Genomic DNA, 55,598 nt, shown 5'->3' with positions numbered 1-55,598 from the left:
TCATGGCCGCTACCAGGCCAGCGGCAGTTCGATCATTCCTTGCAGAGTGTCTCCCGGCTTGAACGGAATCTCGGCAGCCGGCACGGCGAGTCGCAGATCCGGGATCCTGGCGAACAGGGAGCGCAGCGCGATCTCCAACTCCGCGCGGGCGAGGTTCTGGCCCAGGCACTGGTGGATCCCGAAGCCGAACGAGACGTGGTGGCGGGCGGAGCGGTTCAGGTCCAGTCGGTCCGGTGCCGGGTAGGTGGTGTCGTCCCGGTTGATCAGGGACGTGGGGAAGAGGACCCCGTCGTCGGCGCGGATGACCTGGCCGCCGATCTCGATGTCCTCCTTGGCCACCCGCAGCATGCCGTCGGCGATCGACAGGAACCGCAGCAGCTCCTCGACGGCGGCCGGCATCAGGCCCTCGTCGGCCTTGAGCTGCGCCAGCTGCTCGGGGTGTTCGAGCAGGGTGAAGGCGCCGAGGGAGATCATGTTGGCGGTGGTCTCATGGCCGGCCACCAGCAGGACCATGGCGAGCCGGACCAGCTCCTCGTGCTCCAGGTCACCGGCCCTCAGCCGGTCCTGGATGAGCTCGTCCAGCAGTCCGTCGCCCGGGTGCTGCTCCTTCCGGGCGATCAGCCCGGTGAGGTACTCCTCCAACGTGAGCCGGGCGGCGTCCGCCTCGTCGGCGGTCGACCCCCGCAGGAGGCGCCGGGAGGCCTCCTCGAAGAACTCGTGGTCGGTGTACGGGATGCCGAGCAGCGAGCAGATCACCATCGAGGGGACCGGCAGCGCGAACGCGGAGACCAGCTCGGCGGGCGGACCCTGGGCGAGCATCCGGTCGAGCAACTCGTCGACGATCCGCTGGATCTCCGGCCGCAGGGCGGCGATCCGTTTGGTGCTGAAGCTGGGGATCAGCATCCGGCGCTGGGTGTTGTGCTCGGGGTCGTCGACCCCGATCAGCGGTGTCCTGACCCGGCGGATGGCGGCGAAGCGCTCGAACGGGATCGGGAAGGCCGGGTTCTGCCGGTCGGCCGACAGCCGTGCGTCGCTGAGCAGCGTCCGGGCCTCGGCGTGGCTGGTCACCGCCCACACCTTGCGGCCGTCGTAGAAGGTGACGTGGGCCAGCGGGCCGGCCTCGCGGAGCGGCTGGTAGCCGGCCGGTGGATGGTAGGGGCAGGTGCGGTCCTGGAAGTAGGGGATGGCTTCGTTCACGAGTTCCTCCCGTACGAGGGCCCGGCCGTGACGGGCCGGGCCCTCGCCCATGAATGCCAATGCCGAAGCGCGCCGTGATCGCCGCGCCGATCTCCACTTCATGCCCCGGGTGCCAGGTGCGTCTACGCGCAGTTCGGCCAACTTGGTTCAGGTTCGGCCATGTTCGGGCCTTGTGCCCCTCCTCACGGCCGTCGCGCCGGGCGCAACAGCGCGTCGATCACACCGTCCAGATAGCGGTCCCGCGCGGCGCCGGTCGGCAGGCTGTGCGGGACGGCGTGCCCCAGCTGGGTGTGGCCGAGGTAGGCGGTGTACGCGAGCAGTCCGCGGCGCCGCGCCTCGTCCTCGTCGAAGCCCAGCTCGGTGAAGACCGAGGCGAGGTAGCCGATGCGTCGTTCGGTGACCCGGGCCAGCGCGGCGGCCACCTTGGGCTGTGCGGCGGTCGCCAGCAGGGAGACCTCCAGGGTGTCCCGGGCGGACCGGTCGGTGGCCTTCGTCAGGAGCCGGCGCAGCCGTTCGGCGGGGTCGGGCTCGGCCTCCACCTCGGTGATCACGGCCTCCGTGCGGAGCTCCTCCCAGCGCTCCAGCGCGGCCTCGATCAGCGCGTCCCGGTTGGCGAAGTGCCAGTAGAAGCTGCCCTTGGTGGTGCCCAGCCGGGCCGCCAGGGGCTCCACGGCCACTGCCGCGAGACCGCCCTCGCCGATGGCGACCAGGGCGGCGTCGGCCCAGTCCTGGGCGGTCAGTCGCTGCCGGGTGCCGTTGTCCGAGGGGGCCTTCGCCCGCTGTCGTGCCATGTCCATACGGTACCGTATGGAGAAACATACGCCACCGTATGGAGGTGCCTCGTGCGTACCGTCCGCGACGTCCATGTCCGCACCGTCCCCGCCCCGGCCGAGACCGTCGGCGCCCTGCTCGACCGGCTCGGCGGGGACCACGATCCGCTCTTCCCGTCGCCCGTCTGGCCGCCGATGGCATTCGACCGCCCGCTGGGCGTCGGCGCCGACGGCGGGCACGGCTTCATCCGCTACCGCGTCAGCGCCCACGAGCCCGGCCGCCGGGTCCGCTTCGACTTCACCGACGGCAACGGCTGGCACGAGGTCGAGGTGCAGCCGCTGGGCCCGGACCGCTGCCGGGTCGAACACCGGCTGGAGTCACGACAACCGCTCGCCAGGCAGCTGTTGTGGACACTGGCCCTGGGCGCGGTGCACGGCACCGTCGTCGAGGAGATCCTCGACAACATCGAACGCGCCGCGGTCGGCCGGGTCGCCGCACCGGTCCGCCGCACCGTGCGCGTGCGGCTGTTCAACCGGCTGATCTGGGACCGCCCCCGGGCCGTCGACCTGCCGGCCGGCGCCGAGCTGGCGCACCGGGCCTTCCCCCGGACCGACTTCCAGGACGCCTGGCAACTGGCGCTGCGCCCCGGCATGCCGACCGAACCGGAGGCCTGGAAGGGCGTGTTGCGCGGTGCGTCCTTCCCGGTCGTCGGGCGCACGGACGAGGAGGTCCTGCTCGGCCAGGACGCCCGGCACCTGGACTTCCGCGCCTCGATCCACGTCGCGGACGGTCGGGTCACCCTGGGTACGGTCGTCCGCCTGCACAACCCGGCCGGCCGGCTCTACTTCGCCCTCGTCCGCCGGGTCCACCCCTTCATGGCCCGGCTGATGCTGCGCCGCACCCACCGCCGGCTGGCGCTCGCCGCCCCGAGCGCCGCGGAGCGCGCCGCGCAGCGGGTCTGACCAGCGACGCGGCACCCATCTGCTGGCAGGTCCGGCGGTCCCTCCGTACGATCTGCCGATGACCTCCAGCGACCGCTACCTGGCACGGGGCCCACGGGTGGGCATCCGGCACTTCTCCGCCGCCGACCGCGACGAGTTCACCGCCGCCGCGCGGGAGAGCGCCGCACTGCACCACCCGTGGCTGTTCCCGCCGGCCACCGACGCCGCCTACGACGGCTATCTGGACAGGCTCCAGGAGCCGCTGCGCGAGGGCTTCCTGATCTGCGAGCTCGCCGGCGGCCGGATCGCGGGGTACCTGACCATCAACAACATCGTGCACGGCGCGTTCCGCTGCGGCGCGATCGGCTACGGCGCCTTCGCGCACGCGACGGGTCGCGGTCTGATGAGCGAGGGCCTGCAACTCGTCCTGCACCACGCCTTCGAGCGGCTCGGGCTGCACCGCCTGGAGGTCAACATCCAGCCGGCCAACGCGCTCTCCCTCGCCCTGGTCGAGCGCGCCGGCTTCCGCCGGGAGGGCTACTCCCCGGACTTCCTCTTCATCGACGGGGCCTGGCGGGACCACGAACGCTGGGCGATCACCAGCGAGATGGTCGCCGACCGGGGGCCTGCGGCAGCCTCCGGCACGGACGCCGGCGACGCCGGGAGCGCCCGTGACGCCGGTAGTGCCCAGGGCGCCGCCGGGAACGTCGTCTTCCGCCGCGCCGTGCCGGTCCTCCGGATCTTCGACGTGGCCAAGGCCCACGAGTTCTACGTCGACTACCTCGGCTGCACCGTCGACTGGGAGCACCGCTACGAACCCGGAATGCCGCTCTACACCCAGGTCTCGCGCGGGAACCTGGTCCTGCACCTGTCCGAGCACCACGGCGACGCCACCCCCGGTTCCACGCTCCACACCGAGCTGACCGGGGTCCGTGAGTTGCACGCCGAGTTGGCCGCCAAGGATTACCCGTACCTGCGCCCGGGCCTGGAGCACGACGAGATCGGGACCTGTCTGACCCTCCTCGACCCCTTCGGGAACCGGCTGCGCTTCAACGAGCCGGGCCCGGGAGGCGACGCGTCGTCCGCACGGTGCGACGGCTGAGCCGGAGCGGCGTCCGCACGGTGCTGCGTCCGCGCCGAAGCGGCGTCAGGGCGCCCCGATCGCCGGGGCGTTCGAACGGATCTTCCCGTACTCCCGCAATCTCCAGGCAGATGTGTGACGATCTTCGTATGCGTCGCACCGTACTGATCGATGCCCCGTCCAACCTGGGACTGCGGCCGCCCGCGCCCGGCACCGTCCCCGGCTGCTACAAGCTCGCCGGGGCGCTGCGCGAGCAAGGGCTGCTGCGGCGGCTGGGTGCGCTGGAGGGCGGGGTGGTGGTGCCGCCGCGCTACGACCTGGGGGACTGGCGGGAGGGCGTGGACGGCGACTTCAACGCCGCGGCCCTCGCCACGTACACCAGCAAGCTGGGCACCCGCATCGAGGACCACGTCCGCAGCGGCGACTTCCCGGTGGTGCTCGGCGGGGATTGCAGCATCCTGCTCGGGGCGGTGCTCGGGCTGCGCCGGCTGGGACGGTACGGCGTGGCCTATCTGGACGGGCACGGTGACTTCCGGCATCCGGGGAACGTGGCCGTGTCGGGGCCGCTGGGGGCCGCCGCCGGCGAGGGCGTCGCACAGATCACCGGCCGCGGGCAGGCGGACCTCACGGACATCGACGGGCTGCGGCCGTACGTCCGTGACGAGGACCTGAGCGTGCTGGGCATCCGTGACGCGGACGAGGACCAGGAGGAGATGGCCGGGCTCGGCATCAGCCACACCCCGGTCGGTGAGATCCGGCGGCGCGGCCCGGGCGCGGTGGCCCGTTCGGTGCTCGACCACCTCCAGCGTTCCCCGCTCGACGGCTTCTGGATCCACCTCGACGCGGACGTCCTGGACCCGTCCGTCATGCCGGCGGTGGACAGCCCCGATCCGGGCGGTCTGCTGACCGGTGAACTCCGCGCGCTGCTCGGCCCGTTGGCGGCCTCGCCGCGCTGCGCGGGGATCAACGTCACCATCTACGACCCGGACCGCGACCCGGAGGGGCAGGGCGCCGCGCTGCTCGCCGGCCTCCTTGAGGACGTCTTTGCGCAACCCTGACCGCACCTGGCGGCAAGCTGCCCTGTTCAGACCGGCGGTCACGAGGTTCCATGGTCAACAGGAGGCCGCCGCAGCCGAGGTGGCCCGGTCCAGCATTGCGAGGCAGCCGTGGCCACGAGTGTGCGACGCACCACCCTGACCCTTCCCGCCGCCCCCCTCGGTCCGGACAACCCGCTCCCCGCCCTCCGCGCCGGCCACGACCTGCACCGCATCGAGGTCCCCCAGGACGCCGAACTGCCCGCCGACATGGCCCGCCAGATCGGCTACCGGCCGCTGCGGACGATCCTGCCGACCCGGATGCGCGACGGGTACGGCCGGACCCGCCGCAGCACCGACCTCGACGCCCTGGTCATCGAGAACGACCGGCTGCGCGCCACCGTCCTGCCCGGCCTCGGCGGTCGGGTGCACTCGCTCTACCACAAGCCCACCGGACGGGAACTCCTCTACCGCAACCCGGTTGTGCAGCCCGCCGCCTTCGCCCTCAACGGCGCCTGGTTCTCCGGCGGCATCGAATGGAACGTCGGCGCCACCGGCCACACCACCCTCGCCTGCGCCCCGTTGCACGCCGCCCGCGTCCCGGCACCGGACGGCGGCGAGATGCTGCGGCTGTGGGAGTGGGAGCGGCTGCGCGACCTGCCGTTCCAGGTGGACCTCTGGCTGCCGGAGGGCTCCGACTTCCTGTACGTGGGCGTGCGGATCCGCAATCCGCACCACCACGCCGTCCCGGTCTACTGGTGGTCCAACATCGCGGTCCCCGAGGCGGCGGGCAGCCGCGTCCTGGTCCCCGCCGACGAGGCCTGGCACTTCGGCTACGAGCGCACCCTGCGGCGCGTCCCGGTCCCGGAGTACGACGGTGCGGACCGCACGTACCCGCTGCGCAGCGAGTTCCCGGCGGACTACTTCTACGAGGTGCCGGACGGCGCCCGCCGCTGGATCGCCTCGCTCGACGAGGACGGCCGGGGCCTGGTGCAGACCTCCACCGATGCGCTACGCGGCCGCAAGCTCTTCCTGTGGGGCGCCGGGCGGGCCGGGCGGCGCTGGCAGCAGTGGCTCACCGAGCCGGGCACCGGCGGCTACGCCGAGATCCAGGCCGGGTTGGCCCGTACGCAGTTGGAGCACCTGCCGCTCGACGGCGGCGGCGCGTTCAGCTGGCTGGAGGCGTACGGGCCGCTGACGGCCGATCCGGCGACGGTGCACGGTACGGACTGGGCCGCGGCCCGCGGTGCGGTCGCCACCCGGCTGGCGGAGGCGCTGCCCCGGGCCCGGGTCGACGCGGCCTACGCCGCCTGGCTGCCGTACGCCGACCAGGAGCCGAAGGAGTCACTGGCCACCGGCTCCGGTTGGGGTGCGCTGGAGGCCGCCAGGGCCGGGCTCGATCTGCCCGGTACGCCGTTCGACGCGGCCACCCTCGGCCCGGAGCAGGAGCCCTGGTTGACGCTGCTGCGGACCGGGGACCTGCCGGCCCGGGGGCCGGTGCCCGGTGCGGCGTCCACCGCAGCGCCCTGGCGCGATCTGCTGGAGTCCGCCCCGCCGGGCCCGGCCACCGAGTACCACCTCGGCCTCGCCCAGTGGCACGCCGGCGACCGTGCGCAGGCCGTCCGCAGCTGGGAGCGGGCGCTGCGGCACGACGCCGGTGCACTGCCGCTGTACTGCCTGGCCGTCGCCGAGTCCATGGCGGGCGAGCCGGTGCGCGCCGCCGACCGGTACGCGGAGGCCTGTGCCGCGGCGGCGGAGGCGGCCGCGGCGGAGGGCCCAGACGGGCGTGCCGGGCGTGCGGTGCACTCCGCCCTCGTCCGCGAGGCGGTGCCCGCGCTGCTCGCGGCCGGCCGGACCGAGCACGCCGCGGAGCTGCTGGCGGGCCTGCCGCAGGCCGAACTGGCCGACGGACGCTGCCGGTTGCTGACCGCGCAGGTGCTGCTCGCCCAGGGGCGCCCGGCCGAGGCCAGGGCGGTCTTCGAGGCCGGCTTCGAGCTCGCCGGTCTGCGCGAGGGCGACGAGACGCTCAGCGACACCTGGTACGCCATCGCCGAGCGGCTGCTCGCGGCCGGTGGGCCGGTTACCGACCGGGTACGCGCCCGCGCCCGGTCCGAGCACCCCCTCCCGGGGCGGTACGAGTACCGGATGCGGCCGGCGTGACGGGCGTGAGGGGCGTGACCGGCGTGAGGGGCGTGACCGGCGGCCCGTGCCCCGTTGCCCTCGGTCACCCCAGCGGCTTGTCCAGCACGGCCCTGGTGTGACTGAAGGTCTCCAGCGAGTACTCGCCGTGGTAGCGCCCCATCCCGCTCTCGCCCACGCCGCCGAACGGCAGGTCGGGCGCGGTGAGATGGGCCACCGGCAGGCCGAAGGTGAGTGCGCCGGAGGAGGTCTCGGTCAGCAGCCGGTGCTTGGTCTCGGCGGAGTCGGTGAACGCGTACAGCGCCAGCGGCTTGTCGCGGTCGTTGATGAACGCGATCGCCGCGTCCAGGTCGGGGACGGCCACGATCGGCAGGATCGGGCCGAAGATCTCCTCCTGCATCACCGGGGCGTCGGGGGAGACCTCGGCGAGGACGGTGGGGGCCAGGTAGCGGTCGGCGCGGTCGTGGGTGCCGCCGATGACGGTACGGCCGCTGTCGAGGAGCGCGGTCAGCCGGTCGAAGTGGCGCTCGTTGACGATCCGTCCGTACTCGGTCGCGCCGGCCGGATCCGCTCCGTAGGCCTCGCGTACGGCCTCGGCGAGGTGCGGCTCGATGTCGCGGGCGGTGTCGCCGATCGCCAGCACGTAGTCGGGGGCGACGCAGGTCTGGCCGGCGTTGAGGAACTTGCCAGTGGCCAACCGCCGCGCGGCCGCGGCCAGATCGGTGCCGGGGTCGAGGACGACCGGGCTCTTGCCGCCCAGCTCCAGCGTGACCGGTGTCAGGTGCCGGGCGGCGGCCGCCATCACGATCCGGGCGACGGTGCCGTTGCCGGTGTAGAAGATGTGGTCGAAGCGCTGGGCCAGCAGAGCGGTGGTCTCGGGGACGGCGCCCTCCACGACGGCCACCGCGTCGGCGTCCAGATGGCGCGGCAGCAGCCGGGCGAGCGCGGCCGAGGTCGCGGGGGCGAGTTCGCTGGGCTTGACGACGGCGCAGTTGCCCGCGGCGAGCGCGCCGACGAGGGGGGCCAGCGCGAGCTGTAGCGGGTAGTTCCAGGGCGCGATCACCAGGACGACGCCGAGCGGTTCGCGGACGACCTGCGCGGTCGCCGGGAGCAGCCGCTCGGGCAGCTCCGCGGGCCGGGGCGCCAGCCAGTCGTCGAGGTGGTCGAGGGTGTGGTCGATCTCGTTGAGGGTGAAGCCGATCTCGGTGCGGTAGGCCTCCTCGGGGCCCTTGCCGAGGTCGGCGGCGAGCGCGGCGAGGAGTTCGTCGCGGTGCTCGGTGAGCAGGGTGCGCAGGGCCGTCAGCTGGCCGCGCCGCCACTCGGTGGAGGCGGTGCGGCGGGTGGCGAAGGTCGCGCGGAGCCGGGCGACGACGGCCGCTGCGTCCAGGTCCGGGGTGGTGGTGTGCGTTGCCATGACGCCGAGGCTACACGAAACGAAAATTTTTCGTTTCGTAATGCTGGCTCGGTAGACTCCCGGTGTGGGTGAACGTACCGAGAGCAACCAGACCGCGGCGGCCGGCCGGCCGCCCGCCCGTGGCCGCCCGCGGGACGCCGAACGCGACCGGGCCCTGCTGGAGGCCACCGTCCAGGTCCTCCAGGAGAGCGGCTACGGCGGCCTGACCACGGCCGCGGTCGCCAAACGGGCCGGGGTCTCCACCGCGACCCTCTACCGCCGTTGGCGCTCCAAGGAGGACCTGGTCGTGGGCACCGCCGTGCGCTGGGCGAGCGACCTCGGCCCGCAGCCGGACACCGGCAGCCTCGAAGACGACCTGGCCGCGCTGCTCCGGGACAAGGCCGAGACGCTGGAGGGGCCCGGCGGCCGGCTGCTGCACGTCCTGATCGGCGAGTCCGCGCACAACGAAGCGCTGGCCCGGGTACTGGACACCGCGATCATCGAGCCGGTCCGCGAACGGGCCGCCACCGTGGTGCGCCGGGCCGTCGACCGCGGCGACATCCCGCCGCTGGAGAACGCCCACGTACTGGCCGACCTGGTCGTCGGGTCGATGGTCAGCCGGCTGTTCCTGACCCCCGACGCGGCGCACCGGGCCGCTGCGGACGGCCCCTCCTCCGGTGCGGCGGCGATCCACGAGCTCCTGCCGTTCCTGCTGCGTGCCCTGGGGGCGCAGCCGCGCTGAGTCGGGCCGGGTGCGGCGGTAGGCCGATCCGGTGATCCCGCCGGCGTCCGGAATGCGCACGGGCCGTTCGGTGTTGCGCCAGACCATGAAGGCAATCAGCGCGAAGAGCTACGGCGGACCCGAGGTCCTCGAATACACCGACCTGCCCGACCCGAAGGTGAGCCCCGACGCGGTCCTGATCCGGGTGAAGGCGGCCGGGGTCAACCCCGTGGACTGGAAGGTCCTCGCGGGCTACCTCGACCCGATGATGGACGTGCACTTCCCGCTCATCCCCGGGTGGGACGTGGCGGGCGTGGTCGAGGCGGTCGGCGCCGACGCCACCGAATTCGGGGTCGGTGACCACGTCATGGGCTACGTCCGCAAGGACGCGGTCCAGCACGGCACTTACGCGGAGCTGGTCGCCGCACCGGTCCGGACCCTGGCCCACAAGCCCGCCGCACTCGACTGGCTACAGGCGGCCGGGCTCCCGTTGGCCGGCCTGACGGCGTATCAGTCGATCGAGCGGGTCGGCACCCGGTCCGGCGAGACGACGCTGGTGCACGCCGCGGCCGGTGGTGTCGGCTCGCTCGCCGTCCAGATCCTGGTCGCCCGGGGCGCCCGCGTCATCGGCACGGCCAGCGAGCGCAACCACGACTTCCTGCGCTCCCTGGGCGCCGAGCCGGTCACCTACGGCGACGGCCTCGCCGAGCGGGTGCGGGCGCTGGCACCCGAAGGGATCGACGTGGCCCTGGACTTCGTCGGCGGCGGCGTCGTGGAGGTCTCGCAGGAGCTGCTCAAGGACCGCAGCCGGGTGGTGTCCATCGCCGACGGCGAGGTCGAGGCGAAGGGCGGCCACCTGGTGTGGGTGCGCCCGGACACCGCCGACCTGGCCGCGCTCGGCACGCTGGCGGACGCCGGAAAGCTGACCGTGCCGGTCGACGCGGTCCTCCCGCTTCCGCAGGCCGCCGAGGCGCTCCGCCGCAGCCAGGAGGGCCGCGCCCGCGGCAAGATCGTCCTGGAGGTGTCCTGACCCCCGCCTGACGGCAACTCCTAGGAGGCGTCGGCCTGTTGCCGGTCCACGTACTCGAAGACCGAACCGTCCGGGTGTCGGGCCACGAGGTTGCGACCGATGGGCGTGGGCAGCGGGCCGGCGATGATCTCCGCGCCCACGGCCTGTAGATCGGCCAGGGCTTCGTCCACGTCCTTCACGGCGAGGGTCGCGGTGATCTTCCGCAGCACCGACAACTCCGCCTCGGGGCCGCTCATCAGGAAGAAGCACCCGACGGCCGCCACCGCCACCCCGCCGCGCTGGAAGCGGATCGCCTCGGCACCGGTCAGCCGTTCGTAGACGTCGATCGCGGCATTGAGATCACCGACGCACACCCGCAATGAGGTTCCCAGAATGTCCATACGGACAACCCTAGTTGGGCGGACCGGGGGGTGCGATCACTTGGCGGCGATCGCACCGGATCGCGCGGCGCGCACGGTGTGCGAGGGGCCAACGCGCGGGCGGGGCCGGGCGGTTGCCCGTCGACGCAGGTTTCAGACCCGGCACAGGATCTCACCGTGCAGCACGACGAACCAGCCGTCCTCCTCGCTGCCCCAGGCCCGCCAGGCCTGCGCGATCCGGTCCAGTTCGTCCGGCGTGGCGTGCCCGCCCTCCACCGCGATCCGCGGGTACGAGGAGCTGACCGTGCGGTCCGCCCACAGCTCGCTCCACCAGGCGCGCTCCTGCGGGGTCCGGTAGCACCAGGTGCCGGCGGAGGCGGTGATCGCCTCCGGGGCGAAGCCGGCCCGGCGGGCCCAGGCGTGCAGCCGCCGCCCGGCGTCCGGCTCGCCCCCGTTGGCCCGGGCCACCCGCTGGTACAGGCGCTGCCAGTCGGTCATCCCCGGGCTCTCCGGATACCACGTCATGGCCGAGTAGTCCGAATCGCGGACGGCGACGATGCCGCCGGGTTTGGCGACCCGGCGCATCTCGCGCAGCGCCTGAACGGGGTCGCCCACGTGTTGCAGCACCTGATGGGCGTGCACCACGCAGAACGTGTCGTCGGGGAAGTCCAGCGCGTGGACGTCGCCGACCGCGAAGCGGACGTTGGTCAGGCCCCGCGCTTCGGCGGTGGCACGCGCCTGTGCCAGCACCTCCGGTGCCCGCTCCAGGCCGGTGACCTGTCCGTCCGGGACCAGGGCGGCCAGATCGGCGGTGATGGTGCCCGGGCCGCAGCCGACGTCCAGGACCTGCATGTGCGGCTTCAGTGAACCCAGCAGGTAGCCGGCCGAGTTGGCAGCGGTGCGCCAGGTGTGGGAGCGCAGTACGGACTCGTGGTGGCCGTGGGTGTAGACGGCGGTCTCCTGCGGCATGGGCGGCTCTCCTTCGCGCGCTGCGGCTGGTGCTCCCACCGTACGCCGTCGTCTCGAAACATGAGAGTGGCGTCTCATGATGTGGTCGAGAAGGGGGGTCGCCGCCGGCGTCACTGGTCGGGCAGAAGCCGATACACCGTCAGCGCCTCGCGCTCCTTCTCCACCGTCAACTCGCCCGAGCAGGACGCCACTTCACCGTCGTAGGCGACCGTCGCCCCCTCCGGCAGCCCGCCGATCCGCAGTCGCGACAGCCGCGCCTCGCCGAGCACCGGAGTGCTGCGCGGGGTACCGGTCAGTGCCGCCGCGAGCAGCCGGGTACGCGCCAGCCGACCGCCGTGCACCACCCGGACGTCGAGCACCCCGTCCGCCAGGTCGTGCCGCCGCACCGGCGCCAACCCCAGCCCCCGGTACTGGCAGTTGCCGACGAACAGCAGCCACACCGAGCGCGGCTCGCCGTTGATCCGTACGCTCAGCGGCTCCGCGGTGCGCAGCACCTCCCACGCCGCGAGCACCCCGGCCGGCCAGGCGCCGATCCGGTGTGCCCACCGCTCCCGGATCCGCACCAGCTCCGGATAGACGCCCACCGAGAACGTGTTGAGGAAGCGCCGCCCCGCCAGCCGCGGATCGCCGCGGAAGCGCGCCAGGTCCACCGCGACGGCCTCACCGCTCTCCACGGCCCGCGCCGCCGCCGCACTCGTCTCGATGCCCAGGTCGTACGCGAAGTGGTTCAGGGTGCCGCCGGGCAGCACCGCCAGCGGCAGCCCGTGCCGCACCGCGACCACCGCCGCCGCACTGACCGTGCCGTCCCCGCCGAGCACCCCCAGCGCACCGCCCAGCCCCCGGGCCCGTTCGGCCGCCTCGTCGAGCGCCTCGTCCAGCCGCCGCCCGTCCGGCCCGCCGCACTCCAGCACCTCCGCGTGCGGCAGTACCCCGTGCACCTCCGCGGTCCGGTCCTGGCGGGCGCCGCCGCGCTGCCCCGAGCCCTGGTTCGCCACCACCACCAGCCCCCGGCCGCCGGGCAGGGCCGGCGCCTGCGCGCGCGGCCGGGCCGGCGGCGCCATCAGGGCACGGGTCGGCGCGAACCCCCGCACCGCGAACGCCGCGCCCGCCCCCAACGCGGCACCCGCCAGCACATCACCCGGATAGTGCACCCCCGTATAGACGCGGGAGAACGCCACCGAGGCGGCGACCGGTGCCAGCGCCAGACCCCACCACTTGTTCTCGAAGGCGACCCCGGTCGCGAACGCCACCGCCGAGGCCGCGTGCCCGGACGGGAAGGAGGAGGTGAACGGCTGGTGGGTCAGCTGCCGCACCACGGGCACCGCATCCAGCAGCGGGCGCCGACGGCGCACCGAGCGCTTGCCCAACGTGTTCACCGTCGCCGACGCCACGGCCAACGAGGCCACGCCGCGCAGCGCGGCCCGACGGACCGGTCGTCCGCCCAGTGCGGCCGCGCCGGCCGCGAGGCCCAGCCACAGCAGCCCGTGATCGGCGCTGCGGGTCAGCCGGGGCAGCACCCGCTGCGCGCCCGGCCACTCGCGGGTGGCCACCACGTGGAAGATCCGCCGGTCCAGGTTGGTCAGTAGCGATCGCATGGGCCTCCTTGTACCCCGCGGGCGCGGATCCGTGCTTTCCTCCCCTGGTGATCAGGAGACGACGGGACACCGACCTCGACGCCTGTGTGGCAGCCCTGTCCCAGGTGCACGCCCACAGCGGCTATCCGTACCACTGGCCGGACGACCCGGCACGCTGGCTGACCCCCGACGGACTGACCGCCGCATGGGTCGCCGAGGCGGACGGCCGGGTCGTCGGCCATGCGGCGCTCTGCGGACGCGAGGCCAGCCGCCTCTACGTCGCGCCTGCCGCACGCGGCGCCGGTCTCGGCGGCCGGCTGCTGCACGCCGTCGAGGAGGCGGCCGCCGCCCGCGGGCTCACCCCCGTCCTTGCGGTGAAGACCACCGACACCGCCGCCATCGCCCTCTACGAGCGGCGGGGCTGGCGGCGCCGCGTCACCGAGCGGCAGGAGTGGGGCGCCGGCGAGGTGGTGACCGTGCACCACTACGAGGCGATGGCGCGCTCGGGCCATTGAGCGCCCGTCTTTGACGCCCGCTGACGTGTCGCCCCCGGGGCCCACCCCGGGATCTGCCAAGGTGGTCGGGGCCGCCGTCCTGTGCTGGGCCCACGATCGACCCACCGTCGTGCAGTGGAGGTACGGATGCAGCGGACCGCCCCGGATCCACGGCCGGATCCGCCGGTGGGCCTGCCGGTCCTCCCGGACCTCGCCGCACACCTCTCGGCGGCGGCCGGCCGCACCGAGGCCGAACCGCTGGGCGGCGCCGCCGCGCTGCGCACCGCGGCCTGCGGGTACTGGGCGCGCCGTGGCCTGGAGACCGCCCCCGAGCAGGTCCTCGCCGCACCCGGGGTGACCGCGCTGCTGCTCGCGCTGTACGCCGTCGCGGACGGCGCGGTGGTGCTGCCACGGCCCTGCTCCGCGTCGTACGCGCCACCGGCCAGACTGCTCGGGCGGCCGGTGCACTACGCACCCGTACCGGCGGAATCGGGCGGGCTGCCGGATCCGTTCGCGCTGCTGGAGACCGTCCGCCGGGCCCGGATGCACGGCGACAGCCCGCGGGTGCTGGTGCTGTCCGTCGCCGACGACCCGACCGGCACCTGCCCGGCTCCCGAACAGCTGCACGAGGTCTGCGAGGCGGCGGCCGAGGAGGGGCTGTGGGTGCTCAGCGACGAGACGCGCCGCGACCTGCTGCACGATCCGCACGACACCGTCGTGCTCAGTCCCGTCGAGATACTGCCCGAAGCGGTCGTGGTCCTCACCGACCTGCGGGCCTCGCTCACCCCCGCCTCCTGGCCCGCCGCGCTCGCCCGCTTCCCCGGCACCGACCGGGGCGCCGTCCTGCGGACCGCGGCACTGGACGCGCTCGTCGGCCTCGGGGTGCCGCTGCCGGGGCCGATCGCCTGCGCCGTCACGCATGCGCTCGGCGAGCCCGACACCGTGCGCGCCAGGACCGCCGCCGTCGCCCGGGTCTACGGCGCGCTCGCCGCGGCGCTCCACCACACCGTCACCGAGGCCGGCGGCCTCTGCCGCCCGCCGCGCGCCGGCAGCCACGTCTACGCCGACCTCGAACCGCTGCGGCGGCCGCTGGCCGCCCACGGCATCGTCGAATCCACTGCGCTGGAACGGCGGTTGGCGCCCTGGGCGGCGCGCGGTGGACACCGCTTCGGCGACGACCCGGGAGCCCTGCGGGTGCGCCTCGGCGCGGAGGCGCTGCTGGGCACCGGACAGGAGCTGCGGCAGCGCGTCCTCGACGCCTCGGACCCCCTCGAACTCCCGCACATCACCGAGGTGTTGACCGCCCTGTCGCGCGTGCTCTCCGAGCTCACGGCACCCGTGGACGGCTGAACCACCGGCCCTCGCGGGCGCTGCCGGCTCCCTGCCCCGCGCCGCCCCGAACCCGCCCCGGTCCCGTCGACCGATGGGAGCCCCGCGATGGCCGAACAGACCGAGCGCTCCTTCGCCGACAGCCCGCCGACACCGACCGGCGCCGGTACGCCGAGCCCGGCCCGCGCGGCCCTGCACCGGCCGGAGGAACCGCGGACCCACGGCTCCCCGCAGGGCCCCGACCCGGCCTCCCAGCCGTCCCACCCGATCGTGCTGGCCTCCGGGAACCTCGGCCCGGTGTCCTTCCCCGACGTGCCCGGCCGGCTCACCCGCGATGAGCTGGACCGCCGGCACCCAGCCCTGCTCGGCACCCTCGCCAACCACCCAGCCATCGGCTTCCTGCTCGTCCGCTCCGCCGCGCTCGGCCAGGTGGTGCTCGGCCCGGACGGTGCCGAGCACCACCTGGCCACCGGCCGGATCGTCGGCAGCGACCCGTTGGCCCCCTTCGGTGACGGCGCGGCGGCGGTGCGCCGCACCGACGGCTTCCGGACCGTCGCCGACCTCGTGATCACCTCTGCATGATCAACTCCGCCTACGGCCCGGCGACCGGCGCGGTGCACGCCTTCGAGGAACAGATCGGCTCGCACTGCGGGCTGGGCGGCACCCAGAGCCACCCCTTCCTGCTCTGGCCCACCGAGCTGACCCCGCCGGCCCCGGACGGTGCCCCGCTGGCCGGCGCGGAACAGGTGCACCGGGTCCTCCGGCGCTGGCTGCGGGAGGCGGGCGGCCGCCCGCCGGCCCACGGCCCGTCCGGAGCGACCACGGACGAACTCCGGTCCAAGGCCGCCCGGCCCGAAGGTTTTTCACCGTCGGACCATGCCCCACCGGACAAATCCCACTGATTTTGGCGGGGGCTGCCGATCACGGACGATGGGCGGGCTCGGTAACCCCGGGTGCACAGCGCACGACGAGAGGCCCACCACGCCATGAACGACCGGCACACCCGCCGCTTCGGTCTAGGGACCGCCACCTGCCTGGTGATGGGCAACATCATCGGCGGCGGCATCTTTCTCCTACCGGCCTCCGTCGCCCCCTTCGGCACCGTCAGCCTGCTCGCCTTCGGCGTGCTGACCGTCGGTGCGGTCGCCCTCGCCCTGGTCTTCGGCCGGCTCGCCGAACGCCACCCCGACACCGGCGGCCCCTACGTCTACGCGCGCGAGGCGTTCGGCGACTTCGCCGGCTTCCTCTCCGCCTGGTCGTACTGGACCATGACCTGGGTCAGCAACGCGGCCCTCGCGGTCGCCGCCGTCGGCTATGTGCACGTCCTCCTCCCCGGCCACGCCTCGGCAGGGACGGACCTCGTGGTGGCCCTCGGCACGCTCTGGCTGCCGGCCCTCGCCAACTTCGCCGGCACCCGCTACGTGGGCGCCGTCCAACTGGTCTCCACCGTCCTGAAGTTCATCCCGCTGCTGTTCATCGCCGTGGTGGGCCTGTTCTTCTTCGACCCGCACAACCTCGGCTCGTTCCACACCGGCAACGGCAGCGCCGTCGGCGGACTGTCCGCGGCCGCCGCGATCCTGCTCTACTCCTACGTGGGCGTGGAGTCGGCCGCGATGAGCGCCGGCGAGGTCCGCGACCCGGAGCGCAACGTCGGCCGGGCCACCGTCCTCGGCACCGTCGGCGCCGCCGTGGTCTACCTCCTGGGCACCCTGGCGGTCTTCGGCACCGTCGCGCACGACAAGCTGGTCGCTTCCAAGGCGCCGTTCTCCGACGCCGTCGACGCGATGTTCGGCGGCCACTGGGGCGGCACGCTGGTCGCCGGCGCGGCCGTGGTCTCGATCGTCGGCGCGCTCAACGGCTGGACCCTGATGAGCGCCCAGTCACCGTACGCCGCCGCCAAGGACGGCCTGTTCCCCGCGGCGTTCCTGACCAAGCGGCGCGGGGTGCCGACCTTCGGGGTGCTGGCGGCCGGCGTCCTCGCCAGCGCCCTGACCGTCGTCAACTACCTCCTCGGCACCGGCGGCGTCTTCGAGGTCCTCGTCCTGATCACCACGTTCTCGGCGACCGTGCCCTACCTCCTCGCCGCCGGCGCCCAGGTCTACTTCCTGCTCACCGGTCGCCGCGACGAGGTCCGCCCGGCCCGCTTCGCCCGCGATCTGACCCTCGCCCTCGTCGCCTTCGGCTTCACCTTCTGGCTCGTCGCCGGCGCCGGCTACGCCGCGATCTACCAGGGCGTGCTGTTCCTCTTCGCCGGCATCCTCGTCTACGCCTGGATGGCGGCGCGGCGCACCGCACGGGCCGTCCCGCCGGCCGCCGAGGCCCGCACCGGCCACGTACACGCCGAATCCGCCCTGGTGGACGAGGAGGAACGCCAGCGCCTTCCCGGGTGACAGCACCAGGAACAGGGCGCACAGATACAGCGTGAGGTGCGCCAGCAACAGCACCGCCTCCGTCCCCCAGCGTTGCAGGGTGGGGGAGCGGAGCGCCCGGATCCCCGCCAACCGCAGCCGGACGCCCTCCAGCGCGAGCAGCGGAAGGAACAGCCGCCCCCGCGGGCGCCCGGCGAACGGCCGGGACGGCCCCGCGGCCGGCTCCACCCGGCGGCGACCGGCCCGGTCCCCGAGCCGCTGCTCCCGCCACCAGCCGTACGACACCCCCACCCCGAGGTTGCCGCACAGCCGGCCGACCGTCCCGCCCGGCCACCGCCGACCTGCCGCCCTCCGGTGCGGCACGTCCCGGGCGACCAGCGCGGCCTGCCCGTACACCCATGCCAGGAACCCGGCCACCGCCGGCTGCCACCAGCTGTCACCCAGCACGAAGAACCCCGCCCAGCCCCCGGCGTACGCCGCACCCAGCAGTGAGAGCCGCACCGCAGCAGGACCGGGCCGGTACCTCGCACGCGTCGTCATACCACCGAGTCTTCCGACCCGGCCCCGCCCACGACAGCCGGTACGCCCCCATGGCCGGACGGGGGGCCGCCGGTGGACGACGGTGGGGCTGGCTCCACCACGACAGGTGGCGGCCCCACGGACACCGGGAACCGAGGGCCGGGTCGGCCTCCGCCCCACCCGAGGTGAAAGCCTTGGCCCCACTGACCGAAACCAGCCACCCCGACGGAGAGGACGGAGCGGATTCCCATGCGCCTGCTGGTCACCGGTGCCGCCGGATTCATCGGATCCCACTACGTGCGCAGCCTGCTCACCGGCGCCTACCCCGCCGCCACCGACGTCCGGGTCACCGTGCTCGACAAGCTCACCTACGCCGGCAACCCGGCGAACCTGGCACCGGTCCGTGACCACCCCGGCCTCACCTTCGTGCACGGCGACATCTGCGACGGTCCCCTCCTCGCCGACCTGCTGCCCGGCCACGACGCGGTGGTCAACTTCGCCGCCGAGACCCATGTCGACCGCTCCCTCAGCGGCCCCGACGCCTTCGTCCGCACCAATGTGCTCGGCACCCACACCCTGCTGGAGGCGGTGCGCCGCGCCGCGGTGCCGCGCCTCGTCCATGTCTCGACCGACGAGGTGTACGGGTCCATCGACACCGGCTCATGGACCGAGGAGAGCCCGCTGTTGCCCAACTCGCCCTACGCCGCCACCAAGGCGAGCGCCGACCTGCTCGTCCGCTCCTACGCCCGCACCCACGGGCTGGACGTGAGCATCACCCGCTGTAGCAACAACTACGGGCCGTACCAGTACCCCGAGAAGGTCATCCCGCTGTTCGTGACCAACCTGCTCTCCGGCGGCACGGTCCCGCTCTACGGCGACGGCCGCAACGTCCGCGACTGGCTGCACGTCGACGACCACTGCCGGGGCATCCACCTCGTCCTGGAACGGGGCCGCCCCGGCGAGATCTACCACATCGCGGGCGGCGAGGAACTCACCAACCGCCGGCTGACCGAACTGCTGCTGGACGCCTGCGGAGCCGGTCCCGACCGCATCCGCCACGTTCCCGACCGCCCCGGCCACGACCACCGCTACGCCCTCGACGACCACAAGCTTCGCACGCTCGGCTACGCCCCCCAAGTGCCGTTCCCCACCGGCCTGCTGCACACCGTCGCCTGGTACCGCGCCAACCCCGACTGGTGGCAACCACTCCGCCACGGGGACACCGGGCCGGCCGCGCCCTGAGGGGACCCGGCGGTGTGACCGGGGGCCGCCATTACCTCTCACGTAATCGACCCCCACCCCGTCGCCCGGCAGGCTAAGGGCATCGGTTCACGGGCCGGCGCACTCCGGCCCGTGGGCCGGGTGTGAATTCTGGTTGCCGGAAGAGGCAGTACGAGGAGGGGTCATGACGGAGCAGCAGGAGCAGTACACGGTGGCGGTGGAGCGGTACTTCGAGGCGTGGAACGCGACCGAGGAGGAGGCGCTCGGCAAGGCCGTCGCGGCGGCGTTCGACGAGCAGGCCAGGTACACCGACCCGCTGGTCGACGTGGCCGGGCACGAGGGGCTGGCGGCGGCGATCGCCGGGGTGCACACGCAGTTCCCCGGGTTTGTGTTCCGGCCTCTGGGGGACGTCGACGGGCACCACGACATCGTCCGTTTCGGCTGGGAGCTGGTGAACGAGGCGGACGGGTCCGCACCGGTGGCCGGGTCCGACGTGGTGCGGCTGGGGGAGGACGGGCGGATCCGGTCCGTGCTGGGGTTCCTGGACCGGGTGCCCGGGCAGTGAGCGCCTTCCCTTACGGGGCCGGCTTCCGTAGGTAGGCGACCGTTTCCGGGTCGGCGGGGAGGAAGGTCTCCACCGCCAACTCGGAGACGGTCACGTCCATGGGGGTGTTGAAGGTGGCGATGGTCGAGATGAACGACAACACCGTGCCGTCGTGTTCGATCACCATCGGGAGCGCGAAGGGGGCGTGGCCGGCGACGGAGGCCCGCTCCCGGCCGCCCGGTGGCAGGGGGTAGCCGGTCACCTCGTCGTAGAGGGCGCGGAGCGGTGCCGACCGGGCCAGGGCCAGCTGGCGTTCCATCTGGTGCATCAGGTGGGAGCGCCACTCCCGGTAGTTGCGGATGCGCGGTGCCAGGCCGTCCGGGTGCATGGTGATCCGCATGGCGTTCAGGGGCGGCCGGAGGAGGGACGGGGCGATGCCCTCCAGCAGCATGCTGATGCCGCGGTTCGCGGCCTGGACGTTGTACACCCCGTCCACCACCAGCGCGGGAAACGGCTCGTAGCCGGTCAGCAGCCGCTCCATACCGGAGCGCAGGGCGTCCATCGACGGGTCGTCCAGCGGGGTCTCGGGGAAAGTGGGGGCGTAGCCGGCCGCGATCAGCAGGGCGTTGCGTTCCCGCATCGGGACGTCCAGGTGCTCGGCGAGCCGCAGCACCATGTCCTGGCTGGGCCGGGAGCGGCCGGTCTCGATGAAGCTGATGTGTCGGGCGGAGGAGTCGGCGCGCAGCGCCAGCTCCAACTGGCTGATCCGGCGGCGGTCGCGCCATGTGCGCAACAGCGCGCCCACGCCCGTACGCGTCTCCGGCGGGGCCACCACGGCAGTCGTCATGGTGACGACGGTAGTCGATGGGCCGTTACGACGTACGATCGAATCGAAAGGTACCCAGGGACGCGGAAGGCCGGTTTCGGCGGTGGCGGCGGACGGGCGCGGCGCACGGCTCCGGCGGGAGGAGAACGGCATGAGCGACCAGGTGGAACCGCTCGGCGAGAAGGAGATCGAGGAGCGGCTCGCGGAGCTGCCCGGCTGGACCGCGGCGGACGACCGGCTACAGCGCAGCTACGCCTTCGCCGGGCATCTGCCGGCTGCGGTGATGGTCATGCACATCGCCCGGATCCAGGAGGAGCTGGGGCACCACGCCGATCTGACGCTGGGCTACAACCGGCTCTCCGTCGCGGTCAACACCCACAGTGTCGGCGGCCGGATCACCCACCTCGACATCGAACTGGCCCGCCGCATCGAGGAGATCGCCCCGGCGCACGGCGCGCACTGAGCGGTGGCTCCTCAGTCGCCGGCGCGCGGCTTCACCACCCGCCCGGCCCGTGCCAGTTCGGCGTTGAACTGGGCGCCGCAGAGCAGCGACAGGTGGGAGAACCAGAGCCAGATCAGGAAGACCACCGGCCCCGCCAGCGACCCGTACAGGCGGTTGAAGGTGCCGACGTACGAGGCGTAGCCGGCGAAGGCGGCGGACGACACCAGCCACATGACGACGGCGAGCACCCCGCCGGGAACCGCCCGTCGCACACCGCGCGAGCTGGGCGGCCCGGAGCGGAACAGCACCATCGCCAGCACCGTGGCCAGCAGGAGGAGCAACGGCCACTTCAGCAGGTTCCAGGTGGCCTCGCCCGCGTCACCGAGCCCCAGCGCCCGACCCGCCCAGGCCGCGATCGGCCCGCTCACCAGCAGCGCCACCGCACTGCTGATCAGCAGCGCCATCAGCAGCAGCGCCGTCACCAGGATCCGCGGTGCCTTCCGCCACGGCGGCCGGTCGTCCTTCGTCCGGTGCATGGCGTGCAGCGCCCGGCGGAACACCGCCAGGTAGCTGCACGACGACCACAGCGCGCTGGCCAGGGCACCGCCCACCACCACCCAGGCGGCGGTGTGCTGGTGGGACATGCTCACCAGCGCCCGGTGCACGGTCGGGCCCGACTCCGCCGGGGCGATCGCACTGATCTGGTTGATCAGCTGCTCGGTCGCCGACGGGTCGGCGAGCCCGATAAGCGACACCGTCACGATCAGCGACGGCAGCAGCGCCAGCACCGAGTAGTACGTCAGGCTCGCGGCCCAGTCCGTCACGTCGTCGTGCCACACGGACAGTGGCGTGCGGCGCAGCGCGGTGCGATACCGGGCCCACGCCGGCCGCGCGGGCGGTTCCCCCGGCCCGGCCGGGCCGGTCGTACGGTCCAGGAGCGTCCGGTCCGGCCCCCGGCGGGTACCGCTGTCGCCCATCTCGTCCCCGTCCTCTCCGTCGATACGTCGTGCATCATCCCTCGGTGACGGGACCGTACCGGCGGCCGCGTCACCCACACGGATGAGTGGCCGATCGCCGCGGGCGCACTCCGCCCGTCAGACGAAGGGCAGCACCCGCCACGGGGAGGACGGGTCCTGGGTGAGGACGCGGTGGAGGTGCACGGCCGCCGCGTACTGCGGCCCGAACCACCCGCTGTCGAACGCCAGCAGCCGGCCCAGCAGATAGCCCGCGGCGTACTCCTCCCACGAGCCGTAGACCTCCCGGGCCCGTGCGCCGATCCGCTGGACGGCCTGCTCGGCCTGCTGCGGCGCGCACAGCCGGGCGCCCAGGCCCCAGCGGACCAGGCCGACGGCGTGTGCGTGGTCCAGCGCGAGCAGCGAAGCCACCCGGCCGTCGGCCGGCAGCAGCCCGTCCGTGCGGAGCCGCTCCTCGTACTGGGAGACGAGCTCGGGAACCTCCGGGGCGCCCCCGGCGGCCTGCTTCGGGTCCGCGCCCGCATCCGTGGCCGCCGCATGCCGCGCGCGCAGCGCCGCCTCCGTGTCGGCCGGTACGAACTGCCCGCCGAGCAGCTGGTCCAGGCGCTGCTGCCAGCTGACCGGGTCGGTCACCGACCACTGCTCACGGAGCGTCTCGGCGTCCGCGGCGTGGTCCAGGAAGGCGGTGCCGAGCTCGTTCCACGGCACGCTGTGGTGCACCGCGATCGGCGCGCCGCAGGCCAGCCCCTGTGCCACCGGGCCGTGCAGCGGACCGCCGAAGTGGGTGGCCAGCAACCCGCCGGGCCGCACGCCGACCTGGGCGCGGATCTGCATCCAGGCGGCGCGCTGCGCGGGGAACGCGGCCAGGTACGCGGCGCACGGCGTCCCGGGGTTGACCGCGAGCCGCCACTTGTCGTTCGGCCAGTCCTGCGCCAGTTCCTCCAACGAGGTCCGGTCGAAGAACTGCTGCGGCTGCCACGGCGGCAGCATGCCGCGCGTCAGGACCGGGATGCAGGTGCCGCCGGTCGCCGGATCCTCGTAGACCGGCAGCGGGTCCTGACCCGGCAGCGGCGCCGCCAGGTACAGGTCCTCGCCGGCGATCGCCGCGATCTGTCCGTTGACGTCACCTCGCGCCGTCGCTTCGCACAGCCGCCGCTCGGTGTCCGTCGGCGGCATCCATCCCGGAGTAGCCACGGGCCAAGACCCTACGGTCACCTGGTCGGGGACGGGAAGTTGGGGTTGCCGGGCCGGCCGGTCCCCGGTGTCGCGCCCGGCCGTCACCGGCGCCGGCCCTCGTCCGTGACGCCGCACCAGGCGCCGCCGCCCCCCCCGTAGGGTCTTTGTCGGCGGGCGTCCTGGGGCCGGCGGGCGTGCGGTCAGCCCGCGTCCATCGGCTTGGGATTGATCACGGCGAAGGTCGCGCCCTGCGGGTCGGTCACCACGGCCATCCGACCGGCCATCATGTCGAACGGCTCCTGGAGCGCCGCGCCGCCGCCCGCGGTCACCTTCGCCACGGTCGCGTCGGTGTCCGCCACCGAGAAGTACGGCAGCCAGTGGGACGGCGTATCGGCCGGCATCTGCTCCGACATCGGCTGCATACCGCCCACCGGACGGTCGTTCACCTTGAGCGCGTAGTAGTTGTCGGCGCCCTCCACGGGCTCGCTCACGATGCCGAAGGCGGCCTGGTAGAAGGCGGAAGCGGCGGTCGGCTCGGTGGTGTTGAGCTCGTTCCAGATCAGCGCGCCGTGCTCGTTGACGATGCCGGCGCCCGGGAAGTCCACCGGCTGCCAGATGCCGAACACCGCTCCGGTGGGGTCTGCCGCGATGCACATCCGGCCGAGCGTCATCACGTCTATGGCGGGCATCAGGATCGTGCCGTCGGCGCCGGTGACCGCCTGTGACGTGGCGTCCGCGTCGGCGGATGCCAGGTAGGTGGTCCACACGGTCGGTGGCGGGGGCTGGCCGTTCATCGCCATGGCGGCCATGATGCCGGCCACCGGTTTGCCGTTCAGCTCGCACACCGCGTAGCCGCCGGTCTCGGCGGGCCCGATCTGCCCGGTCCAGCCGAAGACATCGGAGTAGAAGTCGATGGCGGCTTGCTGGTCAGGGGCGGCGAGATCGACCCAACAGGGGGTCCCGGGCTGATAGGGCGAGGTGACTTCGGGCATCGTGACCTCCTCGGTGGAGCACAGCGGGTCGTACGGTCCCCGGACGCGCCGCGGGGATCGCTCCGCACTCACCCTCCACACTTCCTGCGGTCCGCCGAGCCCGCCACTCGGGCCGCGCCGGCCCGGCGACGGCGCCGCCCGGACGAACCGGGCGGCGCCGCAGCGGTGGTCAGGCCATGTCGAAGGTGTCCGGGTCCGGGCCGAGCCGCTTGTCGGTGTGCAGTGCGGAGAGGGCGGCCAGGTCCGCGTCGTCCAGCGCGAAGTCGAAGACGTCGATGTTCTCGGCGATCCGCGAGGGGGTGACGGACTTGGGGATGACGATGTTGCCGAGCTGGATGTGCCAGCGCAGCACCACCTGGGCGGGGGTCTTGCCGTGCTTGGCGGCGAGCCCGGCGATCGTCGCGTCCGCCAGGAGGCCCTTGCCCTGGCCGAGCGGCGACCAGGCCTCGGTGGCGATGGAGTGCGAGGCGTGGAAGGCGCGGGCCTCGGGCTGCTGGAACTGCGGGTGCAGCTCGATCTGGTTGACGGTCGGCACGACGGAGGTCTCGCCCAGCAGCCGCTCCAGGTGGGCGGGCGTGAAGTTGGAGACGCCGATCGCCTTGGCACGGCCGTCCGCGTAGATCTTCTCGAAGGCCTTGTAGGTGTCGACGTATGTGTCACGGGCCGGGATCGGCCAGTGGATCAGGTACAGGTCGACGTACTCCAGGCCGAGCTTGGCGAGGGAGGCGTCGAAGGCGCGCAGCGTGGCGTCGTACCCCTGGTCGGAGTTCCACAGCTTGGTCGTGAGGAACAGCTCCTCGCGGGGGATGCCGGAGGCGGCGAGCGCCTTGCCGGTGCCCTCCTCGTTGCCGTAGATCGCCGCGGTGTCGATGCTGCGGTAGCCGGCGTTCAGGGCGTGGCCGACCGCGGTGGCCGCTTCGTCGTCGGGGACCTGCCAGACACCGAAGCCGAGCTGGGGCATGGCGATGCCGTTGTTGAGCGTGATGGACGGAACCTTGCTCACGGGGGATTCGATCCTTACGTCGACGTTCGTGTTCCAGCTCGTTCAACGATCATCCGTCGTGGTGCATTCCCACGCACGTCGATGCCGAGTTCGCCGAGGGTGAAGGCACCGGCGCAGAGCACGGTGAGCCCGGCGAACAGCTCCAGCGCACCGACCAGACCCGGCAGCCCGGCGGGGACCGCGGGGACGCCGGAGGAGAGGCCGCCGGAGGAGAGGCCGTCGGAGATGGCCTGGCCCAGCCACAGACAGCCCCCGCAGGCGAAGACCGCGGCGCCGCCCGTCCAGGCTGCCGCGAGCGCCGTCCGCACCCGGAGCCGGGGCAGCAGACCGGGGAGGACCATGAGCAGCAGCCCCACTGCGCCGACCAGCGACAGCAGCCCCTGGGACCAGTCGTTCGCCGCGCTGATGACCGTCCGGGCACCCGTCGCCTGCGCAGGGTCCGTGCCCAGCGTCGAGCCCGCACCCCACAGGACGTGGATGGTGCCGAGCACGGCGAGCAGCAGTGCGGCCGGTACGAGGAAGACGCGTTGCAGCGCCCGGGTGCCGGTGTTCGGCAGCTCACGCAGCGGGCGGCGCAGCAGGCCGCCCCAGCGCTGGTGGACGTAGACCGCGAAGGCGCCCAGCAGGGCGATGGCCTCCACGATGAAGCCGCCGTAGACGACCCCGAAGACCCACGGTGCGAGGAAGTCGCCGGCGGCCATCGGGTTGCGGCTGCCGGTGAGCAGTCCGGCGAGGCTGCCGCCCACCACGCCCGTGAGCAGCGGGACGAGCAGCCCGGACGCCATCCACAGCGGGAACAGCAGCAGCCATGCCGGGGTCCGCCGGCCGCCCGGGCGGGTGAGGGTGTGGGCCACCACCGCCGCGACGGCGTCGAGCGCGAAGGTGAAGGCGTTGGCCGCGACCCAGGTGGCACGGTCGACGCGGTGGGTGTCGACGACACCGATGTCGAAGCCCAGCACCCACAGCAGCTTCAGGGCGAGGTACGGCAGGCAGGCGAGGACCGCGAGCCGGCCGAGGAGGGTGAGACGACGAGAGTCCATGCCCCGCAGCCTTCCGGGCGGCGGACCGGCGCACGTCGGACCGCGGGGCGATCCGGCTCCGCCGCACGGGGGAGGGCGCTGTGTGTCGGTGTCGGTGCCGGCGCCGACACCGGGCGGCGGAGGCCCGGCCCGCTCCTCACCCCTGGTAGAGCGCGTCCACCTCCACCGAGTACGCCGCCTCGATCGCCTTGCGCTTGAGCTTCAGCGACGGTGTGAGCAGCCCGTGCTCCTCGGTGAACTGGTTGGCCAGTATCCGGAACGTGCGGATCGACTCGGCCTGGGAGACCAGGGTGTTGGCGGCGACGACCGCACGCCGGATCTCGGTCTCCAGGTCGGGGTCGCGCACCAGGTCCGACGGCGGCATCTCCGGCTTGCCGCGCATGGCCAGCCAGTGCGCGACCGCCTCCGGGTCCAGGGTCACCAGCGCGGCGATGAACGGCCGGTCGTTGCCGACGACGATGCACTGGGCGACCAGCGGATGCGCCCGCACCCGCTCCTCCAGCCCGACCGGCGAGACCGTCTTGCCACCGGAGGTGACCAGGACCTCCTTCTTCCGGCCGGTGATCGTCAGATAGCCGTCCTCGTCGAGGGCGCCCAGGTCACCGGTGGAGAACCAGCCGTCGTGCAGCACGGCGTCGGTCGCCTTGGGGTCGTTGTGGTAGCCCTGGAAGACCTGGCCCCCGTAGAGCCAGATCTCGCCGTCCTCCGCGATGTGCACGGTGGTGCCGGGGATGGGTGTGCCGACGGTGCCGAAGCGGGTCCGCTCGGGCGGGTTGGCGGTGGCGGCCGCGGTGCTCTCGGTCAGGCCGTAGCCCTCGAAGATCCGCACGCCGGCGCCGGCGAAGAACAGCCCCAGCCGGCGCTCCATCGCGGAACCGCCGGACATGGCGTACCGCATCCGGCCGCCCATCGCCGTGCGGACCTTGCTGTAGACCAGCTTGTCGAAGACCTGGTGCTGCATCCGCAGCGCGGCGCTGGGCCCGGAGCCGGTGCCGAACGCCTTGTTCTCCTGCGCCTCGGCGTAACGGACCGCGATATCCACGGCCTTGTCGAACGGCCCGACCTTGCCCTCCGCCTCCGCCCTGCGCCGGGACGCGGCGAAGACCTTCTCGAAGATGTACGGCACCGCCAGGATGAACGTGGGCCGGAAGGTCTGGAGGTCGGGCAGCAGCGCACGGGCCGCGAGCTCGGGCTGGTGGCCCAGCTTGACCCGGCCGCGGACCGCGGCGACCTGCACCATCCGCCCGAAGACGTGGGCCAGCGGCAGGAACAGCAGCGTCGCCGCCTCGTCGCCCGGCTTCGAGGTGAAGACCGTCTCGTACCGCATGACGATGTTGTCGGCCTCGGCCATGAAGTTGGCGTGGGTGATCACACAGCCCTTGGGGCGGCCGGTGGTGCCCGAGGTGTAGATGATCGTCGCGGTGGCGTCCGGGGTGACGGCCATCCGGTGGCGGTGCACCACGTCGTCGTCGATGTGCGCGCCGGCCGCGGTCAGCTCGGCCACCGGATCGGCGTCCAGCTGCCAGAGCTTGCGCAGCTGCGGAAGCCGGTCGATGACCGAGCCGACGGTCATCGCATGGTCCTCGTGCTCGACCAGGCACGCCGAGACGTCCGCGTTGTGCAGCATCCAGAAGACCTGCTCGGCCGACGAGGTCGGGTACAGGGGGACGGACTGCGCACCGATCGACCAGAGGGCGAAGTCGAACAGGGTCCACTCGTAGCGCGTGCGGGACATGATGCCGATCCGGTCGCCGAACCGGACGCCCTGCGCGAGCAGGCCCTTGGCCAGGGCGAGGACCTCGTCACGGAACTGCGCGGCGGTGACGTCCTGCCAGTTGCCGGCGTCGTCCTTACGCGCGAGAGCGATGTGATCGGGGTCGGCTTCGGCGTTGTCGTAGACCGCGTCCGCCAGCCCGCCGACCCGGGGCGCGGTCGCCAAAGGCGGGACGGTGAACTCGCGCAATGACCCAGCTCCTCGTGGTGTTGCTCACAAGGCCGCGACCGTACCCCACGGCGACGACATCCGGCAGTGCGCTACCACGGCGCGAATGCGCTCCAACGGGAACTGGCCAACGAGTCAAATCGGGTCACATCGGTGAAGCGTGGACATGATCCGGGCGCTTCTACGCCGTACGATCACGCTGCCGGGACCATATCTGCACCAAATCTCTGCACCCGGCATCGGAAGGGGCGCCGGGCGCCGGACCGGCTCCGCGCTGCGAGTGCCCCCTACGTGAGCTGTAGTCGGTCACCGCCCGCCAGGATCGCGTCGGCCAGCGCCTCCGCCGGGCCCCGCGCCGCGCGGTTGCGCTCCCCGTGGAGGAGGGCGAAGTCCACCCCGCCCAACTCCGGCAGCCCGGCGCGCGACGAGAGTTGGACCAGACCTGGCGGAATCATGCCCCTTGCATGTGCCATAACGCCCAGACCTGCCCGGGTTGCCGCGATCAGACCGTTCAGGCTCCCGCTGGTGCAGGCGATCCGCCACTGACGGCCCTGTCGCTCCAGCGCCTCCAGCGCACGGGCCCGGGTCACCGCCGGCGGCGGGTAGACCACCAACGGGACCGGACGCTCCGGATCCAGCCGCAGCCGCTCGGTGCCCACCCACACCAGCCGGTCGCGCCACACCAGCCGGCCGCGGGACTCCTCCGGCCGCCGTTTGGCCAGGACGAGATCGAGCCGCCCGGCCGCCAACAGCTTGTGCAGGGTGCCCGACAGCTCGACGGTCAGCTCCAGATCGACCTCGGGGTGCTCCCGGCGGAACCCCTCCAGGACCTCCGGCATCCGGGTCAGCACGAAGTCCTCGGAGGCGCCGAAGCGGAGCCGGCCGCGCAGCCGGGTGCCCCCGAAGAAGCTCGCGGCCCGCTCGTTCGCCTCCAGGATGGTGCGCGCGAAGCCGAGCATCGCCTCGCCGTCCTCGGTCAGCTCCACGCCATGGGTGTCCCGCGCGAACAGCCGCCGCCCGGCGGCCTCCTCCAGCTTCCGTACGTGCTGGCTCACGGTCGACTGCCGCAGCCCCAGCCGCTGGGCGGCCTGCGTGAAGCTCAGGGTCTGCGCCACCGCGAGGAAGGTGCGCAGCTGCGTCGGATCGAACACGACCCCTCCTGCCACGGCGTGCCGCCCGCGCCCCGCGCGGGCACGGTCCGCACGCCCATTGCAGATCATGATGACAGTGACCACGGTAAGCGGGGTTCCCGATCGCCGCACCTCCCGGCACCCTGGGGAGGGCACCGTCCACGCCACGCCCGCGAGCCGCCGACCGAAGAGAGACCATGCGCCGCCCCCTGCTCCCGCTGCCCTCCTGGCTCCCCGTGGACGGTTACCTCCTCGCCCTCGTCGGTACCGTCGCGCTGGCTGCACTGCTGCCGGCCCGCGGACCGGCCGCCACCGTCGCCGACGGCGCCGCCACCGGCGCCGTGGCCCTGCTCTTCTTCCTCTACGGCGCCCGGCTCTCCACCCGCGAGGTGACGGCCGGACTGCGCCACTGGCGGCTCCACCTCACCGTCCTGGCCTGCACCTTCGCCGTCTTCCCGGTGCTCGGACTGGCGGCCCGGGCGCTGGTTCCCGCCGTCCTGCCGCCCACCCTCTACACCGGCCTGCTGTTCCTGTGCCTGGTGCCCTCGACGATCCAGTCCTCGATCGCCTTCACCTCCATCGCCCGCGGCAACGTCGCCGCGGCGATCTGCGCCGGCTCGTTCTCCAGCCTCGTCGGCATCGTGATCACCCCGCTGCTGGCCGGGCTGGTGCTGCACGGCGACGGTGGCGGCTTCTCGGCCGACGCGCTGCTCTCGATCGTCTGCCAGCTGCTGCTCCCGTTCCTCGCCGGGCAGTTGCTGCGCCGCTGGACGGGCGGGTTCCTCACCCGCCACAAGAAAGCCCTCGGCTTCGTGGACCGCGGCTCGATACTCCTCGTCGTCTACACCGCCTTCAGCGCCGGCATGGTCCAGGGCATCTGGCACCAGGTCTCCCCGCTGCGGCTGCTGTGCCTGCTGGGCGTGGAGGCAGCGCTGCTCGCGGTGATGCTGACGGCCACCTCGTACGGCTCGAAGCGGCTCGGCTTCCGCCGGGAGGACCGGATCGCGATCAGCTTCGCCGGCTCCAAGAAGAGCCTGGCCGCCGGACTCCCCATGGCCAGCGTGCTCTTCGGCGCCCAGGCCGGCCTCATGGTGCTGCCGCTGATGCTGTTCCACCAGATGCAGTTGATGGTGTGCGCCGTGCTGGCGAAGCGGTACGCGGCACGGGCGGAGCCGCAGCCGCGGCGGGAGCAGGCTCCCGCCGCGGCCACCGCCGGTGCGGCTACCGGCCCGGGCGGCTGACCCGGTCCAGCGACAGCCCCAGCACCATCGGCGCGTCCACCGACCCGTCGTCCGTCCGTACGCGGCTCAACTCGGCGTCCGTCAGGGCCCGCCGGTAGACGCGGACCTCGTCCAGCGCCCCGGTGAACTGGGCGCGGCCGTCCGGCCGCTGGCCGAGGTGGACGCCGAAGACCGAGCCCCGGCTGACCGAACCGGGAGCGTCGGCGACCACGGTGGTCTCGGCGCCGTCCACGGTGAGCAGCAGCCGGCCACCGGTACGGCGCAGCGCCAGATGGTGCCAGGCGCCGTCGTTGTACGCCCCGGCGGTCGAGGCCTGGACGGTGGTGGGCGGCGCGGCGCCGTCGACGGCGGTGAGGCGGGCGATGATCCGGCCGTTCCTGGGGTCGCCCTCCAGCGCGACCTGCGGGGACCTGGTGCCCACACCACCCATCCACAGCAGCGGCTGTTCACCGGTCGTGGCCGCATAGCGGAACCAGAGGCTCCAAGTGAAGTCGTGGCCGCCCAGCGGGAGGGAGGTGCGGAACGGCAGGCGCACCGCGTCGTCCGCGCCGTCGAAGGCGAGGGCCTTGCCGAAGCGGCCGTCGGTCGGGCTCGGGCCGCCCAGGACGAGGGCCGGTCGGGCGCCGGGTGCGGTGTCCCGGGTCGTGGGGTCCGGGCCGCGGCGCGGGCCGAGCCAGTCCTCGGTGAAGCGGACGAACCGGATCTCGTCCCGGGCGTCGACCGCGCCGGCCTCGTACATCAGGCCGGTGACCTCGGGGGAGATCGCGACCAGGTCCGAGTAGCCGGACCAGTCGGTGGTGACCCGGGCGCCACGGTCGACGCCCTCCCAGGTGCGCCCCTCGTCCCAGGAGGAGCGGATGGCCATGGTCCGGCGCCGGTCGGGGTCGGCGGGCGCGGCGAACAGGGTGCGGCTGCGGCCGTCGGCGGCGGGCGAGTGCGGCAGGCGGAGCGCCGATGCCTGCACCATCGGGCTGTACAGGTCGGGCAGGGCGCGGAACGGCGCGGCGAAGGAGTCGCCGCCGTCGCGGCTGACCGCCGCGGTGCGATGGCCCAGGTCGGTGCCGTCCTGCTCGCGGCCGTTGACGTAGACGGAGCCGTCCGAGCGCTCCAGGAGCGTCATCTCCGAGGGCTTCTGGCGGAAGAGTCCGTCGGCGGCGATGGGCCAGGTGTCCAGCGCACCGACCTTCCAGGTGGCGCCGCCGTCGTCGCTGTGGACCAGCGCGGCGTGGTTGGCGGTGACCCGGTTGTCCGCGTAGCTCTCGGAGTTTATGCCGAAGACCAGCCGGCCGGCGTGGTGTCCGTGGGCGAGCTGGATGCCGTGCACGGGCCCGGTCGCGTACCACGAATTCCACTGCGGGGGGCGGATGCCGGGCGTCAGGTCGCGGGGCGGGGACCAGGTCGCGCCGTCGTCGTCACTGACCTGGAGGTGCGGGGTCCGGTCGCAGGGGACGTCGCAGCTGAGGCCGTCGGTGCGGCCCTTGTTGTAGGTCTCGGCGAGCACGACGCGACCGGTGCGGCGGTCCACGATGGGGGCGGGGTTGCCGTGGGTGTCTCCGTCACCGTGGTTGACGACCTGGAGCGGGCCCCAGGTCCGACCGCCGTCGGTGGAGCGCTTGAGGACGAGGTCGATGTCGCCGGAGTCGCCGCAGTCGTGCCGCCGGCCCTCGGCGAAGGCGAGCAGGGTGCCGCGCACGGTCTCGACGACGGCCGGTATCCGGAAGCAGAAGTAGCCCTGCTCCTGGGAGGCCTTGAAGAGCACCTGCTGTTCGAATCCGCCGGCGGGGGGCGGTGCCGTGGCCGCCGTGGGGGTGGCCGACCCTCCGTCGGGTGCGGCGTGTGCGGGGGCGGTCGGCAGCAGCCCGAGGGCGGTGGAGGTCAGTGCGGCGAGAAGGACGGCGGCCCGGTGCCGCCGGGGTCTGGGACGGCGGGAGCTGGGGTGTGCGCGGAGAACTGACGTCATGGTCCGGCCTGCCCTTCGAGGGATCGGCGGTCGGGTCATCAGGACATCCAACGTCCTATGAGCATCCCTGACGGAAGCTACTGCCGCCTGCGGACCGCGACAAGGAGCCCGTCTCGGTTCTCCGTCCCACGGCCGGAATTCACTCTCCCGGCCCGCAGGCGCAGAGCCGGGAGAGCCTGAGGGGCTGGGAGAGTCAGAGGGGCCGGGAGAGCGGGGAGAGCCGGGAGAGCCGGAAGGGCCGGGAGAGCGGGGAGCGCCGGCCGGGTGTCACGGCCGTAGCACCACCTTGCCGAGGTTGGCCCGCGCTTCGATGATCTCGTGCGCCTGCGCGGCCTGGGCCAGCGGGAGTTCGGCGTGCACCACGGCCCGCAGGAGCCCGGACCCGGCCAGCTCCCACAGCTGCCCGTGGTGCTGTTCGTAGCGCTCCCGGTGGTGGGTGGTGAACCGCCGCATCGTCAGCCCGGTGATGGTCTTGGAGCCCGCCAGCAGATCGAACGCGGGGACCGTCCCGCCGCCGGAGTTGAAGAAGATCAGCCGCCCGCCCTCCGCCAGGGCGGCCAGCGCACGCGGCAGCAGCTCCCCGCCGACGCCGTCCAGGACCACGTCGACCGGCTCGCCCCAGGACTCCTGGTCGTATGTCACCACCTCATCGGCGCCCAGCCCGCGGAGGAACTCCGCCTTGGCGGCCGAGCCGACCGCGGCCACCACCCGCGGCACCCCCTGGAGCTTGGCCAGTTGGACGGCGAGGTGTCCGGTGCCGCTGGCCGCGCCGGTGATCAGCACGGACTCGGCGCCCTGCGGTGCGGCGGTGCTGAGCGCGGCGAGCGCCACATGGCCGCTGCGCACCAGCGCCACCGCGTCCACGGCGCTCGCCCCGTCCGGTATCCGGCTGGCCAGGAAGGCGGGCGCCAGGGCGAGTTCGGTGTACGAGCCGGTGAGGGTGAGCGAGGTGACGCGGTCGCCGACGGCGAAGCCGCTGACGTCCGGGCCGGTCGCCACGACCTCGCCGGCGATCTCCCCGCCGGGCGTGGCCGGCAGCGGATCGCCGCCGCCCTTGCCGTCGCCGCGCACCCGGCGGACGCACGGCAGCGTGACGCCGATCGCCTCGGTGCGCACCAGGAGTTCACCGGGGCCGGGCACCGGCGGCTCGGCCTCCTCGACGCGCAGGACTTCGGGGCCGCCGTAGGTGTGGAATCGGACGCGGCGCATGGGTCGACGCACCTCCTTGCGGAGCCGGTCGATGAGGACCGGCCCGGTCGCGGTTTCATTGGTTGCCCCAACGATAACCAGAAACCATTGGGTGAGCCAATGGTTTTCGGAAGATTTTCGTTGGTGAGACCAATGGCTTCTTCGGTACCGTGACCGCATGGCCGACACCCCTTACGCCCCCAGCCGTATCCGCGCGCTCCCCAGCTGGCTGTTGGGCCGCGCCGCCGCCCGCGGTCACCGCCTCGTCGCCGAGGCCCTCGCCGCCGAGGGCATGCGGATGATGCACCACGCCGTGCTGTCGGCGGTCGCCGAACTCGGCCCGGTCTCCCAGGCGGAGCTCGGCCGCACCCTGGGCATCGACCCCAAGGACATCGTCGCGATCGTCAACGACCTACAGAAGGACGGGCTGGTCACCCGCGCCCCCGATCCCAAGGACAGACGCAAGAACGCCGTCGGGATCTCGGCCGACGGCAGGCAGCGGCTACGCCGTACCGAGCAGCTCGGCGACCGCGCCAACGCGGAGCTGACCGCGGCCCTGACGCCCACGGAGCGCAAGCAGCTGATCGCCCTGCTGACCCGGATCGCGCTGCCGGAGGAGGAACGCGCGGGGGAGTGAGCGGCGCGCGGGCGGGTCCGCGACGGGGCCGGCCGTCGTGCGCATCAGCTCGTGGCGGCCGCCGCGGGCAGGACGATCCGGTGTTCGCCCGCGTAGACGTTCATCGAGGAGCCGCGCAGGAACCCGACCAGGGTCAGTCCGGTCTCCCGGGCCAGGTCGACGGCGAGCGAGGACGGCGCGGAGACCGCGGCCAGCATCGGTATGCCGGCCATCACCGCCTTCTGCGCCAGCTCGAACGATGCCCGCCCGGAGACCATCAGCACCGCCGACGAGAGCGGTAGCCGCCCCTGCTGGAGCGCCCGGCCGACGATCTTGTCGACCGCGTTGTGCCGCCCGACGTCCTCCCGGACGTCGAGCAGCTCCCCGTCCGTGGTGAAGAGCGCGGCGGCATGCAGGCCCCCGGTCCGCTCGAAGACCTGCTGGGCGGCCCGCAGCCGGTCGGGGAGGGCGGTGAGCGTCGCGAGCTCGATGCGGACCGGGGTGTCGGGGGAGGCGTCCAGCGGCCAGCGCGCGGTGGTGCGCACCGCGTCCAGGCTGGCCTTGCCGCACAGCCCGCACGACGACGTCGTGTAGACGTTGCGCTCCAGGGTGAAGTCCGGCATCGCGAGGCCCGGGGCGGTCTTCACGTCCACCACGTTGTACGTATTGACCCCGTCCGCCGTGGCCCCGGCACAGTAGAGGATGTTCCGCAGCTCCTCGGCCGTGCCCAGCACGCCCTCGCTGACCAGGAACCCCGCGGCGAGCGCGAAGTCGTCACCGGGCGTGCGCATCGTGATCGCCAGCGGCTTGCCGTTCAGCCGGATCTCCAGCGGTTCCTCGGCGACGAGCGTGTCCGGGCGGGCGGAGACCGCTCCGTCCCGGATGCGGATCACCTTGCGTCGTTCCGTGACTCGTCCCATGTCCTGATCAGTCCCACGTGGTGAATGAAGCGCTGTTGAACGTGCCGGTGGCCACAGCGGCCCCGATGCACAGGTTGTCGTGGGCCACCGGGTCGTCGTGCGACGAGGTGGCCTTCACGGTCTCATTGTCCGGTACGCCCAGGGTGCGCTTGCGGCCCGCTCCGCAGCAGGCGCACACCGAGCCGGTCGTGGAGCGTCGTGCTCGACGGCGATCACGGCGACGGCGGGCATGGTGGTAGCGGTCACGGTGACGGCGGGCATGCTGGTGGTGATCACGGCGACGGCGGTCACGGTGGTGCGTGACCGCGGCAGTGGGCATGGCGGGGGCCGTGCGAGGAGGCGTGCCGGACGCGCCTGCCGAGCCGGCCCGTCGACCCGTCAGTTCTGTAGCGCGCGCCCGCCGAACGCCCCCGACCCGTCGGCGGCCGACCAGATGGCCTCCACCCCGCCCTGGTCCAACGTCCGCCAGTCCGGGGTCTGCTGGACGAGGAACCGACCCAGCCGCCGCCCCAGCTCGACCATCGTCCAGCCGGTCGCCCCGCGCTCCGTGCCGTACGCCGCGAGCGCGTCCGGCCGCTCGGGCACCGCACGCAGGGCGACCTCCAGGGCGGCGGCGTCCTGGAGCGCCTTGACCGCGCCGGCGCCGGTGTGCGGGCGGACGACGGTGGCCGCATCGCCCACGAGCAGCAGTCGGCCGGTGGTGTAGCGCGGTGCGGTGAAGTCGTACATCGGCTGGATGAAGACTTCTTGAGGGGGCGTCAGCCGCAATATGCCGCCCCAGTAAGGGGGGAGCAACTCGCCGGTGACGTGGTCGAGATGGCGGTGCAGGGCCTCGGTGACGGTGCCCGGCGGAAGGCTGGTGGGGGTGTCCAGCGCCAGATCGAGGCCGGCGGGCGGGGTGGTGTACAACACCCAGTTGACGCGGCGGCCGCCGTTCCCGTCCGGGATCCGGTAGATGATGACGTGACCGCCCGGGAAGACGCCGTAGACGCAGTCCTCCTCCGGCCAGGGGTCCGCCGGGAGGCCAGGGACGTCGAGCGCCGCCAACCGGTCGGCGGGGACCGTACCGCGCCAGGCGAGGTAGCCGGCGTAGCTGGGGCGGATGTCGGGGAACGCCGCGGCGCGGACCACCGAGCGGTAGCCGTCGGCGCCGATGACCAGGTCGAAGCGCGCCCCGCCGGTGCCGGTGCCGGTGCTGTTGCCGGTGCTGTCGGCGAGGTGCAGTCGGGCGCCGTCCGGGGTGTTGCTGACCGCGCGGACCGTCACCCCGGAGCGGAACACCGTGCCGGCGGGCAGCCGGCTGTGTAACTCCCGCCAGAGCGGGCCCCAGCAGTACGAGCGGAACGGGAAGGGCAGGGCCGCGATCTGCCGGCCGAGCGGGGCGGCACCGTCGCGGACGTACCAGCGGCGGGTGGTCAGTTGCACCCAGGGCATCGCCGCGTCCATGTACCCGGCGGCCGTCAGCTCGGCGTAGCGGTCGTTGTGCACCGCGAGGCCGACGCCGCGGTCCGCCAGTTGGCCGGCGGTGCGCTCGTGGACGGTGATCCGGCCGGCGCCGGCACGATGGGCGGCGAGCGCCGCGGCGCAGCCGGCGATGCTGCCGCCGACGACGGCGACATCGGCTCCCTCGATCGAGACGCTGCCCGTGCCCCTGCTGCCCTGCATCCGGCCCCTCCGCTCTCCCGCCCGAGGCCGACGGTCGCTCGGCCCGGATCAACCGGCGCCATTGTCCCAGGAGTTGGGGGTGTGGGGGTCGGGTCCGTGAGTCACGTCATCACGGGGCGCGGAGTGCTGTGGAGTGCGCTCGGTAGACTGTAGACGATAGCCAATCTTCGTCCTGCCGGGTTTCCGTACGCGTCCACAGAGGGGGATCTCGATGCTGTCCACAGGGCTGCCGAAGGGAGCCGTGCCGAAGCTCGAACGCCCCGGCCCGCTGCGCGAGCGCGTCTACGAAGCGCTGCTCGAACTGATCACCACCCGTGCCCTGCGCCCCGGCCAGCACCTGGTCGAGAGCGAACTCGCGGGCCACCTCGGCGTCTCCCGGCAGCCGGTGCGTGAGGCGTTGCAGCGGCTCAACACCGACGGCTGGGTGGACCTGCGCCCGGCGCAGGGGGCCTTCGTCCACGAACCGACCGAGGAGGAGGCCGATCAGCTGCTGACGGTCCGCACCCTCCTGGAGGCCGAGGCGGCACGGCTCGCCGCGGCGAACGCCGGCTCGGCGGGGATCGCGGAGCTGGCGGAGCTGTGCGCCACGGGCGAGCGCGCGGTGCGGGACGACGACGTGGAGGCCGCGGTTTCGACCAACGCCGCCTTCCACGCCAAGGTGATGGCGTTGGCCGGCAATGCCGTGCTCGCCGAGCTGGCCGCCCAGGTGGAACGGCGGGTGCGCTGGTACTACACCCCGGTCGCCCGACAGCGCGGCGAGCAGTCCTGGACCGAGCACCGCGAGCTGATCGCGGCGATCACCGACCGCGACGAGGAGCGCGCCACCTCCGTCATGCGCGCCCACACCGAGCACACCCGCCGTACGTACCACGAGCGGGCGCGCGAGACCGCCTGAGGCCCGGCGCGACGGGTACGGCACGGCGCGCGCCGATCGGATCAAGCGATGGACGGATGGATCGGCGTCGACATGGGTAGGGGCCTGAGCCAGGGCCAAGACGACATACCGGCCCGGGGCCGGCCGCGGTCGGGCGCCCGGCGTGGCCCACGATGAGCGGCCCGGTGGCGGGTTCTGTGGGGGAGCCTGCCACCGGGCGTATCGCCCGTACCGCCCGCATCCGGGCCGAACCCTGCGCACCGGCGCCTGCTCCGTCGTCGCCTTCGGCAGCGTCCCCGGCGCGCTGGCCGTCGTCGGCGCCGCCCTCGCCGCGGGCCCACGCGGGGGTGTCCGGTCCGCGAGACCGGACCGGGCCACCGGCTCCCGGCCGGGTAGTGTGCACTCGATCATCTGACGAGCACGAATGGCGAGTGGCACATGAGCGAAGGGACAGCACCGGCGGCCCGTGAAGCGGCCTCCGTCGCGGACGAGGCGGCCCGCGAGCGGCTGCTCCATCTGCGCAGCAGCATCGACAACCTCGACGCCGCACTGGTGCATCTGCTCGCCGAGCGCTTCAAGTGCACCCAGCAGGTCGGCGAGCTCAAGGCCCGGCACAGCCTGCCGCCCGCCGATCCGGCCCGGGAGGCGGCGCAGATCGCGCGGCTGCGCCGGCTGGCCGAGGACGCCCGGCTGGACCCCGCGTTCGCCGAGAAGTTCCTCAACTTCATCATCGACGAGGTGGTCCGCCACCACCGCGCGATCGCCGACCGCACACAGGGACAGTGCGGGGAGCCCGCCCGGCCGGGGGAGACCACCGCCGGCTGAACCCGGTACGCACGCACCACGGGGTGGGCGGCGCCACATCCCGTACGGTCGCTGCCGTCCGGACCGGCATCAGATGACCCCGTTCGCCTTCAGGAGCTGTAGTTCCTCGTCGTCGAGCCCCAGTTCTTCCCTGTACACCTCTTCGTTGTGCTCGCCCAGCAGCGGCGACCGTTCGATCTCGACGGGGGAGTCGGACAGCTTCAACGGCGACCCGACGGTGGTGAAGGCGCCGCGCTCGGGGTGCTCGACCCGGACGACCATCCCGTTGGCCGCCAGCGAGGCGTCCTCGACGATCTCCTTCGTCGAGAGGATCGGCCCACAGGGGATGCCATGGGCGTTCAGCCGCTCCAGCACCTCCCACTTCGGCAGCGTGCCGCTCCACTCCTCGATCAGCTGGAACACCTTGGCGAGCTTGGGCAGCCGGGCCTCCGGCGACGCCCATTCGGGGTCGTCGGCCAGTTCGGGCCGCCCGATCAGTGCCGTCAGCGGTCGCCAGCCGACCGGCTGCACGATCACATAGACGTAGTCGTTGGGTCCGCCGGGCGCACACCGCACCGCCCACCCGGGCTGTCCGCCGCCGCTGGCGTTGCCGCTGCGCGGCACCTCGGCGCCGAACTGCTCGTTCGGGTACTCCGCCAACGGGCCGTGCGCCAGCCGCTGTTGGTCGCGCAGCTTGACCCGGCACAGGTTCAGCACCGCGTGCTGCATGGCGACGTCGACCCGCTGGCCGCGTCCGGTGGTGGTGCGCTGGTAGAGCGCGGCGAGGATGCCGGCGACGCAGTGCACCCCGGTGCCCGAGTCGCCGATCTGTGCGCCGGTCGCCAGCGGCGGGCCGTCCTCGAAGCCGGTCGTCGCCATCGAGCCGCCCATCGCCTGCGCCACCACCTCGTACGCCTTGAGGTCGGTGTACGGGCCGTCGCCGAAGCCCTTGATCGAGGCGTAGACGAGCCGTGGGTTGATCTCCTGGATGCGGTCCCAGGCGAAGCCCATGCGGTCCACCGCGCCCGGGCCGAAGTTCTCCACCAGGACGTCGCTGCGTCGGATCAGCTCGGTCAGCAGCTCCTTGCCGCGCTCGGTCTTGGTGTTGAGGGTGATGCTCCGCTTGTTGCAGTTGAGCATCGTGAAGTAGAGGGAGTCGACGTCCGGGATGTCGCGCAGCTGGGTGCGCGTGATGTCACCGGTGGTCGCCTCCAGCTTGATGACGTCCGCGCCGAGCCAGGCGAGCAGTTGGGTGGCGGACGGGCCGGACTGTACATGCGTCATGTCGAGGACGCGGATGCCGTCGAGGGCCTTGGTCATGGCCGTGCGCTCCTCACTTGTACATGGTCTGGTTCATGGTTCCGGGGGCGTAGGCGTCCGGGTCGATCCATACGTTGATCAGCGAGGGCTTCCCGGACTCGCGGGCCCGGCGCAGCGCGGGCCCGATGTCGGCGGGGTCCCGGACCGCTTCGCCGTGACCGCCCAGCAGCTGCGCGAACCTGTCGTAGTCGACGTCGCCGAGGGTGTTGCCGACCCGCTCGCGCTCCGCGCCGTACTTGGCCTTCTGGCCGTAACGGATCTGGTTCATCGAGGAGTTGTTGCCGACGATGCCGACGAACGGCAGGTCGTAGCGGACCAGCGTCTCGAAGTCCCAGCCGGTCAGGGAGAAGGCCCCGTCGCCGAAGAGGGCGACCACCTCCTTGTCGGGGCGGGCCTGCTTGGCCGCGAGGGCGAAGGGGACGCCCACGCCGAGTGTGCCGAGCGGGCCGGGGTCCATCCAGTGGCCGGGCGCCTTGGGCTGGACGACCTGCCCGGAGAAGGTGACGATGTCGCCGCCGTCGCCGATGTAGAGCGAGTCCTCGGTGAGGAAGTCGTTGATCTCGCTGACCAGGCGGTACGGGTGGATGGGGGAGGCGTCGGACCGCAGGTGCGGCAGCCGCTTCCCGACCGCGGTCTGTTCGACGGCGCGCAGTTCGTCCAGCCACTCCTTGCGGCGCGCGCTGCCCGGGTCGATCCGGCCGGACGCGGCCTCGGTGACCGACGTCAGAACGAGCCCGGCATCCCCGACGATCCCCAGGTCGACGTCCCGGTTCTTGCCCACCGTCCGGTAGTCCAGATCGATCTGGACGACGGTGGCGTCGGGTGAGAGCCGCTTGCCGTACCCCATGCGGAAGTCGAAGGGCGTGCCGACGATCACGATGACGTCGGCGTGGGCGAAGGCGTGCCGCCGCGACAGCTGGAAGTGGTGCGGGTCCCCGGGCGGCAGGGTGCCGCGCCCGGCCCCGTTCATATACGCCGGGACGTTGAGTGTGCGCACCAGCTCGACGGCGGCTTCCGTGCCGCGGGTCGTCCAGACCTGGCTGCCGAGCAGGATCGCCGGTTTCTCGGCGTGCACGAGGAGGTCGGCGAGGCGCTCGACGGCCGCCGGGTCGCCGGCCGATCTGGTCGAGGCGCGGTAGTGCCCGGTCTTCGGCACCCGGGCCGTCCGCGCCGGCACCTTGGCGTCCAGCACGTCGCGCGGGATCTCGAGGAAGGAGGGGCCGGGTGCGCCGTGGTAGCACTCGCGGAACGCCATCGACACCATGTCGGCGACGCGCGCGGTGTCCGGCACGGTGGCGGCGAACTTGGTGATCGGCGTCATCATGTCGACGTGCGGCAGGTCCTGAAGCGACCCCATCTTGTGCTGGGTGCAGGCGCCCTGACCGCCGATCAGGAGCATCGGCGACTCGGCGCGGAGGGCGTTGGCGACGCCGGTGACCGCGTCGGTGGTACCGGGCCCCGCGGTGACCACCGCACAACCGGGCCTACCGGTGATCCGGGCGTAGCCGTCCGCGGCATGGGCGGCCACCTGCTCGTGGCGTACGTCCACCACCTCGATGCCCTCGTCGACGCAGCCGTCGTAGATGTCGATGATGTGGCCGCCACAGAGGGTGTAGATGCGGTCCACCCCTTCCGCCTTGAGTGCCTTGGCGACCAAGTGCCCACCGGAGATGAGGTCCTGGGCGTCGTCGGGCATGGCGCATCGCTTCCCTTCATGGGGGATCGACCGGAGTCCCGGTCCCGAGAGATCCGAATTGCATACAGTCGACGAATACTGTATGGCCCCGTTATCTCTCATCGCATGGCCGATGTCCAGTAGGTGTTGGGGTGTTGGGGCGTTGGCGTTCCGGCCAAGGGCTGGGTGCCGACCGGTTCGAGCCTCCGGCAGGTGAAGTCCTCGGCAAGGGCGGCGTGTTGGCGCTCGCCGAACGCGGAGACGGCCGACGGGGCGGCAGGGGTGCGTGGTGCCGAGGTGCGTTCTCGTTGGGGTGCATGCCACCGGGGCGTGTGTCACGGGAGCGCGTCCCGGGGACGTGTGTGCCGTCGTGACGCGCGCCGCCGGGGCGTTTCCCGCCGCTGCCCGCTGCCCGCTGCCCGCTGCCCGCTGCCCGCTGCCCGCTGCTCACGCCGAGCGCGGCCGGGCGATCCTCGTCGAACCCGGCCATCCGCTCCGCGACGACATGGCTCGTCCTGGAGCACCCGCACCGTGCGAACGCTGCACCGCCCGAATACCGCACCGTCTGGAACCCCGCACTGTCTGGAACACCGCACTGTCCGAACACCGCACCCTCCGGACGTCGCGCCGTCCGGTCGGCCTCACCCAGGTGGTCGTCCCGCCCACGAAGAGTGACACTCGCCATACCTGACGCCGGACGGTCCCGCCGTGCCACCCGGCCCACTACCGTCCGGTAACGGCACCGCAAGGAGCCGCCCGAGTCGCCACACCCTGCCCCTCCGGCCGTGCACCGAGAGCGGAGACACACGATGGCCACCACCCCCGAAACCACCTCGACCCTCACCCTCAAGCCCGGTACGTCCTGGCAGGACGCCTGGCAGCGCAGCCTGGCCGCCGCCCCCGAGGCGTTCCGCGACGACCAGGCCCTCAACCTCTGGGCCGCCGGCTGGCACGTGGACGGCGATCCGCTGCCCGCCACCAGCCCGGTCGACGGCACCCCGATCGCCGGCCCGCCCCGCCTCGACGCGGACGCCGCCCGGCACGCCGTACGCGCCTCCCTCGACCAGCACCGCGCCTGGGGTCAGCTCCCGCTCGCCGAGCGCAAGGCACGGATCAGCGCCACCCTCGACGCCCTCACCGAGCACCGTGAACTGCTCGCCCTGCTCCTCGTCTGGGAGATCGGCAAGCCCTGGAAGCTGGCCCAGGCCGATGTCGACCGCGCCATCGACGGCGTCCGCTGGTACGTCGAGGAGATCGACCGGATGCTCGTCGGCCGCACCCCGCTGCCCGGCCCGGTCAGCAACATCGCCAGCTGGAACTACCCCATGTCGGTGCTGATCCACGCGATGCTCGTGCAGGCCCTGGCCGGCAACGCGGTGATCGCCAAGACCCCGACCGACGGCGGTCTGGTCTGCCTCACCCTGGCCTGCGCCCTGGCGGCCCGCGAGGGTGTCCCCGCCACGCTCGTCAGCGGCAGCGGCGGGGAGCTCTCGCCCGCCCTGGTCCGCTCGCCGGAGATCGGCTGTGTCTCCTTCGTCGGCGGCCGGGACACCGGCGCCCGGGTCGCCACCGCCGTGGCCGACCTCGGCAAGCGGCACATCCTCGAACAGGAGGGCCTCAACACCTGGGGCATCTGGAACCACAGCGACTGGGCGTCCCTCACGCCCCTGCTCCGCAAGACCTTCGACTACGCCAAGCAGCGCTGCACCGCCTACCCGCGGTTCGTCGTCCAACGTGATGCCTTCGCCGACTTCCTCGCCGCCTATCTCCCGGCGGTACGCAGCGTCCGCTTCGGCCACCCGCTGGCCGTCCCCGACCCCGCCGCCCCGCTCCCCGAACTCGACTTCGGCCCCCTGATCAACGCCGCCAAGGCCAAGGAACTCGCCGACCTCACCGCGGAGGCCGTCTCCCGCGGCGCCGTCCCGCTCCACCGCGGCACCCTCGCCGACGGCCACTTCCTCCCCGACCAGGACACCTCCGCCTACCTCCCCCCGACCACCCTCCTGGCCCCACCCCCCTCCTCGCCTCTCCACCACGCCGAGCCCTTCGGCCCCGTCGACACCATCGTCCTCGTCGACACCGAGGCCGAGCTGCTCGCCGCCATGAACGCCAGCAACGGTGCCCTGGTCGCCACGCTCTCCACCGACGACCCGGAGACCTACGCCCGACTGGCCCCCCAGATCCGGGCCTTCAAGGTCGGCCACGGCAAACCCCGCTCCCGCGGCGACCGCGACGAGCTCTTCGGCGGCTTCGGTAATTCCTGGAGCGGCGCCTTCGTCGGCGGCGAACTGCTCGTCCGCGCGGTGACCGAGGGCCCGTCCGCCGAACGCCTGCCGGGCAACTTCCCCGACTACCACCTGATGCCGTAATGGCCGAACCGTCGTAACAGCCGAACCGTCGTAGCAGCCGACGTCGTAGCCGCCGGACCGCCACAGCCGCCGTAGCCCGAACCGCCGCCGAGCCGTCCGGCCGCCACCCGATCCCCTGCCGGTCGGGGGACGCGGCGAACCGCCGGTCCACCGCCATCGGTGCCGCGCGCTCCACCGCCTCCGCCAGGAGCGCGCGGTGCCGCACCAGGGGCTCCCGCCGGCCCCCAGCAGCGCCACCGTCGACGCCACCCACCACAGCAGCACCGCCCCCAGCAGCCCCACCGTCGGCGCGAACCAGAACGTGTCCCGCAGATGCTCCCGCAGCGGCGACAGCGCCCTTGGCCTGCGCGGCCCCATCGAATGAGCGATTTGTACCCTATTGCCCATAACCTGAGCTTATGCCTCGCGCGGATACGCAGGTGAAAGGCACTCTGAAACCTTGGTATTGTTGTCCATGTCGCCGCGGGGAACACCCCGCGAAGATCACACCTAGTCCGGGTGGCGGAATGGCAGACGCGCTAGCTTGAGGTGCTAGTGCCCTTTATCGGGCGTGGGGGTTCAAGTCCCCCCTCGGACACTCGAATATGCACATGTCAGCGGATCGTGACCGGATGGTCGCGATCCGCTGATGTGTGTAGTACTCCAGCTCAAGCCCGAAGTCGGCGTACAGCGGAGCTTCGTCTTCAGGATCGGCGGCTTGAAGCCGGTCGGTCATGTCGCCAAGCGGACTGATCAGGTGCTGGATCTGTGCCTCGGTGGTTCGCACCGCCGTTGCGGCTGTGGACCTCGACGGTGGTGCCGTCCTTGTTTTCTTGCGGAACGTTGCCTCCCGTCACAGAGAGGCGTGGGCCGCCCTGCGACAACGCCGTGATGGTGTCGTCGGGGTTGAGTAGCCACTTCCGACCTGCGCTGCCGTCGCAGGGCTGGATCGCCACCGAAGTGCCTGAAGACGGACTGCCGTTCATGGCGCCCAGGCAGCGACCGGACGACATGGAGACGAGCTCATTTGCCGGCCCCGTGGCGGGGGGCCGCGGGCTCGCGCGGTAGAGCACGGTGCCGCCGGCCGGAACGGTGGCGCTGATGGTGCCGTCGGTGCTGACGTGGCTGGTGTGCGCCCACAGGTCGTTGAGGTTGTAGCCGGCGCTGCTCGCCGGGAGGCCGGCGGCCGCCGCGGTGGTGGAGATGACGGCCTGGGAGGACGTTTCGTTGAACAGGGCCACGGCGACGTCGCCGTTGGCCAGGGGGCGACGCAGCACGTTCAGGCCGTTCTCGGTGGTGATCGCCGTGCCCTGTTCGCCACGGCTGTCCTGATTGACGGCGATGACGTCCTTGTTGAGGTAGACGCTCAGGTCTTGTTCGCTGATGGGGAAGCCGGAACCGCCGGCGGCCGCGGGGGTGCGCAGGTCGGCACCCGAGATCAGTGGGGCTGCGAGCACTGCGGCGACCGAGAGCTCGGACTTCTCCTGGTCGTACGTCAGGCGCTTGTTGGGGTCGTTGGAACCCGACGCAAAAGCGTAGTTGCCGGTCCCCAGCATGTCGATGTCGTTCCATCCGCCGGGACCGGCCCACTTCGCCTTGTCCAAGTCGGTGTGGATGAGTCGTTTGAGGCCGTCGAAGGAGGCGTCCCGATCCCCGTCGATGCGCCACATGTTGGCCACGCTCTTGCCCCACTCCCAGGGAGACTCGCCCTGGGCTGCGGGCTGGAGCGAGAGGCTGAAGACGATCGGACGGCCGGTTCGCTTGAGGGCGTCGCGCATGATGCCGTCCCGGGTCTCCAGCGGCAGCTTTTCGTCGCCGGGCCGCTGGGAGGGGTCGCTGGCCGTGCAGTTGTCGTATTTGAGGAAGTCCACGCCCCACGAGGCGAAGGTATCCGCGTCCTGCTGCTCATAGCCAAGACTTCCGGGGAAGCCCTGACACGTGTGGTAGGTCGGGCTCTCGTAGACGCCGAACTTCAGGCCTTTGCCATGCACATAGGTGGCGAGTTCCGCCAGGCCGTGGGGGTACTTCTGTGCATCAGGGACGAGGCGGCCTCCGGAGTCGCGGGACCGTTCCATCCAGCAGTCATCGATGGTGAGGTACTGGTAGCCGGCGTCGCGCATGCCGCTGGATGCCATGAAGTCGGCGGTGTCCTTGACGATTTGCTCGGTTGCGTTGCAGCCGAAGGTGTTCCAGCTGTTCCAGCCCATCGGCGGGGTCAGGGCCAGCTGGTCGTCCAGGGCCTGGGCGGGGCCTGCGGTGAGCAGGGGGATGCCGAGCAGGGAGAGCATGAGGGATACGGCGAACAGCAGACGGGAGAGCACACGCATGGGGGCCTCCAGCAGGGAGTCAGGGGTCCGGGTGGATTCCGGCCGGTGAGCCGGGGACCCGGGTACGTTCGAGCGGCGGGAGCAGCACGGCCGGGAGGACCGCTCCGCTGCGGACCTCAGCTCTGTGCGAAGCCGATGCGGTTGGCTTCATCACGGGTGCCCGTGCTGCGAGGGTTGATGAACACGCTCATGTCCTGAGTGGCCGTCACCTTCGGCAGGGTGGCCGTGCCCACTTCGGCCCAGGCGGGTTCGTCGGTGGAGTAGTCGGTGCGGCGGATCCGATGTCTGACGCGGTGCGCGGGCAAGCGAACCAAAAACAACATAAACAGTCAATGCCGGTAGGTAATCAAAGCGTTGATCCAGCCAGGTCGCACACGATGAAACAGATCTCAACGTCTGTGCTGCGGGGACGGGTTCAGTCGCACGGTGCCGAAGGCGAGAGCGCCGAACGCCACCACGAGACGCCCGGGCTTATGGAGCCCACGAGGTCCTCGACCCGCCTCACGCCGGTGACCGGACCGCAGCCGGTCCTCCGTCTTCCGGGTGAAGCGGGTCCGAGGTGCCCGGATCGCCCTCCGGGCGGCGTCCGTCAGAGCTTGCGGCACAGCAGGGCGTCCGGTGTCCCGCCCTTGGCCCACGCGTTGGTGAAGGCGATTCCAGCCGCGAACTCGTCGGTTCGGCACTGGCCCTTATAGATGCCCTGCGCGAACTCCCCGCCCGGGCCCCCGGCCGGGCGGTCGTCGCCGCGGTCGAACCAGACCGTACGGCCGTCCGTGCTGAGTGCACTGCTCGCCTCGGCGCACAGCACGCCCGAGACCGCCTGGCCGCGCACGCTGTAGCCGGTCATGAACTGGCCCAGCCCGCACTGGTACTTGGTGTAGCCACGCGCCCAGTCGCCTTGCTGGACATGGCGTTCGTCGTGCACGACGCTCAGCACCGGGTCGGTCCCGGCGAGCCCGGCGGCTCCGGCGTCGGTGCACAGGCCACGCCCGTCGCGGTGTGCCAGGCCGATGAGGCGCTGCCCGTCGGGGCAGACCCCCTTGCGTGCTCCCGGGTCCCAGTCCGCTTGTGTCCGTACCCGCGCCGACTGGACCGCGTCGGCGTGGTCGAGGTTCAGCATGTCCCAGGTGTCGGAGACGGCGATCTGCCCCGTCTTCTGCGGCGCGGCCACCAGACGCTTCCAGTCGGCCGTGCGCCAGTCACCGCCGTCCAGGATGCCGGAACGCCGTCCGGCGGTGTCGAAGTCGATCAGCGACCAGGTTCCGTGGCCGGCCCATCCGATCAGGGGCCAGTAGGCGAAGTCGGTGTCCTGGGCGATCAGGTAGTCCACGAAATTGCCGAACCAGGCTCGCGCCTGCGGGTTCGTCTCATCCCTGCCGATGCCGAACTCGCTGATCCACAGAGGCGCGGTGTAGTGGCGTCCGGCCTCGGTGACGTAGAACGCCTGGCGTTGCAGGGTCGCGAACAGATCCTCGCGGGAGAGTTCCTGGTAGCGCGGGTCGTGGGTCTCGCCCATTCCGGTCGCGCCGGTGTGGTTCGGTCCGGTGTAGCCGTAGAAGTGCGCCGAGTACACCAGCTTGTTCGAGGCGACGAGGGTGTGCGACAGAGTGCGTACCGGTTCGAGCGTCGGCCGCCAGTGGAACAGCCCGTCGGCCGGGATCCCTTGCCAGTTGATGCCCTCGACGACCACCAGCAGATCGGGATTGGCCTCCGTGAGCAGACGGTCGCCGAGGTGTTGGGAGGCGGCCCACCAGTCGTGGCTGTCGCCCCAGTTCCAGTTGGCGTCGTCGGTGACGGTCCGGCGGACCTCGTTGTAGAGGTCCGCTCCGACGACGCGCTTATTGTCCTTGTAGCGGCGGGCGAGCGAGATCCAGTCGTCCTCCCACTGAGCGGTGGACTGACTGGTGTTCCAGCGTTCGTTGCCGTCCAGGCCGCAGCAGAAACGCGACGTGTTGGTGTGGTTGTTGAGCACCACCGCGAAGCCTTCCGCGGTGGTGGCGGACACCACCGCGTCGAGGACCTGGAGCGGGGTTTTGCCGCGCAGTTGCGGGTTGGCGGCGACTGATGAGTCCGGGACGGGGCGCTTGTCGTGCAGCATCTCGTTCGAGAACGGCAGCCGGATGCTGTTGATGCCGAGTTCCTGGAATCCGGCGAGGATCTTCGGTATCGGAGCGCGGTCCAGGCCGAGCGGCATCTGGTCGGACTTCTCGCCGTCGTGGTGGTTCGCCGGGTCGGTGATGTCTCCGGATCCGTTCCAGGAGCCCTGTGCGCCCTGCCAGTTGGCCGACTTGAGCTTGAAGCGGTTGCCGTCGGCGTCGACGATGTAGCGGCCCCGGGTGCTGAGCGGCGGACGCCACGAATCGATGAGGGCTTTCGGCTCGCCGACCGCCGCGGGTGCGGGGGGCGGGGCCGTCGACGCGGCTGCTCCGGGCGCGCCGAGCGCTCCGAGTAACAGTGCCCCGACGAGCATCGCCGGCAGCAGGGGTCTTCTCATAGGGTCCCTCCGAGGTTCGTGGGCCGGAGCGCGGGCACGGACTCGCCGAACGCCGCGGACCGATGTGCAGATACGTGAACGGGCGGCGCGTGGTGGAGCGGTGGTGCTGCCCCGGCTCGGGAAGGCGCCGGGGTGGTGCGGCCCCGGGGCTGAATAGCACGGATCGGCCCTGGACGTGGGGCATCCGCCAATAATTTCCGCGCCGCGCGAAGTCCGCCAGCCCTTGAGGGCCGTTAATCAGCCGCCACACAGAGTGATTCAGCGACGTGAATGTCGTATAGGAGGCAGCCGAAGCACATCGGCATGTGCGGACAGTGCGGGATCACGGTCACTTACCGAGCGTGCACAACCGGGGCGCGGGTTCGATTCCGTACGGGGTCGGCCGGGCGGAGGAAGGGCGGGAGGCGTCCCGTTCGTATGAGGCCGGTGTCTGCGTTCGTGGTAGGTGCCGCCGACGTCGTACCGCCGATGTGGCAGGTGAAGCGTCTGCGGATGCACGACGACGGCCTCGGCGCCAAACGGCACGCTGGACGGTGTCGCAAGGAGCGAGATGAGCACCGCCTGTTGAGGAGTCTGGAGCATCCGTGGAACCTGCCGCACATCCTCAAACCGATGGCGAGGACGCCGTTCACACCGCGGTGCGCCAGCGACTGCGCAAGACGGCGGTCGAGGTCATGCCTGTCTTGGCCTTCACCATCAGCTTCGGCCTCACACATCGACTCACCGTGGCGCTGGCGCTCGCGGCCACGCTGGGGATTGGGGTCTGCGTTTACCGGGTGGTACGTGGCGAGCCCAAGCGAGGTGCACTGGTGGCCCTCGGCTTCGTCTGTGTGCAGGGTGTGCTGGCCGCGCGCTCCGGTCAGGCCACGAACTTCTTCCTGCCGGAGCTGACGGTGAACGGCGTGATGGTCGTGGTGACGCCGGTGCTGCTGGTGCTCGGATGGCCACCGTTGGGGTTGGCGGCGGGGCTCATCACGGGCGAGCGGAGCAGGTGGCGCCGCTGCGCGGTGCGCCGCCGGGCTTTCACCAGGGGCAACCTGGTGATGCTCGCCGGGCAGGTGCTGACGCTGTCTGTCGAACTTCCGCTGTTCTTGTCCGGTCAGGCCGTTGCCCTCGGCACGGTTCATGTCTTCGGGCCGATCGTCCTCGCGCTCGGCGCGCTGCTGGGGTGGCAGGTATACCGGCGCACCGTCGGCACGCACCGTTGCGCAACCCACCTCTCCCCGAACGCCGAAGTGCCCCACTCCTTGGAGCGGACACCCGGCGTTACGACGTCCACGAGTCGCCCGTGACCTGCTGGGCGAACGCCACCGCGACGAGCCACCGCAACACACCAGACGACAGGAGAATCCCGATGAAGATCGTCATTGACGAGGAGAAGTGCGTAGGCGCCGGACAGTGCGTGCTGGCCGCCGAGGCCGTCTTCGACCAGCGGGACGCAGACGGCATGGTCGTCCTGCTCAACGCTGCCCCGCCGCACGAGCTGCTGGCCCAGGTCGAGGATGCCGCCGCCCGCTGCCCCACGCTGGCCATCGAGGTCGTGAAGTAGTGGGCGTCATGGACCGCATCGTCGTGGTGGGCGCGTCGGCCGCGGGCCTGACCGCGGCCGACACCCTGCGCCGCGAGGGCTTCACCGGCGCGCTGACCATGGTCGGCGAGGAGCTGCGCCCCCCGTATGACCGCCCACCGCTGTCCAAACAAGTCCTGGCCGGCGACTGGGAACCGCACAAGGCCACGCTGCGCCAGGACACCGACATCCAACGGCTGGGACTGGCACTGAAGTTGGGGTGCCGGGCAACCGGGCTGGATCCGGTGGCACGCACCGTCACTCTGGACAGCGGTGACCGGCTGCCCTACGACGGTCTGGTCATCGCCACCGGACTACGCCCCCGCCACCTGCCCTTCGGCCATGACCTGGCCGGTGTGCACGTGCTGCGCACCCTGGACGACACCGTGACGCTCCGTGCACAGTTGCTGGGCGGGCCGCGCGTGGTGGTGATCGGTGCCGGGTTCCTCGGCAGTGAGATCGCCGCCACCGCACGCGGACTCGGCCTGGACGTCACGCTCGTCGACGTCGAAGCCACCCCGCTCGCGCGCCAAGTCGGGTCCCGGGTGGGGGAGTTGGTGGGCACGATGCACCGCGAGCACGGGGTGCGCCTGTGTATGGGCCGTACCGTCACCGGCATCCTGGGCGAGAACGGCCGCGTCACGACCGTGGCACTGGACGACGACACCCGGCTTCCCGCCGATGTGGTCGTCGTCGCGATCGGCTCGGTACCGGCCACCGACTGGCTGACCGACTGCGGGATCCCGCTGGGCGACGGGGTGCGGTGCGACATCTACTGCCAGGCCGCGCCCGGGGTGTACGCGGCGGGGGACGTCGCCAACTGGCCACACCCCGCCACCGGCGGACGGGTCCGCCTGGAACAGCGCACCAACGCCACCCAACAGGCCATCACCGCCGCCAAGAACCTCCTGGCGGGTCCGGCGGGCGCCACGCCCTACACACCGATCCCGTTCGGGTGGACCGACCAGTACGACGCCAAGATCCAGCTCCACGGCTGGTGCCCCGCCGGGGCAGACGTCGAAGTGGTCGACGGCGACCCGCACACCCGCAGGTTCGTCGCGCTCTACCACGCGGGCGGCCGCGTGGTCGGCGCCCTCGGCTGGAACAGCGCACGCGCCCTGCGTGCGTACCGGGGCCGCCTCACCGAACTCACGGCCGTCTGAACCACACGTCACCGTGACACCTACGGAACACCGACAGCACCGCCCATCCCGGCAGCAGGGAGCTTCCCATGACTTGTCCCGTGCATGAATCCATCCCCTTTCCCCGCGAACGCGACCACGTACTCGGGCCGGTGCGCGAGTTGTCCCGCCTGCGGCGGGAGGAACCGGTACGCAAGGTCCGCTTCCCCAACGGCATCGACGCCTGGCTGGCCGCGAACTACGAGCACTTCTGCGCGGTGACCGGTGCCCCTGAGCAGTTCAGCAGCCGCAAGGACGAGATCGAACCGCAGCTGCGGAAGGTCTCCCGGCCGCCGATGAACATCCCTGGCGCGTTCAACCGCGCCGACGGAAAAGAGCACCAGCACTACCGCCGCAAGCTGACCGCGGAGTTCATGGTCAAGCGCATCGCCGGGCTCCGGCCGCGCATCCAGCAGATCGTCGACGAACACCTCGACGCCGTGGCGGCCCGACCCGCGCCGGTGGACCTGGTGAGCGCCTTCACCCTGCCCGTGCCGTCGCTGGTGATCGCGGAGCTGCTCGGTGTGTCCTACGAGTACCGGCAGGCTTTCCAGGAAGCGGCCTCCACCTCCTTGGGATTGACCGCGACGGCCGACGAGGTGCGGCAGTCCTTCGAACGGCTCAGCGAGATCCTTGCGGCGGTGTTCGACGCCAGGCTGACCGAGCCCCGTGACGACCTGATCAGCCGTCTGCTGCACCGGCAGCCCGATCTCAGCCGCGCGGAGATGACGACGCTGTGCGTCGGGCTGCTGGTCGCCGGCCACGAGACGACCGCGAACTTCTCCGGAATGGCGATCATCACGCTGCTCCAGCAGCCGGAACAGCTGGCGAAATTCACCGCCCACCCGGAGAAGGCGACCCAGGCAGTCGAGGAAATCATGCGCCGTCTCAGCGGCAACTCCAGTGGGGCGCTCATCCGCCGCGCCGTGGAGGACGTGGAGATCGGCGGGCAGCAGATCCACGCCGGCGAGTGGGTCGCGGTGAGCATGGCCGCCGCGAACCTCGACCCCGAGCTGTGCCCCCACGCCGAGCAGCTGGACCTCGACCGTGCCCCCGTCCAGCACGTCGCGTTCGGCCACGGCCCGCACGCCTGCCTCGGGCAGAACCTGGCGCGCGTCGAGCTGGAGATCATGCTGGTCAGCCTGTTCTCCCGGTTCCCGCACCTGCGGCTCGCCGTACCCGTCGAAGAGCTGCCGTTCCGCAACGACATGCTCGTCTACGGCGTCCGCGAACTGCCGGTGACCTGGTAGGCGGCAACCGCGCGACAGCCCACCGCTGCCCCTGGGCCTCGCGGACCGTCCCTCGGCGGGGTCCGCGAGGCCCTGCGGAGCGCGAACGACCACACCGGCATCCTCCCTGGTCCTTCCGGAAGTCGGCGCCTAGAGTCAAGGAGTGCACATGCTCAACCATCTCCGGCCGGGACTGTGGGCCCAGCCGCAGATGGTCGACCCGGCTGTCGCGGTCGGCTGCTTCGCCCTGGCCGCGCCGGTGGCCTTCGCCACCGCGTACCACCTCCAGACCTCGATCACCTGGTCCGTCGGTGGGCTGGCACTCTCCTGCCTGCCGCTGCTCGTCCGCAGCCGCTGGCCGGTCCGCGTGGTGGCGGCCACGCTGGCGGTGAACATCACCCTGATATTCCTCCTGCCGATCCCCGGCCCGTCCTTCGCCGCCACGGCGTTCGCGCTCTACACGGTGGCGACCCGTACCGACCGCCGCACGGCCTGGCGCGTCCTTGCGTGCGCCGTCGCAGCGCTCGTCGCCACCTCGCAGATCTCCCGACCAGGCCTGGCGGACCTATGGCAAAACGTCGCCCAGATCGCCGGGTTGTGCCTGGCCGCAGCCAGCGGAGACGCCGTCCGCAGCCGCCGCAAACTCCTCTCCTCCGCCATAGAGCGAGCCGAACGGGCCGAACGCACCAAAGAGGAAGAGGCCCGCCAACGCGTCACCGAAGAGCGCCTGCGCATCGCCCGCGAACTGCACGACGTCATCGCCCACCACATCACCTTGGTCAACGCCCAGGCAGGCGTCGCCCACCACCTGATGCGCACCGACCCCGACCACGCCTACCAGGCACTCGAACGCATCCGGGACACCAGCCGATCGGCACTGGACGAACTACGCGCGACCGTCGGACTGCTCCGCCACAACGACGCTCCCGAAATACCCCGCGAGCCCGCACCGGGCCTGGTCGACCTCGACGCTCTGCTGGACTCCTTCCACCACACCGGCCTGACCGTCGCCCTTGAGCGCACCGGGTCGGCGGACGAACTGCCGCCGATCACCGACCTGACGGCCTACCGGATCATCCAGGAAGCCCTCACCAACACCCGTAAGCACGCCGGCCCCGTAACGGCCCGGCTCCACCTGGACTACCGCACCGACGCCCTGCACCTGACCATCGAAGACGACGGCCTCCTGGAGAACAGTCGGGAAGGCGGACCGGTCGTCGGCCCCGCCGGTACCCACGGCACCGGAACCGGCCACGGAATGATCGGAATGCGTGAGCGGGCCAAGGCCGCAGGCGGCGCCCTCACCGCCGGACCACGGCCCGGAGGCGGCTTCCGCATCGCCGCAGAACTTCCCCTGCACGCCCGCCGAAAGGGCCGACCATGACCATCCGTGTCCTCCTCGCCGACGATCAGGCGCTGCTGCGCGGCACCTTCCGGATCCTCATCGACTCGGCCGCCGACCTGGAAGTGGTCGCCGAAGCGGCAACGGGCCGGGAGGCCGTGGAACTGGCCCGCAGCCACCGCGTCGACCTGATCCTGATGGACATCCGGATGCCCGACCTCGACGGCCTCGCCGCCACCCGGCTCATCAGCCAGGACCCCCACCTCGCGGGCGTGAAGGTCCTCGTACTGACCACCTTCGAAAACGACGAATACGTCGCGGAGGCACTACGCGCCGGAGCCAGCGGCTTCCTCGGCAAAGGCATCAACCCCGACGAACTGCTCGACGCCATCCGCGTGGTCGCCGCAGGCGAATCCCTGCTCTCACCGGCCGCGACCAAAGCACTGATCACCCGCTTCCTGGCCCAGCCGACACCGCCCGGCCGCAACGTGCCGCCGGGACTGGCCACCCTCTCCCCCCGCGAGCGCGAAGTCGTCACCCTCGTCGCCGCGGGCCTGTCCAACGACGAGATCGCCGAACGGCTCTTCATCACCCCGCTCACCGCCAAAACCCACGTGAACCGCGCAATGACCAAGCTCGACGCACGAGACCGCGCCCAACTCGTGGTCATCGCCTACCAAAACGGACTCGCCCACCCCGACATGCCGTCCTTGGGTTAAGCGGCCAGGCCGGGGCGGCGGCCATGGGCGCCGATGTCGGAGGCCACGTTGACGATGGCCCCGCCGCCGGCCTCGATCTCCTTCACCGCCCTGGTGAGGGAGTCGTCTTGGGGGCCGGCGAGAACCACGGTTGCCCCCTCCCGGGCGAAAGCCAGCGCGGTCGCACGGGCGATCCGTCGATCCCGCTCCGTTCTGACGGTGCGTCGGGCGGCATCAGCCGGGGTGCGGCCCATGCGGCAACTACCGCGATCACGGCGGGGACAGCGAACAGCCACCGCCAGGAGACCCATGTGACGACCACTCCGGACAGCACGGTGCCAAGCGTGGCACCCGTACTGGCCAGCACGCCCCACACCGCGACAGCACGGTCGCGCCGGGCAGGCTCGGAGAAGACCGAGCCGAGCAGCGCCATGGCAGCAGGTCGGCGTCGATCTCGCCTTGCGCCCGGTCCCGTGCGAGTGCGACGTGGAGTGATGCCTCCAGCGTGGTCCAGCTCCGCTCGACCACGCGCGCCGCAGCGACGTCCCGGCCCGCCGGCTCGACCGCCGTATTCACCACCATGCAGCCACGGTTGTCGGCCGCGGACTCCTCCGCGTACCGCTCGATCAGTGCGCGAACGGTGGGCAGCACCGGTCCCGGCCGGCGGAGTTCCTCGACGCAAACGAGAACGTTCGGTCAAATGTTGCGGCGTAATCGTTGCAGGGGCCGCAACGTGTCACTTACGGTGCCGGCCGTCCCTGCGGGAGCGCAGTCCCGCGGCCACGAGCGCTGCGGTGAGCAGAAACGCGACGGCGGCGAGGGCGAAGGCGTATGCGTAGCCGCCGACCGCGGCTGCCGAGGGGGTGGCATGGGTGAGCGCGGCGGTGCGGCCGTCGGCGAGCGAGGTCAGTACGGCCACGCCCATGGTGGCGCCGGTGA

General features: G+C 72.2%; 49 protein-coding genes, 1 tRNA gene and 4 pseudogenes. 27 read left to right on the top strand and 27 right to left on the bottom strand.

What is annotated here, in order from left to right:
* Positions 1–9: 9 nt before the first annotated feature.
* Positions 10–1,197, bottom strand: coding sequence for a cytochrome P450 (locus tag AB0C96_RS20665; protein ID WP_362919120.1), 1,188 nt, complete (start codon positions 1,195–1,197; stop codon positions 10–12).
* A gap of 182 nt (positions 1,198–1,379) precedes the next feature.
* The gene (locus AB0C96_RS20660) at positions 1,380–1,994 is read right to left on the bottom strand and encodes a helix-turn-helix domain-containing protein (protein ID WP_362919119.1); all 615 of its coding nucleotides are present in this window, start codon (positions 1,992–1,994) and stop codon (positions 1,380–1,382) included.
* A gap of 45 nt (positions 1,995–2,039) precedes the next feature.
* Between AB0C96_RS20660 and AB0C96_RS20655 the strand changes: the two genes are divergently transcribed.
* From AB0C96_RS20655 to AB0C96_RS20635, 5 genes and pseudogenes are all read left to right on the top strand, one after another.
* The gene (locus AB0C96_RS20655) at positions 2,040–2,930 is read left to right on the top strand and encodes a DUF2867 domain-containing protein (RefSeq protein WP_362919118.1); all 891 of its coding nucleotides are present in this window, start codon (positions 2,040–2,042) and stop codon (positions 2,928–2,930) included.
* A gap of 58 nt (positions 2,931–2,988) precedes the next feature.
* A pseudogene (locus AB0C96_RS20650) lies at positions 2,989–3,519 on the top strand (GNAT family protein); the annotation flags it as partial.
* On the top strand, positions 3,517–4,011 hold the full coding sequence (locus AB0C96_RS20645; protein WP_362919181.1) for a glyoxalase superfamily protein: 495 nt from the start codon (positions 3,517–3,519) through the stop codon (positions 4,009–4,011). The pseudogene AB0C96_RS20650 and the gene AB0C96_RS20645, both read left to right, overlap by 3 nt.
* Before the next feature lie 128 nt (positions 4,012–4,139).
* On the top strand, positions 4,140–5,048 hold the full coding sequence (locus AB0C96_RS20640; protein ID WP_362919117.1) for an arginase family protein: 909 nt from the start codon (positions 4,140–4,142) through the stop codon (positions 5,046–5,048).
* 108 nt (positions 5,049–5,156) lie between these two features.
* On the top strand, positions 5,157–7,184 hold the full coding sequence (locus AB0C96_RS20635) for a DUF5107 domain-containing protein (protein WP_362919116.1): 2,028 nt from the start codon (positions 5,157–5,159) through the stop codon (positions 7,182–7,184).
* A 64-nt stretch (positions 7,185–7,248) separates the two neighbouring features.
* Here the strand turns inward: AB0C96_RS20635 and AB0C96_RS20630 are convergent, their stop codons facing one another.
* Positions 7,249–8,577: an aldehyde dehydrogenase family protein gene (locus AB0C96_RS20630; protein WP_362919115.1), complete on the bottom strand. Its 1,329-nt coding sequence runs from the start codon at positions 8,575–8,577 to the stop codon at positions 7,249–7,251.
* 64 nt (positions 8,578–8,641) lie between these two features.
* Between AB0C96_RS20630 and AB0C96_RS20625 the strand changes: the two genes are divergently transcribed.
* Entirely contained in the window at positions 8,642–9,298 is a 657-nt protein-coding gene (locus AB0C96_RS20625; protein WP_362919114.1) for a TetR/AcrR family transcriptional regulator, read from the top strand.
* 85 nt (positions 9,299–9,383) lie between these two features.
* Positions 9,384–10,307, top strand: a complete 924-nt coding sequence (locus AB0C96_RS20620) for an NADP-dependent oxidoreductase (RefSeq protein ID WP_362919113.1) — start codon at positions 9,384–9,386, stop codon at positions 10,305–10,307.
* Positions 10,308–10,327: 20 nt separating this feature from the next.
* On the opposite strand, the gene AB0C96_RS20615 is transcribed toward AB0C96_RS20620, so the two are convergent.
* The 3 genes from AB0C96_RS20615 to AB0C96_RS20605 all read right to left on the bottom strand — a co-directional run bounded on the left by AB0C96_RS20615 (position 10,328) and on the right by AB0C96_RS20605 (position 13,230).
* A complete protein-coding gene (locus AB0C96_RS20615; protein ID WP_362919112.1) occupies positions 10,328–10,687 on the bottom strand; it encodes a VOC family protein in 360 nt (119 codons plus the stop codon).
* A gap of 132 nt (positions 10,688–10,819) precedes the next feature.
* The gene (locus AB0C96_RS20610; RefSeq protein ID WP_362919111.1) at positions 10,820–11,635 is read right to left on the bottom strand and encodes a class I SAM-dependent methyltransferase; all 816 of its coding nucleotides are present in this window, start codon (positions 11,633–11,635) and stop codon (positions 10,820–10,822) included.
* A gap of 110 nt (positions 11,636–11,745) precedes the next feature.
* Positions 11,746–13,230, bottom strand: a complete 1,485-nt coding sequence (locus tag AB0C96_RS20605) for a phosphatase PAP2 family protein (protein ID WP_362919110.1) — start codon at positions 13,228–13,230, stop codon at positions 11,746–11,748.
* A 47-nt stretch (positions 13,231–13,277) separates the two neighbouring features.
* On the opposite strand from AB0C96_RS20605, the gene AB0C96_RS20600 reads away from it, so the two are divergent.
* From AB0C96_RS20600 to AB0C96_RS20575, 6 genes and pseudogenes are all read left to right on the top strand, one after another.
* Positions 13,278–13,724, top strand: a complete 447-nt coding sequence (locus AB0C96_RS20600) for a GNAT family N-acetyltransferase (protein WP_362919109.1) — start codon at positions 13,278–13,280, stop codon at positions 13,722–13,724.
* Between the two features lie 126 nt (positions 13,725–13,850).
* A complete protein-coding gene (locus AB0C96_RS20595) occupies positions 13,851–15,053 on the top strand; it encodes an aminotransferase class I/II-fold pyridoxal phosphate-dependent enzyme (RefSeq protein ID WP_362919108.1) in 1,203 nt (400 codons plus the stop codon).
* A gap of 237 nt (positions 15,054–15,290) precedes the next feature.
* A pseudogene (locus tag AB0C96_RS20590) lies at positions 15,291–15,934 on the top strand (hypothetical protein); the annotation flags it as partial.
* Positions 15,935–16,018: 84 nt separating this feature from the next.
* Positions 16,019–17,422, top strand: coding sequence for an amino acid permease (locus tag AB0C96_RS20585; RefSeq protein WP_362919107.1), 1,404 nt, complete (start codon positions 16,019–16,021; stop codon positions 17,420–17,422).
* 747 nt (positions 17,423–18,169) lie between these two features.
* Positions 18,170–19,162 carry a dTDP-glucose 4,6-dehydratase gene (gene rfbB / locus AB0C96_RS20580; RefSeq protein ID WP_362919106.1) on the top strand — a complete coding sequence of 331 codons (993 nt, stop codon included), beginning with the start codon at positions 18,170–18,172 and terminating at the stop codon, positions 19,160–19,162.
* A 163-nt stretch (positions 19,163–19,325) separates the two neighbouring features.
* A complete protein-coding gene (locus tag AB0C96_RS20575; RefSeq protein WP_362919105.1) occupies positions 19,326–19,706 on the top strand; it encodes a nuclear transport factor 2 family protein in 381 nt (126 codons plus the stop codon).
* A gap of 10 nt (positions 19,707–19,716) precedes the next feature.
* On the opposite strand, the gene AB0C96_RS20570 is transcribed toward AB0C96_RS20575, so the two are convergent.
* Positions 19,717–20,532, bottom strand: coding sequence for a helix-turn-helix transcriptional regulator (locus tag AB0C96_RS20570; RefSeq protein ID WP_362919104.1), 816 nt, complete (start codon positions 20,530–20,532; stop codon positions 19,717–19,719).
* A gap of 130 nt (positions 20,533–20,662) precedes the next feature.
* Between AB0C96_RS20570 and AB0C96_RS20565 the strand changes: the two genes are divergently transcribed.
* The gene (locus tag AB0C96_RS20565) at positions 20,663–20,974 is read left to right on the top strand and encodes a 4a-hydroxytetrahydrobiopterin dehydratase (protein ID WP_362919103.1); all 312 of its coding nucleotides are present in this window, start codon (positions 20,663–20,665) and stop codon (positions 20,972–20,974) included.
* Between the two features lie 11 nt (positions 20,975–20,985).
* Here AB0C96_RS20565 and AB0C96_RS20560 read toward each other — a convergent pair whose 3' ends face one another.
* The 7 genes from AB0C96_RS20560 to AB0C96_RS20530 all read right to left on the bottom strand — a co-directional run bounded on the left by AB0C96_RS20560 (position 20,986) and on the right by AB0C96_RS20530 (position 29,231).
* Complete coding sequence (locus AB0C96_RS20560; RefSeq protein ID WP_362919102.1) at positions 20,986–21,930, bottom strand: YihY/virulence factor BrkB family protein; 945 nt, start codon at positions 21,928–21,930, stop codon at positions 20,986–20,988.
* Between the two features lie 117 nt (positions 21,931–22,047).
* Entirely contained in the window at positions 22,048–23,121 is a 1,074-nt protein-coding gene (locus AB0C96_RS20555; RefSeq protein ID WP_362919101.1) for a DUF1266 domain-containing protein, read from the bottom strand.
* A gap of 182 nt (positions 23,122–23,303) precedes the next feature.
* Entirely contained in the window at positions 23,304–24,095 is a 792-nt protein-coding gene (locus AB0C96_RS20550) for a VOC family protein (RefSeq protein WP_362919100.1), read from the bottom strand.
* Positions 24,096–24,264: 169 nt separating this feature from the next.
* Complete coding sequence (locus tag AB0C96_RS20545; protein WP_362919099.1) at positions 24,265–25,098, bottom strand: aldo/keto reductase; 834 nt, start codon at positions 25,096–25,098, stop codon at positions 24,265–24,267.
* Positions 25,099–25,112: 14 nt separating this feature from the next.
* The gene (locus AB0C96_RS20540) at positions 25,113–26,138 is read right to left on the bottom strand and encodes a hypothetical protein (protein ID WP_362919098.1); all 1,026 of its coding nucleotides are present in this window, start codon (positions 26,136–26,138) and stop codon (positions 25,113–25,115) included.
* A gap of 136 nt (positions 26,139–26,274) precedes the next feature.
* On the bottom strand, positions 26,275–28,101 hold the full coding sequence (locus AB0C96_RS20535) for a long-chain fatty acid--CoA ligase (RefSeq protein WP_362919097.1): 1,827 nt from the start codon (positions 28,099–28,101) through the stop codon (positions 26,275–26,277).
* A 266-nt stretch (positions 28,102–28,367) separates the two neighbouring features.
* Positions 28,368–29,231: a LysR substrate-binding domain-containing protein gene (locus AB0C96_RS20530; RefSeq protein WP_362919096.1), complete on the bottom strand. Its 864-nt coding sequence runs from the start codon at positions 29,229–29,231 to the stop codon at positions 28,368–28,370.
* A gap of 176 nt (positions 29,232–29,407) precedes the next feature.
* Here AB0C96_RS20530 and AB0C96_RS20525 point away from each other — a divergent pair, with 176 nt between their 5' ends.
* The gene (locus AB0C96_RS20525; RefSeq protein WP_362919095.1) at positions 29,408–30,451 is read left to right on the top strand and encodes a bile acid:sodium symporter family protein; all 1,044 of its coding nucleotides are present in this window, start codon (positions 29,408–29,410) and stop codon (positions 30,449–30,451) included.
* Here the strand turns inward: AB0C96_RS20525 and AB0C96_RS20520 are convergent.
* Together AB0C96_RS20520 and AB0C96_RS20515 are read right to left on the bottom strand one after the other, a co-directional pair.
* Positions 30,432–32,411 carry a sialidase family protein gene (locus AB0C96_RS20520; protein WP_362919094.1) on the bottom strand — a complete coding sequence of 660 codons (1,980 nt, stop codon included), beginning with the start codon at positions 32,409–32,411 and terminating at the stop codon, positions 30,432–30,434. The two genes, AB0C96_RS20525 and AB0C96_RS20520, sit on opposite strands and share 20 nt — an antisense overlap.
* A gap of 267 nt (positions 32,412–32,678) precedes the next feature.
* Positions 32,679–33,620: a zinc-binding dehydrogenase gene (locus AB0C96_RS20515; RefSeq protein ID WP_362919093.1), complete on the bottom strand. Its 942-nt coding sequence runs from the start codon at positions 33,618–33,620 to the stop codon at positions 32,679–32,681.
* A gap of 157 nt (positions 33,621–33,777) precedes the next feature.
* On the opposite strand from AB0C96_RS20515, the gene AB0C96_RS20510 reads away from it, so the two are divergent.
* Positions 33,778–34,236, top strand: coding sequence for a MarR family winged helix-turn-helix transcriptional regulator (locus AB0C96_RS20510; RefSeq protein ID WP_362919092.1), 459 nt, complete (start codon positions 33,778–33,780; stop codon positions 34,234–34,236).
* A gap of 44 nt (positions 34,237–34,280) precedes the next feature.
* Here the strand turns inward: AB0C96_RS20510 and fdhD are convergent, their stop codons facing one another.
* The 3 genes and pseudogenes from fdhD to AB0C96_RS20495 all read right to left on the bottom strand — a co-directional run bounded on the left by fdhD (position 34,281) and on the right by AB0C96_RS20495 (position 36,800).
* Complete coding sequence (fdhD, locus tag AB0C96_RS20505; protein WP_362919091.1) at positions 34,281–35,135, bottom strand: formate dehydrogenase accessory sulfurtransferase FdhD; 855 nt, start codon at positions 35,133–35,135, stop codon at positions 34,281–34,283.
* Positions 35,105–35,328, bottom strand: a pseudogene (locus tag AB0C96_RS20500) (hypothetical protein); the annotation flags it as partial. The pseudogene AB0C96_RS20500 and the gene fdhD, both read right to left, overlap by 31 nt.
* Before the next feature lie 185 nt (positions 35,329–35,513).
* Positions 35,514–36,800: an FAD-dependent monooxygenase gene (locus AB0C96_RS20495; RefSeq protein ID WP_362919090.1), complete on the bottom strand. Its 1,287-nt coding sequence runs from the start codon at positions 36,798–36,800 to the stop codon at positions 35,514–35,516.
* Positions 36,801–37,011: 211 nt separating this feature from the next.
* On the opposite strand from AB0C96_RS20495, the gene AB0C96_RS20490 reads away from it, so the two are divergent.
* On the top strand, positions 37,012–37,695 hold the full coding sequence (locus AB0C96_RS20490) for a GntR family transcriptional regulator (protein WP_362919089.1): 684 nt from the start codon (positions 37,012–37,014) through the stop codon (positions 37,693–37,695).
* Positions 37,696–38,112: 417 nt separating this feature from the next.
* Entirely contained in the window at positions 38,113–38,499 is a 387-nt protein-coding gene (locus tag AB0C96_RS20485; RefSeq protein WP_362919088.1) for a chorismate mutase, read from the top strand.
* A gap of 69 nt (positions 38,500–38,568) precedes the next feature.
* On the opposite strand, the gene frc is transcribed toward AB0C96_RS20485, so the two are convergent.
* On the bottom strand, positions 38,569–39,798 hold the full coding sequence (gene frc / locus AB0C96_RS20480) for a formyl-CoA transferase (protein ID WP_362919087.1): 1,230 nt from the start codon (positions 39,796–39,798) through the stop codon (positions 38,569–38,571).
* A gap of 13 nt (positions 39,799–39,811) precedes the next feature.
* Positions 39,812–41,494: a thiamine pyrophosphate-binding protein gene (locus tag AB0C96_RS20475; protein WP_362919086.1), complete on the bottom strand. Its 1,683-nt coding sequence runs from the start codon at positions 41,492–41,494 to the stop codon at positions 39,812–39,814.
* Positions 41,495–42,282: 788 nt separating this feature from the next.
* Between AB0C96_RS20475 and AB0C96_RS20470 the strand changes: the two genes are divergently transcribed.
* From AB0C96_RS20470 to AB0C96_RS20460, 3 genes are all read left to right on the top strand, one after another.
* Positions 42,283–43,842: an aldehyde dehydrogenase family protein gene (locus AB0C96_RS20470; RefSeq protein WP_362919085.1), complete on the top strand. Its 1,560-nt coding sequence runs from the start codon at positions 42,283–42,285 to the stop codon at positions 43,840–43,842.
* A gap of 196 nt (positions 43,843–44,038) precedes the next feature.
* Positions 44,039–44,206, top strand: coding sequence for a hypothetical protein (locus AB0C96_RS20465; protein WP_362919190.1), 168 nt, complete (start codon positions 44,039–44,041; stop codon positions 44,204–44,206).
* 128 nt (positions 44,207–44,334) lie between these two features.
* Positions 44,335–44,419 (top strand) — tRNA-Leu (locus AB0C96_RS20460).
* A gap of 106 nt (positions 44,420–44,525) precedes the next feature.
* Here AB0C96_RS20460 and AB0C96_RS20455 read toward each other — a convergent pair.
* The 3 genes from AB0C96_RS20455 to AB0C96_RS20445 form a co-directional block, all read right to left on the bottom strand.
* Positions 44,526–46,148, bottom strand: coding sequence for an alpha-galactosidase (locus tag AB0C96_RS20455; protein WP_362919084.1), 1,623 nt, complete (start codon positions 46,146–46,148; stop codon positions 44,526–44,528).
* A 116-nt stretch (positions 46,149–46,264) separates the two neighbouring features.
* Positions 46,265–46,453 (bottom strand): hypothetical protein, encoded by a 189-nt coding sequence (locus AB0C96_RS20450; protein ID WP_362919083.1) that lies wholly within the window; start codon positions 46,451–46,453, stop codon positions 46,265–46,267.
* A gap of 284 nt (positions 46,454–46,737) precedes the next feature.
* A complete protein-coding gene (locus AB0C96_RS20445; RefSeq protein WP_362919082.1) occupies positions 46,738–48,642 on the bottom strand; it encodes a cellulase family glycosylhydrolase in 1,905 nt (634 codons plus the stop codon).
* Positions 48,643–49,226: 584 nt separating this feature from the next.
* On the opposite strand from AB0C96_RS20445, the gene AB0C96_RS20440 reads away from it, so the two are divergent.
* The 6 genes from AB0C96_RS20440 to AB0C96_RS20415 all read left to right on the top strand — a co-directional run bounded on the left by AB0C96_RS20440 (position 49,227) and on the right by AB0C96_RS20415 (position 54,680).
* Positions 49,227–49,934: a DUF3159 domain-containing protein gene (locus tag AB0C96_RS20440; protein WP_362919081.1), complete on the top strand. Its 708-nt coding sequence runs from the start codon at positions 49,227–49,229 to the stop codon at positions 49,932–49,934.
* Positions 49,935–49,996: 62 nt separating this feature from the next.
* Positions 49,997–50,191 (top strand): ferredoxin, encoded by a 195-nt coding sequence (locus AB0C96_RS20435; RefSeq protein WP_362919080.1) that lies wholly within the window; start codon positions 49,997–49,999, stop codon positions 50,189–50,191.
* A gap of 8 nt (positions 50,192–50,199) precedes the next feature.
* Entirely contained in the window at positions 50,200–51,372 is a 1,173-nt protein-coding gene (locus AB0C96_RS20430) for an FAD/NAD(P)-binding oxidoreductase (RefSeq protein ID WP_362919079.1), read from the top strand.
* A 68-nt stretch (positions 51,373–51,440) separates the two neighbouring features.
* Positions 51,441–52,640: a cytochrome P450 gene (locus AB0C96_RS20425; RefSeq protein WP_362919078.1), complete on the top strand. Its 1,200-nt coding sequence runs from the start codon at positions 51,441–51,443 to the stop codon at positions 52,638–52,640.
* 148 nt (positions 52,641–52,788) lie between these two features.
* Positions 52,789–54,003, top strand: a complete 1,215-nt coding sequence (locus AB0C96_RS20420; protein ID WP_362919077.1) for a histidine kinase — start codon at positions 52,789–52,791, stop codon at positions 54,001–54,003.
* The gene (locus tag AB0C96_RS20415) at positions 54,000–54,680 is read left to right on the top strand and encodes a response regulator transcription factor (RefSeq protein WP_362919076.1); all 681 of its coding nucleotides are present in this window, start codon (positions 54,000–54,002) and stop codon (positions 54,678–54,680) included. The genes AB0C96_RS20420 and AB0C96_RS20415 overlap by 4 nt, the downstream gene beginning before the upstream one ends.
* On the opposite strand, the gene AB0C96_RS20410 is transcribed toward AB0C96_RS20415, so the two are convergent.
* From AB0C96_RS20410 to AB0C96_RS20400, 3 genes and pseudogenes are all read right to left on the bottom strand, one after another.
* Positions 54,677–54,808, bottom strand: a complete 132-nt coding sequence (locus AB0C96_RS20410) for a hypothetical protein (protein WP_362919188.1) — start codon at positions 54,806–54,808, stop codon at positions 54,677–54,679. The genes AB0C96_RS20415 and AB0C96_RS20410 overlap by 4 nt on opposite strands.
* The gene (locus AB0C96_RS20405) at positions 54,763–55,092 is read right to left on the bottom strand and encodes an MFS transporter (protein ID WP_362919075.1); all 330 of its coding nucleotides are present in this window, start codon (positions 55,090–55,092) and stop codon (positions 54,763–54,765) included. Before AB0C96_RS20405 ends, AB0C96_RS20410 begins: the two co-directional genes overlap by 46 nt.
* Before the next feature lie 303 nt (positions 55,093–55,395).
* A pseudogene (locus tag AB0C96_RS20400) lies at positions 55,396–55,598 on the bottom strand (MFS transporter); the annotation flags it as partial.

The sequence above is a fragment of the Streptomyces sp. NPDC048506 genome (assembly GCF_040651315.1).
Lineage (GTDB): Bacteria > Actinomycetota > Actinomycetes > Streptomycetales > Streptomycetaceae > Streptomyces.
This window is presented reverse-complemented; position numbering and strand designations above follow the sequence as displayed.

What these genes read in the sequence shown, in the direction of transcription:
- AB0C96_RS20420 (WP_362919077.1), top strand. Translation starts at nt 52,789, where the DNA reads ATGCTCAACCATCTCCGGCCGGGACTGTGGGCCCAGCCGCAGATGGTC.
- AB0C96_RS20645 (WP_362919181.1), top strand. Translation starts at nt 3,517, where the DNA reads ATGGTCGCCGACCGGGGGCCTGCGGCAGCCTCCGGCACGGACGCCGGC.
- AB0C96_RS20540 (WP_362919098.1), bottom strand. Translation starts at nt 26,138, where the DNA reads ATGGACTCTCGTCGTCTCACCCTCCTCGGCCGGCTCGCGGTCCTCGCC.
- rfbB (WP_362919106.1), top strand. Translation starts at nt 18,170, where the DNA reads ATGCGCCTGCTGGTCACCGGTGCCGCCGGATTCATCGGATCCCACTAC.
- AB0C96_RS20475 (WP_362919086.1), bottom strand. Translation starts at nt 41,494, where the DNA reads ATGCCCGACGACGCCCAGGACCTCATCTCCGGTGGGCACTTGGTCGCC.
- AB0C96_RS20640 (WP_362919117.1), top strand. Translation starts at nt 4,140, where the DNA reads ATGCGTCGCACCGTACTGATCGATGCCCCGTCCAACCTGGGACTGCGG.
- AB0C96_RS20455 (WP_362919084.1), bottom strand. Translation starts at nt 46,148, where the DNA reads ATGCGTGTGCTCTCCCGTCTGCTGTTCGCCGTATCCCTCATGCTCTCC.
- frc (WP_362919087.1), bottom strand. Translation starts at nt 39,798, where the DNA reads ATGACCAAGGCCCTCGACGGCATCCGCGTCCTCGACATGACGCATGTA.
- AB0C96_RS20510 (WP_362919092.1), top strand. Translation starts at nt 33,778, where the DNA reads ATGGCCGACACCCCTTACGCCCCCAGCCGTATCCGCGCGCTCCCCAGC.
- AB0C96_RS20430 (WP_362919079.1), top strand. Translation starts at nt 50,200, where the DNA reads ATGGACCGCATCGTCGTGGTGGGCGCGTCGGCCGCGGGCCTGACCGCG.
- AB0C96_RS20435 (WP_362919080.1), top strand. Translation starts at nt 49,997, where the DNA reads ATGAAGATCGTCATTGACGAGGAGAAGTGCGTAGGCGCCGGACAGTGC.
- AB0C96_RS20470 (WP_362919085.1), top strand. Translation starts at nt 42,283, where the DNA reads ATGGCCACCACCCCCGAAACCACCTCGACCCTCACCCTCAAGCCCGGT.
- AB0C96_RS20570 (WP_362919104.1), bottom strand. Translation starts at nt 20,532, where the DNA reads ATGACGACTGCCGTGGTGGCCCCGCCGGAGACGCGTACGGGCGTGGGC.
- AB0C96_RS20630 (WP_362919115.1), bottom strand. Translation starts at nt 8,577, where the DNA reads ATGGCAACGCACACCACCACCCCGGACCTGGACGCAGCGGCCGTCGTC.
- AB0C96_RS20560 (WP_362919102.1), bottom strand. Translation starts at nt 21,930, where the DNA reads ATGGGCGACAGCGGTACCCGCCGGGGGCCGGACCGGACGCTCCTGGAC.
- AB0C96_RS20495 (WP_362919090.1), bottom strand. Translation starts at nt 36,800, where the DNA reads ATGCAGGGCAGCAGGGGCACGGGCAGCGTCTCGATCGAGGGAGCCGAT.
- fdhD (WP_362919091.1), bottom strand. Translation starts at nt 35,135, where the DNA reads ATGGGACGAGTCACGGAACGACGCAAGGTGATCCGCATCCGGGACGGA.
- AB0C96_RS20445 (WP_362919082.1), bottom strand. Translation starts at nt 48,642, where the DNA reads ATGAGAAGACCCCTGCTGCCGGCGATGCTCGTCGGGGCACTGTTACTC.
- AB0C96_RS20595 (WP_362919108.1), top strand. Translation starts at nt 13,851, where the DNA reads ATGCAGCGGACCGCCCCGGATCCACGGCCGGATCCGCCGGTGGGCCTG.
- AB0C96_RS20405 (WP_362919075.1), bottom strand. Translation starts at nt 55,092, where the DNA reads ATGGCGCTGCTCGGCTCGGTCTTCTCCGAGCCTGCCCGGCGCGACCGT.
- AB0C96_RS20515 (WP_362919093.1), bottom strand. Translation starts at nt 33,620, where the DNA reads ATGCGCCGCGTCCGATTCCACACCTACGGCGGCCCCGAAGTCCTGCGC.
- AB0C96_RS20565 (WP_362919103.1), top strand. Translation starts at nt 20,663, where the DNA reads ATGAGCGACCAGGTGGAACCGCTCGGCGAGAAGGAGATCGAGGAGCGG.
- AB0C96_RS20485 (WP_362919088.1), top strand. Translation starts at nt 38,113, where the DNA reads ATGAGCGAAGGGACAGCACCGGCGGCCCGTGAAGCGGCCTCCGTCGCG.
- AB0C96_RS20575 (WP_362919105.1), top strand. Translation starts at nt 19,326, where the DNA reads ATGACGGAGCAGCAGGAGCAGTACACGGTGGCGGTGGAGCGGTACTTC.
- AB0C96_RS20610 (WP_362919111.1), bottom strand. Translation starts at nt 11,635, where the DNA reads ATGCCGCAGGAGACCGCCGTCTACACCCACGGCCACCACGAGTCCGTA.
- AB0C96_RS20550 (WP_362919100.1), bottom strand. Translation starts at nt 24,095, where the DNA reads ATGCCCGAAGTCACCTCGCCCTATCAGCCCGGGACCCCCTGTTGGGTC.
- AB0C96_RS20615 (WP_362919112.1), bottom strand. Translation starts at nt 10,687, where the DNA reads ATGGACATTCTGGGAACCTCATTGCGGGTGTGCGTCGGTGATCTCAAT.
- AB0C96_RS20620 (WP_362919113.1), top strand. Translation starts at nt 9,384, where the DNA reads ATGAAGGCAATCAGCGCGAAGAGCTACGGCGGACCCGAGGTCCTCGAA.
- AB0C96_RS20585 (WP_362919107.1), top strand. Translation starts at nt 16,019, where the DNA reads ATGAACGACCGGCACACCCGCCGCTTCGGTCTAGGGACCGCCACCTGC.
- AB0C96_RS20660 (WP_362919119.1), bottom strand. Translation starts at nt 1,994, where the DNA reads ATGGACATGGCACGACAGCGGGCGAAGGCCCCCTCGGACAACGGCACC.
- AB0C96_RS20605 (WP_362919110.1), bottom strand. Translation starts at nt 13,230, where the DNA reads ATGCGATCGCTACTGACCAACCTGGACCGGCGGATCTTCCACGTGGTG.
- AB0C96_RS20520 (WP_362919094.1), bottom strand. Translation starts at nt 32,411, where the DNA reads ATGACGTCAGTTCTCCGCGCACACCCCAGCTCCCGCCGTCCCAGACCC.
- AB0C96_RS20425 (WP_362919078.1), top strand. Translation starts at nt 51,441, where the DNA reads ATGACTTGTCCCGTGCATGAATCCATCCCCTTTCCCCGCGAACGCGAC.
- AB0C96_RS20415 (WP_362919076.1), top strand. Translation starts at nt 54,000, where the DNA reads ATGACCATCCGTGTCCTCCTCGCCGACGATCAGGCGCTGCTGCGCGGC.
- AB0C96_RS20490 (WP_362919089.1), top strand. Translation starts at nt 37,012, where the DNA reads ATGCTGTCCACAGGGCTGCCGAAGGGAGCCGTGCCGAAGCTCGAACGC.
- AB0C96_RS20525 (WP_362919095.1), top strand. Translation starts at nt 29,408, where the DNA reads ATGCGCCGCCCCCTGCTCCCGCTGCCCTCCTGGCTCCCCGTGGACGGT.